The organism is Pseudomonas sp. NPDC086278, from assembly GCF_050280905.1.
In the GTDB taxonomy this organism is placed as follows: domain Bacteria; phylum Pseudomonadota; class Gammaproteobacteria; order Pseudomonadales; family Pseudomonadaceae; genus Aquipseudomonas.
This window is the reverse complement of sequence record NZ_JBNNWE010000048.1, coordinates 1-44,822: the sequence shown is the minus strand read 5'-3', so window position 1 is coordinate 44,822 and position 44,822 is coordinate 1. Positions and strand designations below refer to the sequence as shown.

Genomic DNA, 44,822 nt, shown 5'->3' with positions numbered 1-44,822 from the left:
GTCGAAGCCGGGGAAATGATCCCCAGCGACGGCGAGGTGATCGAAGGCATCGCGGCGGTCAACGAAGCGGCGATTACCGGCGAATCCGCCCCGGTGATTCGTGAATCCGGCGGCGACCGTTCGGCCGTCACCGGCAACACCCGGCTGGTCTCAGACTGGCTGCTGGTGCGCATCACCGCCAACCCCGGCGAGTCGACGCTCGATCGCATGATTGCCTTGGTCGAAGGCGCCAAACGCCAGAAAACCCCGAACGAAGTGGCGCTCGACATCCTGTTGATCGGGTTGACGCTGATCTTCCTGCTGGTGGTCGTGACCCTGCAACCGTTCGCCCACTTCGCCAACGGCAGCCTGCCGCTGGTGTTCCTGGTGGCGCTATTGGTCACATTGATTCCGACCACCATTGGCGGGTTGCTGTCCGCCATCGGGATTGCCGGGATGGACCGTCTGGTGCGCCTCAACGTGATCGCCAAGTCCGGTCGCGCCGTGGAAGCGGCGGGCGACGTGCATGTGCTGTTGCTGGACAAGACCGGCACCATCACCTTCGGTAACCGTCGTTGCACCGCCGTGTACCCGGCACCGGGCGTGACCGCGAAGGAACTGGCAGAAGGCGCGCTGTTCGCCTCGCTGGCGGATGACACCGCCGAAGGCAAATCCATCGTCGAATACCTGCGCGGCACTCAACCGCAACCCGAGCCGGCCAGCGAGTTGCTGACTGCCGTGCCGTTCAGCGCCGAAACGCGTCTGTCCGGTGTCGACTATCAGGGCCGGGTGTTTCGCAAAGGCGCGGTGGATTCGTTGCTGGCCTTTGTCGGTCTGAAACGCGCCGATCTGGCCGCGCCGCTGTCCCGTGAAATCGACAAGATCGCCCAGAGCGGCGGCACGCCGTTGCTGGTCTGTGCCGACGGCAAGTTGCTCGGTGCGATTCACCTCAAGGACGTGGTCAAGCCGGGGATTCGTGAGCGTTTTGCCGAGCTGCGCAAACTGGGGATTCGCACGGTCATGGTGACCGGCGACAACCCGCTGACGGCGGCGGCGATTGCGGCCGAGGCGGGTGTCGATGACGTGCTGGCCGAAGCCACGCCGGAGAAAAAACTGGCGCGCATTCGTCACGAGCAAAACGACGGTCGTCTGGTTGCGATGTGCGGCGACGGCGCCAACGACGCCCCGGCACTGGCTCAGGCCGACGTCGGCATGGCGATGAACGATGGCACGCAAGCCGCACGCGAAGCGGCGAACATGGTCGACCTCGACAGTGATCCGACCAAGTTGCTGGACGTGGTGCAGATCGGCAAGGAATTGCTGGTCACCCGTGGCGCGCTGACGACCTTTTCCATCGCCAACGACGTGGCCAAATACTTCGCGATTCTGCCGGCGCTGTTCGCTTCGATTTACCCGCAACTGGGCGTGCTGAACATCATGCACCTGACCAGTCCGCAGAGCGCGATCCTCTCGGCGATTGTGTTCAACGCCTTGATCATCGTGGTGCTGATTCCGCTGGCACTGCGTGGCGTGCGGGTGCAGGCCGCCAGTGCGGCGGCGTTGCTGCGCCGCAATCTGTTGATCTACGGATTGGGCGGGATCGTGGTGCCGTTTGTGGGCATCAAAGCAATCGACATGCTGTTGACGGCGTTGCATCTGGTTTGACGAGCTGTCAGGCAGCGCGAGCTTTTGTGGCGAGGGGGCTAGCCCCCGTTCGACTGCGAAGCAGTCGCCAGCCCACTGCAGGCGATAGGCCTGAAGAAATGAGATTGCAGGTTATAGGGCTGCTGCGCAGCCCAACGGGGGCAAGCCCCCTCGCCACAGCGTGGGGCTTGTGTCTGTATTCACTGAATTCGAGGATTTTGAAATGTCCACAATGATACGTCCGGCCTTGAGCCTGCTGGTGCTGATGACCCTGATCACCGGCGTCGCTTATCCCTTGGTGGTCACCGGTGTCGCGCAGGTGGCGTTCCCCGATCAAGCCAACGGCAGCCTCGTGCGTGACGCCGACGGCAAGGTGCGTGGCTCCTCGCTGATCGCCCAGGATTTCGTCGGTGACGCCTGGTTTCATCCGCGCCCATCCGCCGGTGCTTTCGCCACCGTGTCGAGCAGTGCGAGCAACCTGGCACCGAGCAACCCGGCGCTGGCCACTCGGGTGATCGACGATGCCAACAAGCTGCTGGTGCCGGGGCAGGGGCCGGTGCCATTGGCGCTGCTGACCACCTCCGGCAGCGGTCTCGATCCGCACTTGCCACCGGCCGCGATTGCCTATCAACTGGCGCGTGTTGCGGCGGCGCGGAATTTGCCGGTGTCTACGCTTGAGCAATTGCTGAACGCGCACATCGAACAGCCGCTGGTTGGGCCGCCGGTGGTGAATGTATTGGCGCTGAATATGGCGCTGGAAAACCTGTAGATCGGTGTTGCTCGCGAAGGCGGCCGCTCAATCACCACCTCAACACCTGAAAGAAGAGAACTTCAAGCATGAGTGACTCCGGCCGCGCCGACGCGCTGTTAGCAGACCTGCCCCGCGATGGCCGTGGCCGGCTCAAGGTTTTCCTCGGCGCCGCGCCCGGTGTCGGCAAGACCTACGCCATGCTGCAAGCGGCTCATACGCAACTGCGTCAAGGGGTGAAAGTCATCGCCGGCGTGGTCGAAACTCACGGCCGCGCTGAAACCGAAGCGCTGCTCGGCGGACTTCCGCAGCAGCCGTTGGTGCGCTCGGAATACCGTGGCGTGATGCTCGAAGAAATGGACCTCGACGGGCTGTTGGCGGCCAAGCCGAAACTGGTGCTGGTCGACGAACTGGCGCACAGCAACGCCCCCGGCAGCCGACACGCCAAGCGTTGGCAAGACATCCAGGAATTGCTCGCCGCCGGCATCGATGTGTTCACTACGGTCAACGTCCAGCACCTCGAAAGTTTGAACGACCAGGTGCGCGGGATCACCGGTGTGCAGGTCCGCGAAACGCTGCCGGACTGGGTCCTGCAAGAAGCCTACGAACTGCTGCTGATCGACTTGCCGCCGCGCGAGTTGCTTGAGCGCCTGCGCGACGGCAAGGTCTACGTGCCGGAGCAGGCGCGGGCGGCCATCGATGCATTTTTCACCCAGACCAACCTTACCGCCCTGCGCGAGATGGCGATGCAAACCGCCGCCGCGCAGGTCGATAACGACCTGGCGCAAGGTTATCGCCAACTCGGTCAAGCGGCCCCGGCGGTGCGCGGTCGGCTGCTGGTCGGCGTCGATGGCGATGCGCAGGCCGAGCGGCTGGTGCGGCACGCCAGCCGCGTCGCCCAGCGCCGGCATCTGCCCTGGAGCCTGGTGCATGTCGACAACGGCAGTGTGCGTGACGAGCAATCGCGTCTGCGCCTGCAAAGTGCCCAGCAATTGGCCGAGCGTCTGGGCGGCGAAGTGGTGTTGCTGCGTGCCGGTGAAGTGGCCAAGACCCTGATTCAGCACGCCGCCGAACGCCGCGCCAGTCTGGTGCTGGTCGGTCAATCGCGGCAGCGTTTGCGTCGACGGTTGTTCGGTGGCGGCCTGGCCTCACGCCTGCTGCGCGATGCGCGCGGGTTGGAAATCAACGTCCTCGACAGCGATCACCCGCAGCATCAGCCACGCCAGCGTTCGACACAGTCGCTGGTGTGGTTCGACTACGCGTTGGCGGTGGTGGCGACGGTGTTGGCCAGTGCCTTGGCCTGGGCCGTGGCGAGCGTGTTGCCGCTGCCGAATATCTCGCTGGTGTTCCTCGCCGCCGTGTTGCTGGTGGCGGTGCGCAGCAGCCTTGGCCCGGCGTTGGTCTGTGCGGGCCTGTCATTTCTGACCTACGACTTTCTGTTCATTCCACCGAATTTCTCTTTCAGCATTCAGCGCGAAGAAGACGTGCTGACGTTGCTGTTCTTCCTGTTGATGGCCGCGCTCACCGGCAACCTCGCGGCGCGCCAGCGGCGACAGTTGCAGGCGCTGCGTGACACGCAGGAAGAAACCAGCGAACTGCTCGATCTGTCGCGCAAACTCACCGCCGCCACCGATCGCCAAGCCGTGGTCAGCGCCGCCGCGCAACACCTCAACGGCTGGAGCGACCTGAAGCTGTGCCTGCTCAACCGCGACGGCCAGGGCGGCTGGAAAGTCGAAACCGGTGGTCCGCTGGAGTTCTCTGAAGCTGAACGCGCGGCTGCTGATTGGGCCTGGCAACACGATCAGCCGGCAGGCGCCGGTACCGGCACGTTGCCGCTCGGACGTTGGTGGTGGTGGCCGCTGTCGGTTGAAGACGGCCCGCTGGCGCTGCTCGGCGTGTGTGCCAAAGAAGGCCAGACGTTGAGCGGCCAGCGCCGGCGTTTGCTCACGGCACTGAGCCAGCCGCTGGCGCAGGCGCTGGCCCGCGCGCAACTGGCGGAAGACCTGGAAGCGGCGCGGTTGCACGGCGAAACCGAACAACTGCGCAGCGCCTTGCTGGCGTCGGTGTCCCACGATTTGCGCACGCCGCTGACCTCGATGCGCGGCAGCATCGACAGCCTGCTGGCGCTTGGCGAAGCCATCCCGCTGGAGGATCGTCGCGAGCTGCTCGAAGGCACTCGCGATGAAGCGGAACGCCTCGACCGCTACATTCAAAACTTGCTGGACATGACCCGCCTCGGTCACGGCGCGCTGAAGCTGGCGCGGGACTGGGTGTCGCCGGCCGACATCGTCGGCAGTTCGCTCAATCGGCTGCGTGCGGTGCTGGCGCCGTTGCAGGTCAGCACCGACGTGCCGCCGGAGTTGCCGTTGCTGTACGTGCACGCCGCGCTGATCGAACAGGCGTTGGTCAATGTCCTGGAAAACGCGGCACGCTTTTCGCCGCCTCACGGGCGTTTGCAACTGCGCGCCGGCGCCGACGACAGCGAATTGTTTTTCTCGGTCAGCGACGAAGGGCCGGGGATTCCGCAGGAGGAGCGGGCGAAGATTTTCGACATGTTCTACACCGCCGCGCGCGGTGACCGGGGCGGGCAGGGCACCGGGCTCGGCCTGGCGATTTGTCAGGGGATGGTCGGCGCGCACGGCGGGCGGATCAGCGTGGCGGAGGGCATTGAAGGACGCGGCACGTGCATCACACTTCACCTGCCGTTGCAGGCGCAGCCGGACGCAGAAATTGAAAGTTGAAAGTGAGCGCCGAAAGTGAAGCCTGATACCCTCTGGACATCTCCATGCCGCGATCAGAAACCATGAGCCAGACCGCGACCATCCTGGTCATCGACGACGAACCGCAGATCCGCAAATTCCTGCGCATCAGCCTCGTCTCACAAGGCTACAAAGTGCTGGAAGCCGGCACCGGCAACGAAGGGCTGGCGCAGGCCGCGCTGAACAAACCGGACCTGCTGGTGCTCGACCTCGGCTTGCCGGACATGGACGGCCAGCAAGTGCTGCGCGAGTTCCGCGAATGGTCGACGGTGCCGGTGCTGGTGTTGTCGGTGCGGGCCAGCGAAGGGCAGAAAGTCGAAGCCCTGGATGGCGGCGCCAACGACTACGTGACCAAGCCGTTCGGCATTCAGGAGTTTCTTGCCCGAGTGCGCGCATTGTTGCGTCAGGCCCCGGTGGGCGAGGCGCAACAAGCGGCATTGACCTTCGGCCCGTTGACCGTGGACCTGGCGTATCGGCGGGTGTTGCTCGACGGCACTGAAGTGGCGCTGACCCGCAAGGAATATGCGGTGCTGGCGCAACTGGCGCGACACCCGGGGCGGGTGATCACGCAGCAGCAATTGCTCAAGGACATCTGGGGGCCGACCCATACCGAAGACAGCCATTATTTGCGGATCGTGGTGGGGCATTTGCGGCAGAAACTGGCGGATGATCCAACCCTGCCGCGGTTTATCGTGACCGAGGCGGGGGTTGGGTATCGGTTGTTGAGCGAGGGCAGTCTTTGACGCTGTATTGCCTGAACTGGCGCCTTCGCGAGCAAGCCCGCTCCCACATTTGACGGTGTACACAGATCCACTGTGGGAGCGGGCTTGCCCGCGAAGGGGCCCTGCCATTCACTCGAGAACCTCAGGCCTCGCGCTCACTCTCATACCGATCCAGCGTATCCCGCGCAATCTCCCGTCCCAGCGCGATCAACTCCGGCGCTTTGTAGAACTCAAAAAAACGGCAAACCCGCTTCGGCACGTTGATCAGGATATCCGGCGGATACCCGGCAATCTTGTACTGCGCCAGCGACGTCTGCATCACCTCGAAACTCTGGTTGATCAAATCCAGCAAGGATGCCGGCCCGACGTTGTCGATGATGAACGATCCCGTGGCCGACTTCGGCGCCCCTTCGCGCTCGGGCGCAGCGGCCGGTTGCTGCGCTTCGGGTGCTGCCGACTCGATCCACGGATTGATCTCGGCCGCTTCGGCCATCAACGCTTCCTTCTCCAGCAACAGTAATTGTTCGGCCTGCTTGCGGCGGAACGGCAACTTCGACCCCAGCGAGTTGATCAAGCTGTCGAAACGGCTCTTGAACGCTGGCGGGCGCTGGATGACCGGCAATTGGTAATGGCGCTGGTTGGTGGAGTTGAGGTTGACCGCGATGATCAGGTCGCAATGACTCGACACCACCGGCACGATCGGCAACGGGTTGAGAATGCCGCCGTCCACCAGCATGCGATTGCCCTGCATCACCGGGGTAAACAGGCTCGGGATCGCCGCCGAGGCGCGCATTGCCTGGTGCAGGCAACCTTCCTGGAACCAGATTTCCTGCTGATTGGTCAGGTCCGTAGCGACCGCCGTGTAGGGAATGCGCAGGTCTTCGATATTGATCTCGCCGACGATCTTGCGGATCTGCCCGAAGACTTTCTCGCCGCGAATCGCACCCAGGCGAAAACTGACGTCCACCAGCCGCAAGACGTCGAGGTAATCCAGGCTTTCGATCCAGTTGCGATAGTCGTCGAGTTTACCGGCGGCGTAGATCCCGCCGACCACGGCGCCCATCGAGCAGCCGGCAATGCAGGCGATGTCGTAACCTCGCCGTTCGATCTCTTCAATGACCCCAATGTGGGCGTAGCCCCGGGCCCCACCAGATCCCAGTACCAGTGCGACGCGCTTTTTCATGAATCGCCCTCGTCTGACAAGGCTCAACAATGCACCCATCGAGGGGCGCGCTTCAATCGCTATGGTCGCGCGAGGAGCCAGGGCGTCGTTTTTTCGACACTCCGTGGCGGCAGCCGCGTATTCTTGCCGGCGCTACAGTTTTGGTGGCGCGGGCCAGGCACTTTTCCCGTGCCAGGCCGTCATACCTGCACGACTGTTTACCTATTTTGAGGTGTTATCGATGAAAGCCTGGATCTGTGTGCCTTTGATTGCCTTGGCGCTCGCCGGTTGTGCTGGCAAAACGGCTTACCGTGAAAGCTGCGGCAGCCAGATCGACGCCGCCTGGCATGAACTGGACCTGGCCAAGGCCGAAGGTTTCGCCGGGACCGTCAGCTATTCGAAGGCGCTGTCGTTGCTGACCGGTGCCAAGACCCAGCAGCAATTCGAAGCCTACGAAGGTTGCACCAGCAAGGCCGAGAAGGCTCGCTTCTACATTCGTGAGTCGCGCGCCGGCCGTTGAGGCATGATGGCGTGATTCGGGGGCAATTCGGTTCAGGGAGCAAGCGATGTCTGCGTTGGTTGATCGGTTAGTGGCTCATGTGTTGGGCCTTGAAGTCCGTTTGCTGGCCTGTCAGGCACGCTTGAGTGCCCGCACCGACCCTGAAGCGTTGCACGATCTGCGCACCACGGTTCGCCGTTTGCGCAGCCTGCTGCGACCGCTTCGCGGCTTGCCCGGCGTCGAACAGCTGGAAGCGGCGGCCTCGGCGGTGGGCCAATTGACCACGCCGTTGCGCGACCGTGAGGTGTTGGCGGCGTACTTGCTCGAACACGAGCAACCCGAGGCGGCGCAGCGGCGCATGGCGCAAATGGCCGAGGCTTATCCGGCGGTGGCGACCAGTGCCGAGGTCACACAATTGCTGATGATCCTCGACGCCTTCCCGCGTTTTCTGCGTGCCTCCCAGCGTCAGGGCTTGCTCAAAGGCCTGCGCAAACGCATCGAAAAACGCCTGGCCAAACAATGGAAAAAACTCGACCACAGCTTGCATGATCCGGCCCATGACCGTCATTTGCTGCGCCTGCTGATCAAGCGGGTGCGCTACGGCATTGAAGCCTATCCCGAACTGGACCGCCTGCCTGAAGCCGCGTTGCCACATTTGAAGGCGGCGCAAGCGGCCTTGGGCGATTGGCACGATTGCTGGCAGTGGCTGGCCCGCGCTGAAGTGGAAGCCGATTTGCGGCCTTGCGTCGCGGTCTGGAAAACCACCATGGCCAAGGCCGAACGGCGCGCAGATCGCGTACTCGACAAACTCGGTGCGGCCTGTTTCAACGCCTGAAGCCTGGCAATCCCAATGCGGGAGCAGGCTCGCTGCCACAGTGGTTCGGCGTGAATTTGCTCGAGACGCGGCTTTTCTGTCAGTCAATTTGGCCGGAATGGGCGCTGTGTCGCTTCCTTCAGGTCGATAAGATCCCTTCACCCTTTTCTGCTCATTGAGGTTTTCATGCGCTTTTCCGATCTGCTCGACGCTGTTCGCAGTCAGCCGCTGGCGCTGTCCATTCCGGCCGAATGGGGGCAGGGGCGGGCCAGTTTCGGTGGCCTGGTCGCCGCGTTGCAGTTGGAAGCCATGCGCGCAAAAGTGTCGGCGGAGCGCCCGGTGCGTTCACTGGCCATTACCTTTGTCGGCCCTGTCGAGCCCGAAGTGCCGGTGAGTTTCGAAGTCGATGTGCTGCGCGAAGGCAAGGCCGTCAGCCAGGTGCTGGGGCGGGCGATGCAGAAGGGCCAGGTGGTGACGTTGATTCAGGGCAGCTTTGGCGCCTCGCGGCCATCCGAAGTGGCGGTCGCCGCTGAGCCGGCACCTGAAATGAAGCATTGGGACGAGTGCCCGGAGCTGCCTTACATCAAAGGCGTGACCCCGGAATTCATGCGGCATCTGGCAATGCGCTGGGCGGTGGGCGGCATGCCGTTTACCGGCAACACATCCCGTACGATGGGCGGCTGGGTGCGTTTGCGCGGGGATGTGCAGGAAGAGCGCGTCAGCGAATCGCATCTCCTCGCACTCGTTGACGCGTGGCCGCCGGCGGTGTTGCCGCACCTGAAAAAACCGGCGATGGGCAGCACGCTGACCTGGACCATCGAATTCGTTCAGCCGCTGATGGAACTCAGCACGCTGGACTGGTGCAAATACCTGGTTGAAATCGAGCACGCGGCCGACGGCTATGGTCACACGGCCGCGAAGCTATGGAGCGCGCAGGGGCAATTGATCGCCATGAGCCGGCAGACCGTAACGGTCTTTGCCTGATCAGTGACGACGGTGGCGTTCACGCCAGGCGCGCCACCAGCCGCCGCTGAGCAAAAACCGGGGAAAGGTCAGGAACTGCTCGACCAGCAAGCGCGATACCGCGTCTTTGCGGTCGGTGAACGGCTCGGCGGCTTGCGCCTCCAGGCTGTGACCATGGCGCTGCAAACCCAGCGCGGCGAGCAGGCCGATCACGCCGACGGCGATGTTCAAGAAGCTCAAGCCGAAGACCCCGGACACAATCAGCAGAAACGCCACGATGAACAGCGGCACGGCAATCAGGTGCAGCACCAGATTGGTCGGGTGCTGGTGATTGTTCGGGTAGGCGCGCCATTGCCAGGCGGGAAGGTTGGGGTGACGTTTGCCCATGATGCTAATCCTCGATCCATGCTGAACACAGGCTTGAAGAATAGGCGGGGCATCGAAGCGCGGCGAATCGAGGTTGGCTATGGGATTGATAGCGGACACGTTCAAGACGAATGTCAGCCGGCCTGACGCTGTCGCCGCCCGGAGCAAGCCAGCTGCGGGCGGCGTTCCGACGATGAGCATCTCAGAATTTCAACTGCCCGATGGCCTTGCTCAATTCCCCGGCCAGCGTCGCTAATTCATTACTGGTCGTCGCCGAATCCACGGTCTGGCGCACGGTGTTCTCGGTCACATCACGAATGCTCACCACGGCCCGGTTCATCTCTTCCGCCACGTGACTCTGCTGCTCGGCCGCCACCGCAATCTGCGTGTTGCTTTCACGCATCTGCGCCACCGCACCGGTGATTTGCGCCAAGGCGACGCCGGCCTCCTGAGCCTGTTGCACGCAATCGTCAGCCTTGAACGAACTCTCTTGCATGAAGTCCACCGCGTCGCGCGTACCGGCCTGCAACGCGGTGACCATGACCGTGATTTCATCGGTCGACGCCTGCACTCGCTTGGCGAGGTTGCGCACTTCGTCGGCGACCACTGCGAAACCGCGCCCCATGTCACCGGCCCGCGCCGCTTCGATGGCCGCGTTGAGCGCCAGCAAATTGGTTTGTTCGGCAATGCTGTGAATGACACCGACGACGCCGTTGATCTTCTGACTGTCCTCGGCCAGGCGCTGGATCATCTCGGCGGTTTGCTGCACGCCGGTCGACAACCCGGCAATCGACGCTTGCACCCGACTGACCACGGCCTGACCGCTGCCCGCCAGCGCGTCGGCACTTTGCGACAGGTCGCGGGTGGCGCCGGCGTGTTGGGCAATGTGATAGACGGTGGCGGTCATTTCATTGATCGCGGTGGCGGCTTGATCGGTTTCACTTTGCTGGCCGAGCATGCCGTGGCGCACTTCGTTCATGCTCGACGCCAACCGCGCCGCGCCCTCATCCAACTGCCGGGCGGTGCTGGCGACGGTGTTGACCACTCGCTGATAACCCGCCTGCATGGCGTTGAACGCGTTGGCCATCTGCCCGACTTCGTCCGTGCAGGCGAGCGGCACGCGGGCCGACAAGTCACCGGTTTTCTCAACGTGCAGCATCACGTCTTTCAAGGTGTTGAGCTGGCTGAGCAGGAAGCGGATCAACAACTGCGATGCGCCGAGCATCGCCAGCATCAGGATGAACACCGCCACCGCGTAGTTGGCAAAACGTTCGCCGAACACTTGGCTCAGGCTGGGGCCATAGGCGACGACGGCAACGTGCTGACCGTCGGGCCGGGTGAAAACCTCGGCGCCCATCAGCGGGTTATCGCCCAACAGCGGCATCGCATTGATTTCGACCCAACCGTTACTGTCGGACACCAGCAGAATCGGCTGCCCGTTCAGGCTCGGCGACTGTCCGCGATTGAACGTCAGCAGGTTCTCGGCGCTGGGCAACGGCTGACCCGCAGGCCACGCGCCAAGTAACCGCGCCTGCGCCTGGGCGTTCGCTTGCGACGCGTGGCTGCGGGCCTGTTGTTCGAGTTGCACGGCGTACAACACCAACAGCAGGGTGGTGACAAAGGCGACCGCGTTGACCGCCCAGAACTTGTACTTCAGCGAGATGTTGCTAAGCCAGGCACCCATGGAAGGTTTTCTCTGAAAGCGGAAACAGCATTGGCAAGGTGCCAGCATTGTGCCGTTACTCAGGTGCCTGGACTTTGATGCAGGTCAATGTGGGAGCGAAGCTGTGGTGAGGGGGGCTGTGGTGAGTTGAGTTGCTGTGGTGAGGAGGGCTGCTGTGGTGAAGGGGTTTGTTGTGGTGAAGGGGTTTGTTGTGGTCAGGGGGCTTGCTGTGGCGAGGGGGCTTGCCCCCGTTGGACTGCGCAGCGGTCCTGGATCTTGATTTTTCGGGGCCGCTTCGCGACCCAACGGGGGCAAGCCCCCTCGCCACAGGCCCTCTCACCACAGCAAGCCCCCTGACCACAGCAACCCTCTGGCCAAAGGTTGCTTGCTTCGGCAGGGGGGCGCTGAGATTACTGGGCGATTGCAGGCAACCCGAAGAATGCCCGTGCACACGCAGTGGTATGCGCCGCCAGGTCTTCCTCGGTTTCCCCGCGATGCACCGCCACTTCACGCAATACTTCAGTCAAATACGCCGGCTCATTGCGACCGTTTTTCGGTTTGGGTCGCAAGCTGCGCGGCAACAGGTACGGCGCATCGCTCTCGAGCATCAAGCGTCCGCGTTTGATTTCCTTGACCAGCGGATGCAAATGAGTGCCCCGGCGCTCGTCGCAGATCCAGCCGGTAATGCCGATGTGCAAATCCAGATCGAGGTAGCTGAACAGCGCCTTTTTCTCACCGGTAAAGCAATGCACTACCGCTGCCGGCAATTGATCGCGGTAATCGCGCAGGATTTCCAGCAGTCGCTGACTGGCGTCGCGTTCGTGGAGGAACACCGGTAATTGCAGCTCCACCGCCATCGCCAAGTGCTCTTCGAGAACTTTTTCCTGCTGCGGTCGCGGCGAGAAATCACGATTGAAATCGAGCCCGCATTCACCGACGGCCACGGCGTTCGCTTCGTTGAGCACGCTGCGCAGGCGCTGGGCGCTGTCGGCGTTCCAGTCGCTGGCGGAGTGAGGATGAATACCGGCGGTGGCGAACAGCCGTTGCGCCGTTTCGTCCAGGTGCCGGCATAGCTCCAGCGCCTGTTCGCTGCCTTCGACGCTGGTGCCGGTCAGCACCAGTTGGCAGACCCCGGCGGCGTACGCGCGGTCGAGCACCGCTTGATGTTTGTCGGCGAAACTGGGGTTGGTCAGGTTGACGCCGATATCGATGAGTTGCATGGTGCTACCTCGGACCAAAGGCCGGAAAGCATATCAGAGCTGTAGATTTATAAGAAAAGCCAAGAACTACAACGAGTTAAAGCTGTCTCTTGATGCCGCGAGACAGGTCAGGGTGGTCAAGGTGCCACCACTGTGCCAGTCTTTCGCACTTTGCCAGCGCTCATGGCGCTCTGTTTCTGACGTCCGATTTCATGATTTTTTTGGAAATCGGCCCAGTAATCTTTCCGGAGAGTGGATGACACGTCCCTCGATTTTGCTACTGCTGTGTGGTTCGTTGCTGCTGCCGATGCCGGCGGTCGCACGTCTGGCCGGCCCGCTGCAAGCCGTGCCGGCGGCCAAGGTCCGTGATCTGGCAGAGATTCGCAACAGTCGCGTGCTGCGGGTGCTGGTCAACCAGAGCCGTAACAGCTCGGGCGAAGTCCAGGGCCAGGCCATCGGCATCGAATACCACCGCTTGCGTGCGTTCGAGCAATACCTCAACGGCCATGCCCGTGACGGTCAGGAAATCACCCTCAAGATCATCCCTAAATCCAAAGATCAATTGCTCGGGGCGTTGCAGCGCGGGGAGGGCGATCTGGTCGCGCCGGGGGAATTGCTCGATTTGCAGGCGGGCCACGCCGTCAGCAGCAGTGAACCGATTGCCAGCAACATCCCTCTCGTGCTGGTCGGCATCAAGGGTGAGCGGCGCTACACCAAAGTGGAGCAGCTCTCGGGTAAAACCCTGGCGTTGCCCACGGGCAGTGCGGCCGGGGAGGCGATCAGCCAGATCAATTCAAAGCTGGCCTTGCACAAACTGGCACCGGTGAAAGTCGAATGGGTCGACCCCAGCCTGGCGGTCGAGGATGTGCTGGAGATGGTTCAGGGGGGGATTTTTCACCTGACCATCGTCGAGCAACCGATTGCCGAGCGCTGGGGCAAAATCCTGCCGAAGTTGCGCTTTGATCGCCAAGTGCTGATCAGCGATCCGGGCGAGGAATACTGGTTCGTGCGCCGCGATGCCTCGATGTTGCGCGCGAGCATCGATCGCTTTCTGACGACTTACAAGAAGCCGTCGGATCAGGATGCCGCCTTCCTGCGGATCTATCGCCGCTTGTATCAAGTGCACTATCCACTGGCCAAGGCTGATCGCCAGCGCCTGGAAAAACTGCGTCCGGTACTGCAAAAACACGCCGACGCCCAAGGCATGGACTGGCTGAATCTGGCCGCGCTGGCGTTCAAGGAGTCGGCGCTGCAACCCAGTGCCCGCAGTGGCGGCGGCCCAACCGGCCTGATGCAAATTACCCCGTCCGCTGCCCAGCGGGTCGGGGTCAATAATATTCAGGAACTCGACGCCAATGTGCAGGCTGGCGCCAAGTACCTGGCAATGATTCGTCGCAAGTTCTTCGCCAGCCCCAAACTCAATGAACGCGAGCGCATGGCGTTCGTGCTGGCGGCCTACAACATCGGGCCGGAGCGGGTCCAGGGTATGCGCGCCGAGGCACGGCGGCGCGGGTTGAATCCAAATCAGTGGTTTTTCCAGGTCGAGCGGATCGCCATGGAGCAGGTGGGCATGGGGCCCGTCAGCTATGTTAATAGCGTGAACAAGTATTACTTGGCGTTCGACCGTGAGCGGGCGTCGTTGGAGCCTCAGGGACAGAAAGTTGCCTCACGGAAATGATCGGTTAAATTGATATTTATGCTGCAATAATTGCGCTTCAAACATTAAATTAACCGATTAATATAGCGACCAACCAACACACAATCACACAATGGATGACACAGCATGAGCTCACTGATCAACAAGGTACTGTTTACCCGCGCCGGTTTCGGCCTGACCGTGGTACGCATCGTTGTCGGGATCATCTTCGCGGCCCACGGCTCCCAGAAACTCTTCGGAATGTTTGGTGGTTATGGCATTGCCGGCACCGCGCAATACATGGAAAGCCTCGGTCTGGCACCGGGTCACCTGATGGCGATTCTGTCCGGTGGTACCGAGTTCTTTGGCGGCCTGGCGCTGATCATTGGCCTGCTGACACGCCCGGCGGCATTGGGGCTGACTTTCCTGTCGCTGGTGGCCATTTTCTCGGTGCACATCCATAACGGGCTGTTCATGGCCAACAACGGTTACGAGTTTGCCCTGGCGCTGCTCGGTGGCAGCATCGCAATCCTGATCGAAGGTGCCGGCAAGCTGTCGGTTGACCGCGCGATCACCGACTGACCGCTCTGGCTCAACGAAAAGGCCCGCAATCTGCGGGCCTTTTTTGTTGTGCGTCATTCTTGACACTGTCCGGTCAGCTTCTCTAGGATGTTGCCCATGCGCCGATTTAAACAGCTACTTGCGGGGCGCCAGGTGACTCATCCAGTTGCCGACAGAAGCCTGAAACAGGCTTCGAAATACCGCTAAAGCGCTGGTTCGGTGTTGCCTCTCACCTGCCATGCAGACATTTGAGGCTGAGACACGACACGATGAATGCACTAAGCCCCGTTGTACGCCCCGCGCCGATCACGGCCCACCTCACCCAGCGCAATCCAAAAATCCTGCTTGGCGGTAAACATCAGCCGACGCTGTTGCGTTATCTGGATGGCTGGCCACGTCGTACCGGCGGGCCCGCAGCCTTCCTGATCCAGTTTGTCGAAGACGGTGGATCACTGGCTCGATTCGCCAGCGACAGTTTCGATCTGGCGGTGATTCAATCGCCCAGCCTTGACGACGCGCCGCAAGTGATCAAACAACTGACTCGAGTTGCCCGACAAGGCTTGATCACCCGCCGCTGAGTGTTAGCGCTTTGCCGCTTACAGGTATTCGATTGCCACGATGTACACGCACTGCTCACCGGTCGGTGTCTGGACCCGGACTTCGGCGTCCAGCGCCTTGCCGATCAGGGCGCGGGCGAGGGGCGAGTCGATGCTGATCAGGCCCAGTTTCAGGTCCAGTTCATCAGGGCCGACGATGCGGTAGCGTGACTCTTTGCCGTCTTCATCTTCGATGGTGACCCAGGCGCCGAAGTAGACCTTGTTCGGATCGCTGGGCTTCTCGCTGACTACCTTGAGCGCTTCGAGGCGCTTGGTGAGAAACCGCACGCGACTGTCGATCTCGCGCAGCATTTTTTTGCCGTAGGTATATTCGGCGTTCTCGGAGCGATCGCCTTGCGCGGCGGCCTCGCTCACCGACTGCGTCACCTGTGGCCGACGCACATGCCAAAGTTCATGAAACTCGGCCCGCATCCGCGCTTCACCTTCGGGGGTGATCAGCGCGGTTCCGGCGGTGCGAGGAGGGCGATAGCGGCTCATGGCAACTTCTTGTGAGGGCGAAGGGCTGAGTCTATCAACCCTCGCGCAGCACTGTCAGGGGGCTGGCGTTCAGCGCGCGACGCGTACCGAAGACGCCGGCGCCACCGATCAGCACCGCGCCGATCAAAGGCAACACCAACAGCCACGGATGCGGGTGCCACGGCAGGTCGAAGGCGTAGCGGTACAACACCAGGCTCACCAGTTCCGAGCCTAGCGCCGCCAGCAATCCGCTGACCGCACCGAGCAGACCGAACTCGATCCGCCGGGCCTTCACCAACAATTGCCGCTCGGCACCCAGCGCTCGCAACAGCGCACCTTGGCGAATGCGTTCATCAAGCGTTGCCTGCAAGCCCGAGAACAGCACTGCCATGCCGGCCGCCAACACAAACAACAACACGTATTCCACCGCCAGAGTGACTTGGGCGAGGATGCTGCGCAGCTGCTCCAGCAAGGCTTCTACTTGCAGAATGGTCACCGCCGGGAAGCTGCGGGACAAGTCGACAATCTGCTGATCGTGACCCGCCGCCAGATAGAAACTGGTCAGGTACGTCGCCGGCAAATCCTTCAGGGTGCCGGGTTGGAAGATCATGAAGAAGTTCGGCTGGAAATTGTCCCAGTTGATCTCCCGCAGGCTGGTGACTTTCGCTTCGCGATTAACCCCGCCGACGGTAAACACCAGGTGATCGCCGAGCTTGAGCTTCAGACTTTCGGCAACCTTGCCTTCGACCGACACGCCCGGAACGTCGTCAGCCGGTTGATCGCTCCACCAATTGCCCGATGTGAGTTTGTTGCCTGCTGGCAGGTCCGCTGCCCAGGTCAGGCTCAGGTCGCGCTGGATCGCTCGATCACCCGCCGAATCCTTGCTGACGATGTCCTGCACCGGCTCGCCATTAATGCTGATCAGCCGCCCCGGCACCACCGGATAAAGTGGCGCTGATTGTGCCGACAGTTCGATCAGGCGATCAGTGAACGCCTGTTTGTCGGCGGGCAGGATGTTCAGCGCGAAATAGTTGGGCGCATTTTTCGGCAGCTGGTTTTGCCAGGTGTCCAGCAGCTCGCCACGTAACAATGCGATCAACGCCATCGACAGCAGGATCAAACCGAAGGCCAGCGACTGGCCCGCCGCCGCCAGTGGGTGACGAAGCAACTGGCCCAGGCCCAGACGCCACGGTAGCGAAGCGCGAGCGAGCAGCCGGCGCAGGCTGTTCAGTAGCAGCAACAGCAAACCGCCGAGCACCACCGCAGCAATGACGCCGCCACCGAGCAGGGCGAACGTCAGCACCAGATCCAGGCTCAGGCGCCACATGATCAGGCCGAGTGCGCCCAATGCGGCGCCATAGACCATCCAGGTGCTGGACGGAATCGGCAGCATGTCCCGACGCAACACCCGCAGCGGCGGCACCCGACCCAATGCGGCGAGCGGTGGCAGCGCAAAACCGGCCAGCGCCACCAGGCCGGTGCCGATCCCGGCAATGGCCGGAAACAGGCCGCCCGGTGGAACATCGGTCGGCAACAGGTCATGCAACAGCGCAAACAGCCCCAGCTGTGCGAGCCAGCCAATCAATGCGCCGCTGAGGCTGGCGAGCAAGCCGAGCACCGCCAACTGCAAACTGAACAGCACCATGGTTTCCCGACGGGACAGACCCAGGCAACGCAGCAATGCACTGGCATCAAATCGACGTGTGGCGAAGCGCGTCGCCGACAACGCCACCGCGACACCGGACAGCAGGACTGCCACCAGACTTGCCATGTTCAAATAACGTTCGGCCATGCCCAGTGCGCCACCGATTTGTCGGTTGCCGTCGCGAGCGTCTTGAATGCGCTGGTTGGCGGCGAGGCCAGGCTTGATCAATTGCCGATAGATTTCCAGCGCTTCGGGCTTGCCGCGCCAGAGTTCGCGGTAACTGACCCGGCTGCCGGGTTGCACCACGCCGGTCGCGGCGAGGTCGCTGAGGTTGATCAGCACACGCGGCGTCAGGCTGTAGAAATTGCCGGCGCGGTCCGGCTCGTAGGTCAGGACTCGCGCCAGTTTCAGGGGGCGCATGCCGACGTCGATGCTGTCGCCGATCTTCAAGTCCAGCGCGGTCAGCAGTCGGGCTTCGACCCACGCTTCACCCGGTTGCGGTCCGCCGCCGGATGTTTCCGGGGCAAAGGGCGCCGGGGCGCTTTTCAGTTCGCCGCGTAGCGGGTAGACATCGTCTGCCGCTTTGATGCTGGACAGCTGAATCCCGTTGTCAGTGGCGATGACGCTGGAAAACTCCACCACTTGCGCATGTTCGAGCCCCAGCTCAGTGCCGCTTTTGATCTGCTCGGGGCGCGCCGGCGAGCTGCCCTCCAGCAGCAGGTCGGCACCGAGAAACTCAGTGGCACGCAACATCATGGCGTCGTTCAAACGCGCGCCGAAATAGCCGATGGCGGTGCTCGCCGCGACGGCAACCACGAGGGCGAAGAACAACACGCGCAACTCACCGGCGCGGGCGTCGCGCAGCAATTGGCGGATAGCAAGACTGAACAGGCGCAACAGCGGCAGGCGTGCCATCAAGGCTCCAGAGGGGCGACCAGCAGGCCGGCTTCAAGGCGGATCAGGCGCCGGCAACGATGTGCCAGGCGTTCGTCGTGGGTCACCAGTACCAGGGTCGTACCGCGTTCCTGGTTGAGTTCAAACAGCAGATCGCTGATGCGCTCACCGGTGTGGCTGTCGAGGTTGCCGGTGGGTTCATCGGCAAACAACACGTCCGGCTCGGCAGCGAACGCACGGGCAATCGCCACGCGCTGCTGTTCACCGCCGGAGAGCTGGCGCGGCGAGTGAGTCAGGCGCTGGCCCAGGCCAACCCGTTGCAGCAATTCGGTGGCGCGCGCCCGGGCGTCTTTACGACCGTCGAGTTCCAGCGGCAGCATGACGTTTTCCAGCGCATTGAGGCTGTCGAGCAACTGGAAGGACTGGAAGACAAAACCGACGTGTTCGGCGCGGATGCGCGCGCGCTGGTCTTCGTCGAGAGTGCTCAGGCCTTGCCCGGCCAGCGTGACCTCGCCACTGCTTGGCAGGTCAAGACCGGCGAGCAAGCCGAGGAGGGTAGATTTGCCGGAACCGGACGCGCCGACGATGGCCAGGCTGTCGCCCTTGTTCAGTTCCAGGCTGAGTTCGTGCAGGATAGTCAGTTCACCTTCCGCGCTGGGAACCACTTTGCTGAGGTTCTTCGCGGTGAGAATGCTTGAGCCCATGGAGAATCCGATGCGTGTGTGGTTTTTGAGTGCTGGCCTGGCCTTGATGTGCATGGCCCAGAACGCAGCGGCGGGAACAGTCCTGATCGTTGGCGATAGTATCAGCGCCGGTTTCGGACTGGATACCCGCTTGGGGTGGGTGTCTTTGCTTGAGCAACGGCTCAAGCGCGAAGGTTTCGACGATACGGTGGTCAATGCGTCCATCAGCGGCGACACCAGCGCCGGAGGCCAGGCGCGCCTGCCCGCGCTGCTTGCAGAGCATAAACCGGACCTGGTCATCCTCGAATTGGGCGGCAATGACGGCCTGCGCGGAATGCTGCCAACGCAATTGCAACAAAACCTTGCAGCGATGATCGACAGCTCCAAAGCCAGCGGCGCCAAAGTGCTGCTGCTCGGCATGCAGCTGCCACCCAATTACGGCAAGCGCTACACCGAGGCCTTTGCCGAGGTTTTCGGCAATGTCGCCAACGAGAAAAAGATCCCGCTCGTGCCATTCTTACTCGACGGCGTGGGCGGTCATCCGGAGCTGATGCAGGCCGACGGATTGCACCCGGCCGTCGGGGCTCAGGACAAGTTGCTGGAAAATGTCTGGCCGACACTGAAACCGCTGCTTTGACGCTTTTCTAGTGGCGGTGTTTCGGCTAAGGTGGCGCCCCCGATTTGGAGGCCCCGATGCCACGTCCAGCCTGGTCCCTTTTTGCCTATCAACTGATCGAGCCTGACGAACAGCTGGACCTGTTCGCCTGCCAGGAAGTGCGGGTACATCTGGTGACCCGTCAGCTGGAACTGGGCGGTTCGGCCGATCGAACCTTGTGTGGCAGCCTGCTGCCGGCGCAACCGCGCTGGTCGAGTGTCGATCGCCGGGTGTTTCAGGATCAGCGCCTGTGCTCACTGTGCCGGGCCATCCTTGAATCGCAAAAACGTGGCACCTCGCCCATCTGGCCTGAGCTGCGTTTCGAGCTCTGAAGCCGAAAAAGATAGCGTGCTATCGGCCGACTCCCCGAATTTACGGGCGGCGGTGTACAATCCGGTTTTTTCCCCTTGTCGATCATGCGAAGGATTTTCCGGATGTTGCCGCGCTTTCCTGCCGTCACCCGCTGCCTGTCTCTTGCCGCCCTGTGTGTGGCAGGTCCCGTAGCCGCATTGGAGTTGCCCCTGCCACCGCCCGGTGAAGACATCATCGGCCAGGTTCAGGTGATCAAGGCCAAGTACGAAGACACTTTCGCCGACCTTGGCACTACCTACGATCTGGGTTATTCGGAAATGGTTGCGGCCAACCCGGGTGTCGATGCCTGGCTGCCGGGTGCCGGAACCGAAATCATCCTGCCGACGCGCTTCATCCTGCCGCCAGGCCCGCGTGAAGGTATCGTCATCAACCTGGCTGAATACCGCCTCTACTATTACCCGAAAGGCCGGAATGTGGTGTACACCTTCCCGCTGGGTATTGGTCGCGAGGGCTGGGGTTCACCGATCGCTCACACCACGATCACCGCCAAGACGCCGAACCCGACCTGGACCCCTCCAGCGTCGATCAAGGCCGAACACGCCGCAGACGGTGACCCGTTGCCGAACGTGGTGCCGGCCGGGCCGGACAACCCGCTGGGGCCATTCAAATTCAGCTTGGGCACGCCGGGCTACCTGATCCACGGTTCGAACAAGAAGTTCGGCATTGGCATGCGCACCAGTCACGGTTGCTTCCGCATGTTTAACAACAATGTGCTGGAAATGGCTGGCATGGTGCCGGTCGGGACGTCGGTGCGGATCATCAATGACCCGTACAAGTTCGGCATGAGTGGCGGCAAGGTCTATCTGGAGGCGCACACGCCGCTGGATGACAACGGCAACCCGTCGGTGGTCGACAAGCACACCGCCGTCATCAACGCGATGCTCAAGCGTGAAGACATCACCAACAACCTGCGCATGAACTGGGATGTGGTGCGCGACGTGGTCGCGGCTGAAGATGGTCTGCCAGTTGAAATCGCAGTGCCGAATACTTCGGCACCCATGGTCTCGAGCACGCCGGTCGATCTGCAGCAGTAACGCTTGAAATGAACCCGCCGACGCTCATCGCGTCGGCGGGTTTTTTATGGCCCGCAAGAAACATCAGGCAATAAAAAAGCCGACCCATAAATGGGTCGGCTTGATAACAACCCCGAAGGATTATTACTTGCGGCTAGCTTTGTCCAGCATGCGCAGAGCACGCTCGTTAGCTTCGTCAGCAGTCTGTTGTGCTTTTTGAGCAGCAGCCAGAGCTTCATCAGCTTTACGGTAAGCTTCGTCTGCACGAGCCTGGGAGCGAGCAGCTGCGTCTTCAGTAGCGGTCAGACGTGCTTCGGTTTCTTTCGATGCGCTGCTGCAACCGGTAGCCAGAACTGCGGCCAGAGCCAGAGCAGAGAATTTCAGAACGTTGTTCATCGTGTTCCCCTTCAAGGACTTTCTATTAAGTAGCTGTCTCCTCAGAGTGAGGAAATAGCCGGCGTACATACTACCCATTACTTGTAGTAAGTAAACTGACGTGTAGCAAGAAGCAAAAAAAATTGTAGGCGTTGATTCTTTTTCGAGCAACTTTTAACTGCATTGTTTAAAAAATACCCAGCCGGGAAGCCCGAGCCTGAGCGAGCCGGTGCGGAAAAGTTCCCTTCGCTCAGCGCTGTCTTTTCTGGTGTTTTGTAAAGCCTGTCTATATGGATTCGTCTGCACTTTTTACAGGTTTTGCGCAACGGCTCTCATAATCTTTATCCATCTAGAGGTGACTTTAAAAGCGCGCGCTCGTCTTAAGTCTCAACATCCGGCAATGTTCAGGCTATCGACCCGGGAAGATCTTTGGTCGAGCCGTCGCTGCGTAACCCGGAGCCGCGCCCGCTACCCCAGCATGATGACGAGCGCACCTTGAGCATTTCTGCCAATGGTGCCTACTATTTGATACGTGCTCGGTTGCGCGAGATTGGTGCAGTTCTTCTCGGTGTCCATTCAGGCACGGGGTGGCGTAGATGTTCCTTCGCCGGAAAAACATCGGTAAGGTAGGGGTCAGAATTCAAGACCCGCGAGGAGTAGTGATGAGCGAGGCGTTGTCCATCCACCATGACCAGGCTGGTCATCAGTTCGAGACCAATGTGGACGGTCATCGTGCCTACCTGACCTATATGGATCTGGGGAAACAGACCCTGGATATCTATCGCACCTTTGTGCCCAACGCATTGCGTGGGCGCGGGATTGCCGCGGCACTGACCGAGCAGGCGCTGCAATACGCCGAGGAAATGGGCTACACGGTGATTCCATCGTGCTCTTACGTTGAGCGCTACATGGAGCGTCACCAGCGGCACGCGGCCAAGCTGAGCCAGTAACCAGAAAACGCACACATAAAAAAACGCCGGGTTTAGCCCGGCGTTTTTTTGTCTGGTGAAAAGCGATCAGCCGCGATCGCGCTTCGGCAGTACGTCCTTGAGCTTGGCGTGCATGCTGCGCAAGGTATTTTCAGTGGCAGACCAATCGATGCAGGCATCGGTGATCGACACGCCGTATTGCAGGTCGGCGAGGTCTTTTGGAATGGCCTGTGCGCCCCAGTTCAAGTGGCTTTCGACCATCAGGCCGATGATCGACTGGTTGCCTTCGAGGATCTGGTTGGCGACGTTCTCCATCACCAGCGGTTGCAGGGCCGGGTCCTTGTTGGAGTTGGCGTGGCTGCAATCGACCATCACGTTCGGCTTGATCTTCGCCTTGTTCAGCGCTTGCTCGCACAGGGCGACGCTGACCGAATCGTAGTTCGGCTTGCCGTTGCCACCGCGCAACACTACGTGACCGTAGGCGTTGCCTTTGGTGGTGACAATCGACACGCCACCTTCCTGATTGATACCGAGGAAACGGTGCGGGCTGGAAACCGATTGCAGGGCGTTGATCGCCACGGTCAGGCCGCCGTCGGTGCCGTTCTTGAAGCCGACCGCCGAGGACAGGCCGGACGCCATCTCACGGTGGGTCTGGGATTCGGTGGTGCGCGCGCCGATAGCCGACCAGCTGATCAGGTCCTGCAAATATTGCGGGGAGATCGGATCGAGGGCTTCAGTGGCAGTCGGCAGACCCATCTCGGCCAGGTCCAGCAGCAATTGGCGACCGATGTGCAGACCGTCCTGAATCTTGAACGAGTCATCCAGGTACGGGTCGTTGATCAAGCCTTTCCAGCCGACGGTGGTGCGCGGCTTCTCGAAATACACGCGCATGACCAGATACAAGGTATCGGACACTTCGGCGGCGAGTACTTTCAAGCGCTCGGCGTATTCGTGGGCCGCTTTGATGTCGTGGATCGAGCAAGGCCCGATGACGACAAACAGGCGGTGATCGGTGCCATCCAGGATGTTGCGAATCACTTCGCGGCCCTTGGTGACAGTGCGCAGGGCAGCGTCACTCAGAGGGATATCACGCTTGAGCTGGTCAGGAGTGATCAGCGTCTCGTTGGAGGCGACGTTTAGGTCGTTGATCGGTAAATCAGCCATCGTTTACTCGTCAGGTCACGGGTGCCGTCCGCCAGCGAACCCGCGCGGCGGAGCACAGCAAATTAAGCGCGTCGGGGAGCCGAACCTTAGCGCGTTACGCGCCTGCTCGACAATGGGCAAACACGGGTTTAATCCAGCACTGGCTGTGCAAAAGCCTTGCGAACCGTATCGTGTGAAAACTCGTCGGCGTGCGCCTGAACCCATTCGAGGGCCAGGGCTTGGGTTTCCTGCAGGTCACTTTGCGCGTCATGCAGGCGGCAATAACGTTCGATCTGACACACCTGCTCGCCCATCCGCGCGCTGAACAGCATCTGCTCGTCGACAAAGGCAATGCCCACCAGATAACCGCGTTTGCGGCGCAGGCACCAGGCCACGTACCCCAAGTATTTCAGATCCGGGTTCAAAGTCGGCATGCGCACTTCGAGCGCCGTGCCGTGGCGCCAGGCGCGGTGGTAATTGCAAGCCATGCCGCCGAGGCTGATAGTGTGCAGCCGTTGCCGCGATATGCATTCATGCTCGAGCAACGTTAATTCGACGGGCACATCGTCAGGGTGAGGAAGAAAACGTCCCATGAACACGGACTCCATGTGTCGGCCATCTGACATTGTTTCCCCCAGTATAGTGGTGGAATCGGAACTGACCGATTTCGACGCCGACCAACGGCTACTGACAATGAGCGGTGTGTCGCTGGTGATTTTCAGCAGTGTCGGCTGCGCCAGTTGCCGGTTTGCCCGTGAGCAATTGCCCAGGCTTGATTTGACAGTCGATCGCTTGTGCTGGATCGACGCCGGGGACAATGGCGGGGTGGTCGAGCGTTATCAGGTTTTTCATTTGCCGGCGCTGTTTGTGGTGCGCGACGGTGAATTCTTCGGGGCACTAAAATCGCGTCTGACCCGCAACGAGCTCAACGAAGCCGTGGCGCAGGCACTGATGAGAACAGCAGAGGAGTTGCCATGATGGGGGCAGTGACCAAGCCGACAATCGGCATTATCGGGACCGGCGCAATCGGCGGTTTTTATGGGGTGATGCTGGCGCGTGCCGGTTTCGATGTGCACTTTCTGTTGCGCAGCGAGTTTTCGGCGGTGGCCGAGCGCGGGCTTCAAGTCGACAGCGCGCCGCATGGAATGTTGACGTTGCATCCGGTGCAAGCCTATTCATCGGCCGAAGACATGCCGCCCTGCGACTGGCTGCTGGTCAGCGCGAAAACCACCAATAACGCCAATCTGGCGCCAGCCATTCTGCACGCTGCCGCACCGAACGCCAGGGTGCTGGTGCTGCAAAACGGCCTGGACGTTGAAGACAGCCTGCGTGAGTTGCTGCCCGATTCGCTGCATGTACTCGGTGGTCTCTGCTTTATTTGCGTTCATCGCACCGGCCCCGGGCTGATTACACACCAGGCGCTTGGCGCGGTGAATGTCGGTTACCACAGTGGTCCGGCCGCTGACGAGCAGGCGCGCAAAACCCTCGTCGAGGAAGGCGTCGGGCTGTTTCGCGCAGCCGGCATCGATTCCACGGGCATGCCGAACCTGCACCAGGCGCGCTGGCAAAAACTGGTCTGGAATATCCCTTACAACGGTTTGTCGGTGCTGCTGGGCGCCGGCACCATCGCCTTGATGGCCGATGCCGACAGCCGGGAACTGATCAAGGCCTTGATGGCCGAAGTGGTGCAGGGCGCGAGGGCTTGTGGCCACGAAGTTCCGGCCGGCTATGCGGACCACTTGTTCATGATGACCGAGAAAATGCCGGACTATTGGCCGAGCATGTACCACGATTTCCTGCACAAGCGACCGCTGGAACTCGCGGCGATTTATGCCCGGCCATTGGCGGCTGCCAAAGCGGCTGGGTGTGAGCTGCCCCGAATCGAAGCCTTGTATCGCAGTTTGAGTTTTATCGATCGACGTAACACCTGAGTCGATCAACCGGAGGGGGAAGGGCATGGCAAAGACTATCGACGACAAGCTGGTACTGGCGATTTCTTCGCGCGCGCTGTTCGACTTGAGCGAAAGCCACAAGGTCTATCTGTCGAGCGGGGTCGAAGCCTATCGGCAATATCAGATCGAGCACGAAGACGAAATCCTTGCGCCCGGCGATGCATTTCCACTGGTTGAAAAACTCCTCAACCTCAACGCCAGCCTTGGCCGGGCCCGGGTCGAGGTCATCCTGGTGTCGCGCAACAGCGCCGACACCGGGTTGCGCGTGTTCAACTCGATTCATCACTACGGCCTGGCGATTTCCCGCGCCGCGTTTGTCGGCGGGCGCAGTCCTTATCCGTACCTGAAGGCGTTCGGTTGCGATCTGTTTCTGTCAACTCACGCCGAGGACGTGCGCAGTGCACTGGACGCCGGATTCGCCGCCGCGACGATTCTGTCGGGTGGCGCCAGTCGGGCGGCGAGCGATGAGTTGCGCATTGCTTTCGACGGTGACGCGGTGCTGTTTTCCGATGAGTCAGAGCGGGTCTACCAGGCTGGCGGCCTTGAGGCCTTTCAAGCGAGCGAGCGCGAATCCGCCCGCGAGCCGTTGCGTGGAGGGCCGTTCAAGGGTTTTCTCGCGGCACTCAATTTGTTGCAGCGGGAGTTTCCTGAGGATGCCTGTCCGATCCGCACTGCTCTGGTAACGGCGCGTTCGGCGCCGGCCCATGAACGGGTGATTCGCACATTGCGCGAATGGGACATTCGCCTGGATGAATCGCTGTTCCTCGGTGGCTTGACCAAGTCGGCGTTTCTTGAAGCCTTTGCCGCCGACGTGTTTTTCGACGATCAGGCTGGCCACTGCGAGCTGGCGCGCGAAGTGGTGGCTACCGGTCACGTGCCCCACGGCATAAGCAACGAGCAAAAGGTTTAAGCCCTCCGTTCAACGCGTTACGCCAGACGTCGCACTCGCCAAGGCACTGCTAAGCTGAATCAAATCTCCGCCATGTTGGCACGCGAGGAGGTCATATGATTCGGTCGATGCTGTATGCCACTGACCTCGGCTTGTACGCACCGTTAGTCATGCAGCATGCCCTGGCGCTGGCGCGGACCTTCAATGCCGACCTGTATGTGGTGCATGCGGTGGAGCCCATGGGCCTGTTTGCCGAATCGGTGTTGCAGAGCTACCTCGATGAGCGGGCGTTGAACGAGTTTCACAGTGAGGGCCTTAACACGGTGATCGCCAGCATCGAGCAGCGGGTGCTCGACAGCTTTCGTGAAGAGTTGGGGGAAGAGGGGGAGCAGGACCTGGCGCGGATTCAAGCGGTGCGGGTGCTTCAGGGCGATCCGTCGCAAGTCATTCTTGACCAGGCGCAGAAACTCTCTGTGGATTTACTGATCGTAGGTAGTCATAGCCACGGCGCAGGGGCGGAAACGCCATTGGGCAGGACCGCCGCGCGCGTGTTGCAACTGGCTCGTGTGCCGGTTTATCTGGTGCCGCTGGTTGAACGTCGTCGCCAGGATGATCGCTAGAACACGAATAGTGGCAGTTTGATAAAAAAGTTCTAGATTTATTATTCAAACCATTAATATAGTTATATACCGTCGCTGATGCCCGTGGCGTCTACCTGCTTTGAGGGATTCATATGAAGCTTCAACAATTGCGCTACATCTGGGAAGTGGCGCACCACGACCTCAACGTTTCCGCTACAGCCCAAAGCCTTTACACCTCGCAACCGGGCATCAGCAAGCAGATCCGTCTGCTGGAAGACGAATTGGGCGTCGAGGTTTTCGCCCGCAGCGGCAAGCACCTGACCCGTGTTACCCCGGCCGGCGAGCGCATCATCACGACCGCCGGCGAGATTCTGCGCAAAGTTGAAAGCATCAAACAGATCGCTCAGGAATTCTCCAACGAGAAGAAAGGCACCTTGTCGATTGCCACCACGCACACCCAGGCCCGATATGCGTTGCCGCCGGTGATCAGCAATTTCATCAAGCAATACCCCGACGTTGCGCTGCACATGCACCAGGGTTCGCCGATGCAGATCGCCGAAATGGCCGCTGACGGCACCGTCGATTTCGCCATCGCCACCGAAGCGCTTGAGCTGTTCGGTGATCTGGTGATGATGCCGTGCTACCGCTGGAACCGCTGTGTCGTCGTGCCTCAGGGCCACCCGCTGACTAAACTGTCGAAGCTGACCCTCGAAGCGCTGGCCGAGTACCCGATCGTGACCTACGTGTTCGGTTTCACCGGCCGTTCAAAACTCGACGAAGCCTTCAGCCATCGCGGCCTGACGCCGAAAGTGGTGTTCACTGCCGCCGACGCCGACGTGATAAAAACCTACGTTCGTCTGGGCCTGGGCGTGGGCATCGTGGCGAAAATGGCGGTCGATGCCAAACTCGACAGCGACCTGGTCATGCTCGATGCCAGCGACCTGTTCGAATCCAGCATTACCAAAATCGGTTTCCGTCGCGGCACTTTCCTGCGTGGCTTCATGTGCGACTTCATCGAGAAGTTTGCGCCGCACCTGACACGTGAAGTCATGGCCAAAGCCATTCAGTGTCACAACAAGCAGGAACTGGAAGAGCTGTTCGACGGCGTCGAACTGCCGGTTCATTGATCCTCTCTAGATAACCTCGGTAACAGCGAACTGTTGCCGAGCGCCCGCCACCAGAATCTCTACCTCGTCCCCTTCGAACTTGCCCAGCAGGCTTTTGCCCAGCGGTGAGCGAGGGGTGATGACGGTAATCCACTGTCCGACCAGATCGACCTTCAGACCCGCCGCATCCGGCGCCAGAAACAGCCACTGCTCACGTCCCTTTTCGTCTTCCAGACCGAGCAGGGCGCCAACTTCGATCCCGCGTTGATCGTCATAAGGCCGCAAGGCCAGGTTCTGGCACAGCGTCAGTGACTGACGAATCTCTTCCACGCGTTTAGCTTGTCCGGCCGCCAGGTATGACGCCTCGAGGCCCAAGGTGTCGTACTTGTTTTCAGCGATGTTTTCTTCGTGGGTTGCGGTTTCATACGCGGTTTGCGCGGCACGCTCGGCGATGTCGAGGTCGACCCGCAGCTTGTCGATGATCAGTTGGTGGACAACGTGCTTGTTCATGGTCAGTCGCAGTATTGCAGGACGTTGGCGCGGCTTTTTTCGCTGGGCGCGGTCTGGTCCTGTTGCAGCCAGAACTGGCATCTCGGATTGGACAGGTTGCGGCTGGAACTGCGGGCCTGATCCATTCGTTGTTGCTGTTCGTTCTTGCGCAGGTTCTCTTCGTACTGTTCGAACAATGGGCTTTGCGGTGGAATGTCCGGCACCGGCTGCGCCACCACTGGCGGCTTGGCCAGTTGTTCTACCGCTTGCGCGACCGGCGCCAGTTGCTCGCTGAACAGCAGGCGCGACGCGAGCCAGCAGGTCAGTGCGATCGCGAGAAATCCCAGCCATAAACCGAGCGCGATGCTGGCGCTCAGTTGCAGTGCATTAAGCTGGATCGGCAATGGACGGCGCGGGGTGGGACGGTGGGGCATGGCTGCCTCCTGGCGGGTGATCGCGGATGAGGGGCGATTGTCGCACGAAGATTAATCGCCGTCGGCTCTTCTGCGCGAGGTAATTTATGCGGACAATCGGCGCCTTTGCCAACGGGAGCCTGGAATGCCTGAACTGAAAACCCGCTGGGATATTTTTTGCACCGTGGTCGACAACTTTGGCGACATCGGCGTGACGTGGCGCCTGGCCCGGCAATTGGTGGCCGAACATTCGCTGTCTGTGCGTTTATGGGTCGATGATCTACGTGCCTTTGAACGTCTGTGCCCTGAGATCGATATTCATCATGCTCAGCAATGGCAGGAGGGGGTCGAAGTTTGTCAGTGGCCCACTGACTGGTTACCGACCGGCGCGGCGGACGTGGTGATCGCCGCGTTCGCGTGCCAATTGCCAAGTGCCTACATGGGCGCAATGGCCGAGCGGGAAAAACCGCCACTGTGGATCAACCTCGATTATCTGAGCGCCGAAGACTGGGTGATCGGCTGCCACGGGCTGCCGTCGGTGAAGTACAAAAACGTGCAGAAATACTTTTTCTTTCCGGGGTTTCAGCGTGGCACCGGCGGCTTGCTGCGTGAAAGCGGATTACTTGAACGGCGCAGGACATTTCAGCAAAGCCCCGAGGCTCAACGTGAATTCCTGCAAGGGCTGGGGATTGATCGCGCACCGAATGCGCAGTTGATCTCGCTGTTCGCCTATGAGAATGCCGGGCTGGCCAGTTGGCTGGACGTGATGGCCGCCGATTTGACACCCACGCATCTGTTGGTGCCTGAAGGGCGGATTCTCGGCGATGTCGCGCGCTGGCTCGGGGTCGACGGCTTGGTCGCCGGCGCCGTGCATGTGCGCGCTGGCGTGACTGTGCAAGTGCTGCCGTTCGTCCGCCAGGACCAATACGATCGTTTGCTCTGGTGTTGCGATTTCAATGCCGTGCGCGGTGAAGATTCATTTGTCCGCGCGCAATGGGCGGGGCGGCCGCTGCTCTGGCATATCTATCAGCAGGAGGACGACATCCATCTGGACAAGCTGGATGCCTTCCTCGCGTTGTACGTAAAAGGCTTGTCCGGGCCTGCCAGTGACGCAATCAGCGGTCTTTGGCGGGCATGGAATGCCGGTGAGAATATGTCCGACCACTGGTTGGCGACCCGTAAACACTCGCCAGAGCTGCAAAAACACGCCGAGGTGTGGTGTCTGGAACAGGCCTTGCAGGCGGATCTTGCCGCGGCGCTGGTACAGTTTTATGTAAATTGGATATGATACGCGGCCTAGATTTTTGTAAATCCCATCCAAATTCGGATATTCGCAATGAAAACTGGTAAAGAACTGAAACCCGGTACCGTGATCCGTCTCGAAAACGATCCTTGGCTGGTTCAGAAAGCTGAATTCACCAAGTCTGGTCGTAACAGCGCGATCATGAAGACCAAGCTGAAAAACCTGCTGACCGGTTACAAGACCGAGATCGTTTACAGCGCCGACGACAAGCTGGACGACGTAATCCTCGACCGCAAAGAAGCGACCCTGTCCTTCATCAGCGGCGACACCTACACGTTCATGGACACCACCGACTACACCATGTACGAGCTGAACGCTGAAGACATCGAAGCCGTTCTGCCTTTCGTTGAAGAAGGCATGACCGATGTTTGCGAAGCGATCTTCTTCGAAGAGCGTCTGGTTTCCGTAGAACTGCCGACCACTATCGTGCGCGTAGTCGACTACACCGAAGGTTCCGCTCGCGGTGACACTTCCGGCAAAGTCATGAAGCCTGCCAAGCTGAGCAACGGTACTGAGCTGCAAGTTGCTGACTTCATCGAAATCGGTGACAAGATCGAGATCGATACCCGCGAAGGCGGTTCCTACAAAGGCCGTGCTAAATAAGCACCGCTTGCGTAATGAAAAAGCCCGACCAGTGAGTCGGGCTTTTTTGTGCCTGATGAACGGCGGTAACAAGAGCAATACAGGTTTTGGGCGCCCGATTAGACGGTGACGTGCAGGCGCACATCGACGTTGCCACGGGTGGCGTTGGAGTACGGGCAGACCTGGTGCGCAGCGTCGACCAGGCTTTGCGCGTCGGCTTGTTCAAGACCCGGCAGGCTGATGTGAAGGTCGATGTCCAGGCCAAAACCGCTAGGGATCTGACCGATGCCGACATGGGCAGTGATCGAGGCGTCGTTCGGGATGCTGCGCTTGGTCTGGCTGGCGACGAATTTCAGTGCGCCGATGAAGCAGGCAGAGTAGCCGGCAGCGAACAGTTGCTCTGGGTTAGTCGCCGCGCCGCCCGCACCGCCGAGTTCTTTCGGGGTAGCAAGTTTGACGTCGAGGATGCCGTCGCTGGAAACCGCACGACCGTCACGGCCGCCAGTGGAGGTAGCGATTGCGGTGTAGAGAATTTGCATGATGTGAGCCTCGTTCGGATTTGGTTTGTTTGCGCTAAATGTTTGCGCGCTAAGTAAGTGCGAAGTGAATGTATCGCGCGAATATTTAGCGCGCAAGATAAATTTTTGGAAAAGTTTTGCCAAAGCGCGGCTCTCAAACTCCCGATTGGATGCAGGGGTGCGAGTTAGAGCGGTTTTATCGGGATTTTCAGAGCGGAATTTTTTTCAGGAGCCGCACAAACAAACTGTGGGAGCGGGCTTGCTCGCGAATACGGTGTGACATTCAGCATTGATGTTGACCGACACAGCGCATTCGCGAGCAAGCCCGCTCCCACGAGGATTATTGGTGATCCGCAGTCAGAGGCTGTCTTGCAGATTGCTACGCAGTGCTTGCAGTTCGGCTTGCAGTTTTTGTAGCCGCTCAAGGGTAATGCCGCTGGCTCCGAGGATGCATTTGGGAATATCCCGAGCCTGGTCCCGAAGCGCCCGGCCCTGCTCGGTCAATCCGACAATCACCACGCGCTCATCCTCTCGGCTGCGGGTGCGGCTCAGCAGGCCTTCGACTTCCAGGCGCTTGAGCAAAGGCGTCAGCGAGCCGGGATCGGTCAACAGGCGATTGCTGATTTCACCGACTGTCAAACCATCCGTTTCCCACAACACCATCATCGCCAGGTACTGCGGATACGTCAGGCCCAGCGCTTGTAGCAAAGGCTTGTAGACCTTGGTCATCAGCAGCGAGGTCGAGTGCAGCGCGAAGCAGACCTGGTTGTCCAGCAACAGGTCGTCGCAGTGATCGGGGGTGGGGCGGTCGGTGGTCATTTCAAAGCCTTGATCAGTGATCTGCATGAATTTAGCGGGCGAATCTTTGAGGCGCCAGATAATTCTCGACTAGTGGCGATCCAGATTGTTTTGCAGCGCCAGGTCCCACGGCGGCACGGGACTGAAACGCGTCTTCAGGTATTCCAGCAATAAACGGCTGCGCGAATTGGGTTGCTGCGCCAAGCGCAAGGCGTAGATGCCGGTGGTTTCAGGGGACGGCAGGCCGTTTTCACAGAACAGCGGCAGCAACTCGCCGCGCAATAGGTACTCACTGGCCAACCACGTGGGCAAGTGCGCGACACCCAATCCAGCGAGGGCGCCGCACACCAACGCTTCGGCATTGTTGGCACTGAGGCGGATTCGCGCAGGGCGGTGCAGTTGCATCTGCCCGTCCTGGGCAAAGCGCCAGGCGAAAGGCGGGGCAAGGCCGTCCCAGTCGAGGCCGTCGTGGTCGATCAACTGCGCCGGTTCGGTCGGCACGCCGCGGCGTTTCAGATAGTCAGGACTGGCGCAGGCGATGCGCACCATGCTCGCCAGCGGCGTGGCCACCAGCCGGGTGTCGGCCATTTGCCCGGCGCGCAGCACCAGATCGACCTTGCCCAGGTTCAAGCCCTGCATGTCGACAAAGCTGTCGATCAGGTGCAACTGCACGTCGAGGCCGGGGTAGAGCATCAGGAAATCGGCGATCACTGGCGCCAGATGCCGACGACCGAACGCGGCCGGCGCGTCGATTCTGATCAAGCCTTCCGGCGCGCTGCTGAGCGACACGGCTTCGGCGCGTGCCAGTCGCAGTTCCGCCACAATCCGCCGCGCCCGCTCGGCAAAGGCCAGGCCGGCCGGTGTCGCGCGCACCGCGTGAGTGCTGCGTATGAACAGTTGGCTGCCGACGGCATTTTCCAGGCTGTCGATACGCCGGGCCACCGCCGAGGGCGTCAACGGATGTCGACGCGACGCCGCAGAGAAGCTTCCGGTTTCCAGCACGTCGAGAAACAGTCCAAGCTGTCCGGTCAATTGATTGGGATTCATCTTTATTCAGCGCTTATGCGAAGTTGGCACAGCCATTGTGCGTTGCTGTGCGTTTCCCCGCCAGTGGCGACTGCGTACGATGGTCAACCTCACAAAAGGAAAATCCCGGTGATTGAGTTCGTGATGTATCTGGTGTTTGGCGCAGCCTTGGGCACCTTCGGCGGAATATTCGGCATCGGCGGCGGTTTGATCGCGATTCCGTTACTGGGCGTGTTGTTCGGTATGGATCAACAGATTGCCCAAGGTACGGCGTTGGTCATGGTGGTGCCGAACGTGATGCTGGCGCTGTGGCGCTACCACCAGCGCAATCGCATCGAACTGCGTCATGCGCTGCCGCTAGCCACGATGGGGTTTTGTTTTGCCTGGCTTGGTTCGATCTGGGCGGTGGGCATCGACGCACAAATCATGCGCGTCGGATTCGTCGCGTTCCTGATTGCGCTGTCGGTCTACAACCTGGTGCGCATGTTCACCGCCAATAGCCCGGCCTCGGCACAGATGCGCTATTCGTGGCCGTGGCTGGGCGTGCTCGGCGCGGCCTCCGGCACCATGGGCGGTTTGTTCGGCGTCGGCGGGGCGGTGGTGGCGACGCCGGTGCTGACCAGTTTGTTCGGCACCACTCAAGTGGTCGCGCAGGGGTTGTCGCTGGCGTTGGCGCTGCCCAGCACCGGCGTCACGCTGGTGACGTACGCGGTGCACCATGAAGTGGACTGGATGATCGGCCTGCCGCTGGCGGTTGGCGGATTGATGAGCATCAGTTGGGGCGTGAAGATTGCCCACGCCATGCCGGAGCGACTGCTGCGTGGGTTGTTCTGCGGTTTTCTGGTGCTGTGTGCGCTGATGCTCGCGCTTAAAGTTTGAACCCTTCGACGATGTGCTCGGCCAGGCACTCGGTGATCGGCGACGGATTGTGCAGGTTGCGCACCAGCATGATGCTGGCCTCGGGCAACAGCGGCAGGTCTTCGGCGGCGCCGAGGATGCGCATGTCCGGGGTGATCAGGCTTTCCAGTTGCGCGGTCACCGCCAGACCGGCACTGACCACGGCCATCAGCGCCGACAGGCTCGAACTGTTGTAGGCGATGCGGTAATCGCGGCCCATCGCATCCAGCGCATTGCAGGCCCACAGCCGGCAGAAACAATCACTGTTGAACATCGCCAGCGGCAACGGCGTCTGTTCGTGGGCGCTGAAGCATTGCGCTTCGGCCCAGACGAACCGTTCCTTGCGCAGCAACTGGCCAATCTCGGTGCCGGGTTCGCGGGTGACGATCGACAAGTCGAGGTCCTGGCGCTGCAACAGCTGTTTGGTGGATTCGCAGTGAACCTCGATCTGGATCAGCGGATAGAACTGGGCGAAGCGCGACAGGATCCCCGGCAGAAAACGCATCACGTAATCGTCAGGCGTCCCGATGCGCACGGTGCCGACCATATGCGGCTCGCGCAGGGTGTTGAACACTTCGCTGTGAAGTTTGAGGATTCGCCGCGCATAACCCAGCAACACCTGACCTTCGGCGGTCAGCTTGACCTGCCGTCCGTCACGCTCGAACAACTGGCGTTGCAGCACGTCCTCTTCCAGGCGCTTCATCTGCATGCTCACCGCCGACTGCGTGCGGTTGACCATTTCCCCGGCACGGGTGAAACCGCCCTGGTCGGCGATGGCGACAAAGGTGCGCAGCACATCGGTATCGATACTTGGGTAGGCCGACATCCATCAATCTCCGAGATGGGTACCATCAGAAACATTCGTTGGATTGATCTTAGCGCCGGGGCGAGACTTGAGCCATCCCCAACGGAGGACGACAAGATGAAAGGTCATAACGAGCATGTAACCGAAGAAAAATTCTCAATCCACGCGGTTTCGGATCTGCTGCACAAGTTTAGTCGCTGGTACGAGCTGCATCGCGAGCGTGAGTTGCTCGCCAGTTTGAGCGACGAAGCGCTGAAGGACATTGGCGTGAGTCGTGCGGACGTCGAGCATGAGTCCATCCGGCCGTTCTGGGATGACCCAATGCACAAATGATGAGGCCATTACTACACAAACCACTTCTCGGTGAGGTAGGTTGCGAGCAGACAAGGAGATGCTCATGCCCGCAACGTTGTCCTTTACCCTCAAACAGGCTCGCCGTCTGGCGCTGGCCGCCCAAGGGTTCAACGGGCGCCAGCCGCCGGCCGCGATCAACGCGGGCCATGTCAACCGGCTGATCGAACGGCTGGGCATTCTGCAGATCGATTCGGTCAATGCATTGGTGCGTTCGCACTACCTTCCTTTGTTTTCCCGTCTTGGTCATTACTCATCGGACTTGCTCGAGCAGGCTGCCTGGAGTCAGGGCAGGCGTCGCACGTTGTTCGAATATTGGGGCCATGAAGCCTCGCTGTTGCCGTTGTCGATGTATCCCTTGATGCGCTGGCGCATGCAGCGTGCGGCCCGAGGCGAGGACATCTATCAGCAACTGGCGCGTTTCGGGCGTGAGCAACAGGACACGATTCGTCGGGTGTTGGCGTCGGTCGAAGAGCTCGGTGCGCTGGGTGCCGGGAGCTTGTCGACCCGCCAGGAACGCGCCGGCCCCTGGTGGGACTGGAGCGCAGAAAAGCACGCGCTGGAATGGTTGTTTGCCGCCGGCGAAGTCACTGTGGCCGGTCGGCGGGGCTTCGAGCGACTGTATGACCTGCCGGAGCGGGTGCTTCCTTCGGTGATTCTGCAGCAGCCATTGCTCACTGAAGCCGAGGCTCAGCGCGGGCTGCTGCTGCATGCCGCGACGGCGCTGGGTGTCGGTACGGAAAAGGACTTGCGAGACTATTTTCGTCTGAACCCTGGCGACAGCCGATTGCGTTTGGCGGAACTGGTCGAGGAGGGCGATCTGCTCACTTGCGCGGTTCAAGGCTGGCGGCAGCCGGCGTACTGCTTGCCCGCGCCGAAGGTGCCGCGCAAGGTCGAGGCCAGTGCGCTGCTGTCACCGTTTGATTCGTTGATCTGGGAACGCAGCCGCACTGAGCGCCTGTTCGATTTCCGCTATCGGCTGGAGATTTACACGCCGCAGGACAAACGGGTCTACGGCTATTACGTGCTGCCGTTCCTGCACAACGAACGGATTGCCGCGCGGGTCGATTTACGCGCCGAGCGCGCGTCGGGACGGCTGGCGGTGCATGCCGTGCATGAAGAGGAGCCGGGGCTGGATGACGGAGGAATGCTGGCGTTGGCGGTCAATCTGCGGCGGATGGCGGACTGGTTGGGACTGGCGCAGGTGCAGTTGAATTGTCAGCGGGTGAGTGCGGGGCGATTGCGGGTGGCATTGGCTCAAATGGGCGGTGCTTGAGCTGACGCCTTCGCGAGCAAGCCCGCTCCCACAGGTGCAACGCATTCCAAATGTGGGAGCGGGCTTGCTCGCGAAGACGATTTATCCAACAACGCAGACCTGCCAGCCTCACCACCGAACCTGCCACAGGTGCAGCGCATTCCAAATGTGGGAGCGGGCTTGCTCGCGAAGACGGTGTATCCAACAACGCAGACCTGCCAGCCTCACCACCGAACCTGCCACAGGTGCAACGCATTCCAAATGTGGGAGCGGGCTTGCTCGCGAAGACGGTGTATCCAACAACGCAAATCCGACAGCCTCAGCGCCGAACCTGCTTCAAGGTCTCGGCAATCAAAAATGCCAACTCCAGTGACTGGTCCGCATTCATCCGCGGATCGCAGTGGGTGTGATACCGATCCGACAACCCATCCTCGGTAATCGGCCGCGCCCCGCCAATACATTCAGTGACGTTCTGCCCGGTCATCTCGATGTGAATACCGCCGGCATAACTGCCTTCCGCCTCGTGCACCTGGAAGAACTGCTTCACCTCGCCGAGAATCTGCGCAAAGTCGCGGGTCTTGTAGCCGCTGCTGGCCTTGATGGTGTTGCCGTGCATCGGATCGGAACTCCACAGCACGTGTTTGCCTTCCCGCTGCACGGCGCGGATCAATGCCGGCAAGTGATCGCCGACCTTGTTGGCGCCCATGCGGGCGATGAGGTTCAGGCGACCCGGATCGTTGTCCGGGTTGAGCACGTCGATCAGACGAATCAGGTCGTCAGGGTTCATGCTCGGGCCGACTTTGACCCCGATCGGATTGTTCACGCCGCGCAGGAATTCGACATGCGCGCCATCGAGCTGACGGGTGCGGTCGCCGATCCACAGCATGTGCGCCGAGCAATCGTAGTAATCGTTGGTCAGGCTGTCGCGTCGTACGAACGCCTGTTCGTAGTTCAACAGCAGCGCCTCGTGGGCGGTGAAGAAACTGGTTTCGCGCAGTTGCGGCGAGCTGTCCATGCCGCAGGCGCGCATGAAAGCCAGGGTTTCATCGATGCGGTCGGCCAGGTGACTGTATTTTTCCGCCAGCGCCGAGCTGGCGATGAAATCCAGGTTCCACTTGTGTACCTGATGCAGGTCGGCAAAACCGCCTTGGGCAAAGGCGCGCAGCAGGTTCAGGGTTGCAGTGGATTGGTGGTATGACTGGATCAGCCGTTCCGGGTCCGGTACGCGGCTTTTCTCGTCGAAACCGATGCCATTGACGATGTCGCCACGGTAGGCGGGCAGGGTGACGCCGTCGATGGTTTCGTCATTGGCCGAGCGCGGCTTGGCGAATTGACCGGCCATGCGCCCGACTTTGACCACCGGGCAGCCCGCGGCGAAGGTCATGACGATTGCCATTTGCAGCAGCACTTTGAACGTGTCGCGGATTTTCGCGGCGGAAAACTCGGCGAAGCTCTCGGCGCAGTCGCCACCCTGCAACAGAAACGCGCGGCCCTGAGTCACTTCGGCAAATTGACGGCGCAACTCCCGGGCCTCACCGGCAAACACCAGCGGCGGATAGCTGGCCAGGGTTTGCTCGACGTGCTGCAAATGCGCGGCGTCGGGGTATTGAGGTTGTTGCTGGATCGGCAGGGCGCGCCAGCTGTCAGGGCTCCAGGGTTGGCTCATTGCGGTCTCGGTTGTTTTTCGCTTGGGCGGCCATGTTATCAGCAATTAGTGCGTGACCTGCTCCCGTCGCTTCGCGGACAATCGCGCCTTTGCAGCTGCCTACCCGCGGGTTAATTGCGTTGCCGGTGCCGGCAGCGATCAGGAGACGAAATGACTGAGGAGCGCGTCGAGCATCTGCTCGCCGAGGTACAGGACGAGTTCGGCGTGATACGCGTTCTGGAAGTGGCCGATTACCGTTTTCTGGAGTTCGGCGATGCCATCGAGCAAAGCTGCGTCTTCACCGCTGATCCGAGCTGGCTCGAATACGATTACACCCGCGCGATGCTGATTGGCGCGCTCTGCCATGAACAGCCTGAAAGTGCGCTGTTCCTGGGCCTGGGCGCGGGCACGCTGACCCAGGCGTGCTTGAAGTTTTTGCCGCTGGACGATGTTGAAGCCATCGAGTTGCGCCCGGATGTGCCGCGCCTGGCCATTGAGTTCCTCGGTCTGGATGACGACCCACGGTTGTATATCCGCGTGGGCGATGCGCTGGAGTTGCTCGATACCGCCGAGCCGGCAGACCTGATTTTCGTCGATCTTTATACCGATGTCGGTCCCGGTGTCGGGCACCTGGCCTGGAGTTTCCTGGAAAACTGTCAGAAACGCCTGAATCCGGGCGGCTGGCTGGTGATCAACCAGTGGGCTACCGATGATGGCAAACCGCTGGGCGCGGCGTTGCTGCGTGGGCTCTACCATCGGCATTACTGGGAGCTGCCGGTGAAGGAGGGCAACGTTATTTTGATCGTGCCGTCGGAGCTTGATCAGCAGCTGGACATGGACGGCTTGATCGCTCGCGCCGAAGGGTTGGCGCCGCGCCTCGGGTATTCGTTGGCTTCGTTGATCAAGGCGATTCGGCCGGCCACTTAGGTCGTTGTCCGTGCGGGCCCTTTCGCGAGCAAGCCCGCTCCCACATTTTGAAATGCATTCCAATGTGGGAGCGTGCTTGCTCGCGAATAGGCCCCTAATGCCTACACATTCCTCAAAGCCCTTTGAAAATGCCAGGGCGCTTTTCAACCATCGATCGCACGCCTTCCTGGGCATCCTCACTCGCCAGCAACTTCTTCACCAACGGTGACAAGCCCTGCGCGGCCGCTGTTTCTCCTTCGTATCGCGCCTGTCGCGCCGACATCAACGTGGCCTGAACGCCGAGCGGTGCCTGTCGGGCAATCCGTTCCGCCAGTTCAATCGCCCTCGGCAGCAAATCCTCGCTGGCCATGACTTCCTGCACCAGGCCCAAACGCAAGGCGTCATGGGCGTCGAATTCATCGCCGGTCAGCAACCAGCGCATCGCGTTGCCCCAGCCTGCAACTTGGTGCAGGCGTAACGTTGCGCCGCCGAACGGGAAGATCCCGCGCTGCACTTCCATTTGCGCGAAGCGGGTGTTGCTGGCGCACAGGTTGATATCAGCGGCGAGCATCAACTCGATGCCAATGGTCAGGCAATAACCTTGCGCCGCGACAATCACCGGTTTGCTGACCCTCGGTCCGGCAAAGACACCCCACGGATCGCACCCGCCAGGCGGCGCCTGCCATCCCTCGGCGAGCGCCGCACTGGCGCTGACCAGATCGAGCCCGGCGGTGAAATGCTCGCCATGCCCGAACACCACCGCCACCCGCGCCTCGCTGTCGGCCTCGAACTCGCCATACGCCAGGCTGAGCTCGTTGAGCAGGGCGAGGTCAAAAGCGTTGCGTTTGGCCACCCGATCAAGGCCGATCAGCAGAACATGTCCATGTCGCTCACGGGATACACGACTGGGGCCGGGCTGATTCATGGGGCAACTCCTCGGGCGGGAAGGGATGGGACGGGATAAGTGAGACCGAAGGTCTGCACCGCAAGGGTGAACCGTTTTAGCGCCATCGCCAGCAGGGCCGGGCCTTTGAAAAATAGACCGTTGCGCGATTATTCGCAAAGCCTGTGACATAACGGTATATCCGTCAGTTTTCCGACAAATAATGCTCCCTTTTTGGGCGAATTCCGGTATAGTGCGCGCCGGCCTTTAACCGGGCCGCGTTTAGGTAGCGCAATTCCCCGAAGTCAGCTTCGGCTGCACGTCCGCACAGCGGACTCTCCCTTAACGAATCTTTTTCATTCATTCGTTTTCGCAAATCCCCGCCGACAAAGCAGCCAGGGCGACTCTTGAGTCTTACACGGCATGCGCAGCTTTGGAGCATGGGTCTTTGCGGATGCACTTAGAGGCAGACCCATGACCCAGGAAACCGGCGGCTTCGCCGCTTTTAATCTCAATCCGAACATTCTTGCAGCCGTCATTGCGACCGGCTACGAAGAACCTTCGGCTATTCAGCAGCAATCGATCCCGATCATCATGGCCGGCCACGACATGATTGGCCAAGCGCAAACCGGTACCGGTAAAACCGCCGCGTTCGCCCTGCCTATCCTGCATCGCATCGATCCTGCCAAGCGCGAGCCGCAAGCCCTGATCCTGGCGCCAACCCGTGAGTTGGCGCTGCAAGTAGCAACCGCTTTCGAAACCTACGCCAAGCAAATGCCGGGCGTTACCGTTGTGGCCGTTTACGGCGGCGCCCCTATGGGTCCACAACTGAAAGCAATCCGTAATGGCGCACAGATCGTTGTCGCTACTCCGGGTCGTCTGTGCGACCACCTGCGTCGTGACGAAAAAGTACTGGCCACCGTGAACCACCTGGTTCTCGACGAAGCCGACGAAATGCTCAAACTGGGTTTCATGGACGACCTCGAAGTCATCTTCAAGGCGCTGCCTGCAACCCGCCAGACTGTATTGTTCTCGGCCACCTTGCCGCAGTCGATCCGTGCCATTGCCGAACGCCATCTGCGCGATCCGCAACACGTGAAGATCCAGACCAAGACTCAGACCGTTACCGCGATCGAACAGGCTCACCTGTTGGTTCACGCTGACCAGAAGACCTCGGCTGTATTGAGCCTGCTGGAAGTTGAAGATTTCGATGCCCTGATCATGTTCGTGCGCACCAAGCAAGCGACCCTGGACCTGGCCAGTGCCCTGGAAGCCAAAGGCTACAAAGCCGCTGCGCTGAACGGTGACATTGCTCAGAACCAGCGTGAGCGCGTGATCGAATCCCTCAAGGATGGCCGTCTGGACATCGTTGTGGCGACCGACGTTGCTGCTCGTGGCCTGGACGTTCCGCGCATCACTCACGTGTTCAACGTTGACATGCCTTACGACCCGGAATCCTACGTTCACCGTATCGGCCGTACTGGCCGTGCCGGTCGCGAAGGTCGTGCACTGCTGCTGGTGACGCCGCGTGAGCGCCGCATGCTGCAAGTGATCGAGCGTGTAACCGGTCAGAAGGTTGCCGAAGTTCGCCTGCCGGATGCACAAGCCGTTCTCGATGCGCGCATCAAGAAATTGACCAACAGCCTGTCGCCGCTGGTTGCCGATGCCGAGTCGACTCACGGTGATCTGCTGGATCGCCTGACTGCTGACATCGGTTGCACTCCGCGTGCACTGGCCGCTGCTCTGCTGCGCAAGGCAACCAACGCTCAGGCGTTGACCCTGGCCGCGATCGAGAAAGAACGTCCACTGGTGCCGAACAACGCACCGCGTGGCGATCGTCCAGAGCGTACCGGTGATCGTCCGGACCGTGGTGATCGTGAGCGTCGTGCTCCGGTTGCGCTGGCTGAAGGCCGTGCTCGCTGCCGTACCGCGCTGGGTGCGCGTGATGGTATCGCTGCCAAAAACCTGCTGGGCGCCATCCTCAACGAAGGTGGTCTGGCGCGTGAAGCGATCGGTCGCATCCAGGTGCGTGACAGCTTCAGCCTCGTCGAGCTGCCGGAAGATGGTCTGGAAAAACTCCTGACCAAGCTGAAGGACACTCGCGTTGCTGGCAAGCAGTTGAAGCTGCGTCGCTACCGCGAAGATTGATCGGCTTTCGGGCTGATTGATCGAACATAAAAAATCCCCGACTGGTTCGGGGATTTTTTTGCCTGCGATTTGGGTCTGGCTGGAGACCGAGTTGCCTCATTCGCGAGCAAGCCCGTTCCCACAAGGAATGCGTTCCCGTGTGAGAGCGGGCTTGCTCGCGAAAAGAGCGACTCGGCCTATCTGTCAGCCAAAGCGGTAAATATCCATACCCAGCGCACCCAGGGTGAAACCCTGATGGACAATCCCGAATGCACCGCCGGCACCACGGGCGAAATACAACGGCAGCAGATGTTCGTCACTTGGATGATTGCGCACGGCGTTTGGCGCCTGCTGGCGATAGTCGTGCAGCGCGGCTTCGTCGTTCGCCGCGAGTTTTTCAATCATCCAGTCGCGAAAGGCCTTGGCCCATGGTTCAACGCTTTCTGGGCCGGCATGCCAGTCCAGTTCACGCAGGTTGTGGGTGATGCTGCCGGAGCCGATCAACAGGACGCCGTGTTCGCGCAGACTGGCCAAGGCATGGCCAACGTGACTTTGCAGGGCAGGGCCACCGCGAGTGGGCAGTGAAACTTGCACCACCGGAATGTCGGCCTGCGGGTACATCAATGACAGCGGCACCCAGACCCCGTGATCGAACGGTCGCTCGGCGTCGATGCGCGCCGGCAAGCCGTCGGCTTTCAGCAACTGGACAACCTCTGCCGCCAGTTGTGGGTGGCCAGGCGCGGGGTATTGCACGTCGAACAATGCCTTTGGGAAGCCGCCGAAATCATGCCAGGTTTCAGGTTGGGGATTGCCGTTGACTAGCAGTTCATCGCTTTCCCAATGCGCGGACACAATCACGATAGCTTTGGGTTTCGGCAACTCTGCCGCGAGGCCAGCCAGGGCAGGCCCGCTGGCACCAGGTTCCAGTGCCAGCATCGGGGAGCCATGGGATATATACAGGCTAGGGAACATGAATGAGCTCCTGAGAGTAAGATGGCCCATCTTCAGTCAGATCATTGATCTAAATCTAATATAAGTTTTTGGGTCTTTTGATCGAATTTTTGGGATTAATTATGCAGCCGGAGTTTTGGCACAAGCGGTGGACGTCGAATCAGATCGGCTTTCACCTGCCGCAAGTGAATCCATATCTGCAGCGCTACTGGCCTCAGCTTGGCCTGGAGGACGGCTCGCGTGTGCTGGTGCCGTTATGTGGGAAAAGCCTGGACTTGCTGTGGCTGGCGAAATGCGGTCACGAGGTCTTGGGTGTCGAGTTGTCGGAGAAGGCGGTAGAAGACTTTTTTCACGAGCACCAGTTTGACCCCGATGTCAGCGACCAAGGTCCGTTCACGGTTTATCGGGCGGGTTCGATCGAGGTCTGGTGTGGTGATTTCTTCGCATTGACGGCCGGGGATGTCGCCGATTGCAGCGGGTTGTACGACCGCGCAGCGCTGATCGCTTTGCCACCGGCCATGCGCAAGCAATACGCCGAGCACCTGACGCGGATTGTGCCGAAGGCGTCTTCGGGGTTGCTGATTACTCTGGATTACGACCAGGCGCAAAAGGACGGCCCACCGTTTGCCGTGCTGGATGACGAAGTGCAGCGTTTGTTCGCAGCGTCGTGGGAACTGAAGATTCTGGAAGACCAGGACGTGTTGAGCGAAAGCTGGAAGTTTGTCGAGAGCGGAGTTACGCGGCTTGAAGAGCGGGTTTATCGGATTTCTACTCGGTAAATGATGGTGCAGGTGCGGGCCTCTTCGTTGGCTCGCCGCCCGGAGCATTCAAACAGACAAAAAAAGGCCCGCATCGCTGCGGGCCTTTTTTATTACGCGGAGCTATCAGCCCCGACGATGCAGTGCATCGATACGCTCTTCCAGCGGCGGGTGGCTCATGAACATGCGAGCGAACCCTTGCTTGATGCCGCCGTTGATGCCGAACGCGGTCAGCGAGTCCGGCATGTGCACCGGCAAGCCCTGTTCTGCACGCAAGCGTTGCAGAGCACTGATCATCGCGGCGGTACCGGCCAGACGAGCACCGGCTTCGTCAGCGCGGAATTCGCGTTTGCGCGAGAACCACATGACGATGGCGCTGGCCAGAATGCCCAGGACCAGTTCGGCGACGATGGTTGCCACATAGTAGGCAATGCCCTGGCCCTCTTCATTCTTGAAGATCACCTTGTCGACAAAATTACCGATGATCCGTGCGAAGAACATCACGAACGTGTTCACCACGCCCTGAACCAGCGCCAGGGTGACCATGTCGCCATTGGCTACGTGGCCGATTTCGTGGGCCAGGACGGCCTTCACTTCGTCCGGCGAGAAGCGCTCGAGCAGACCTTGGCTGACCGCGACCAACGCGTCGTTCTTGTTCCAGCCGGTGGCGAATGCATTGGCCTCGTAGGCCGGGAAAATCCCGACTTCGGGCATCTTGATGCCGGCTTCGCGGGACAGCTGCTCAACGGTTTGCAGCAGCCATTGCTCGTGACGAGTCCGTGGCTGGGTGATGATCTGGGTGCTGGTGCTCATCTTCGCCATCCACTTGGAGATGAACAGCGAGAACAGCGAACCGGCAAAACCAAAGACCGCACAGAAAATCAGCAGCTGATTGAGGTTGAGATCAACCCCGTTGGCCGCCATGAACCCGTTGAAGCCGAACAGGCTCAGGGTGATGCTGGCAATCAGCACGACCGCCAGGTTAGTGGCCAAAAACAGCAGGATGCGCATCATGGTTGTAGAAGTCTCCTCATGCTAAAGATGTAGCGTACTGCGGGGTATATAAGGTGCTGCACCGGGCTATTCAACC

The 44,822-nt window shown here is 60.6% G+C and carries 47 protein-coding genes; 27 read left to right on the top strand and 20 right to left on the bottom strand.

The window, feature by feature from the left end:
• The 4 genes from kdpB to ACQKP4_RS16455 form a co-directional block, all read left to right on the top strand.
• On the top strand, nucleotides 1-1,644 hold a 1,644-nt coding region (gene kdpB / locus ACQKP4_RS16470; RefSeq protein WP_427634722.1), incomplete at its 5' end, for a potassium-transporting ATPase subunit KdpB.
• Nucleotides 1,645-1,846: 202 nt separating this feature from the next.
• Nucleotides 1,847-2,392: a potassium-transporting ATPase subunit KdpC gene (gene kdpC / locus ACQKP4_RS16465; protein WP_427634721.1), complete on the top strand. Its 546-nt coding sequence runs from the start codon at nucleotides 1,847-1,849 to the stop codon at nucleotides 2,390-2,392.
• Between the two features lie 68 nt (nucleotides 2,393-2,460).
• Nucleotides 2,461-5,112, top strand: a complete 2,652-nt coding sequence (locus tag ACQKP4_RS16460; protein WP_427634720.1) for a DUF4118 domain-containing protein — start codon at nucleotides 2,461-2,463, stop codon at nucleotides 5,110-5,112.
• Nucleotides 5,113-5,174: 62 nt separating this feature from the next.
• Nucleotides 5,175-5,873: a response regulator gene (locus ACQKP4_RS16455; protein WP_427634724.1), complete on the top strand. Its 699-nt coding sequence runs from the start codon at nucleotides 5,175-5,177 to the stop codon at nucleotides 5,871-5,873.
• Between the two features lie 121 nt (nucleotides 5,874-5,994).
• Here the strand turns inward: ACQKP4_RS16455 and ACQKP4_RS16450 are convergent, their stop codons facing one another.
• Entirely contained in the window at nucleotides 5,995-7,035 is a 1,041-nt protein-coding gene (locus tag ACQKP4_RS16450) for a patatin-like phospholipase family protein (protein WP_427634719.1), read from the bottom strand.
• A 220-nt stretch (nucleotides 7,036-7,255) separates the two neighbouring features.
• Here ACQKP4_RS16450 and ACQKP4_RS16445 point away from each other — a divergent pair, with 220 nt between their 5' ends.
• From ACQKP4_RS16445 to ACQKP4_RS16435, 3 genes are all read left to right on the top strand, one after another.
• Nucleotides 7,256-7,534 carry a hypothetical protein gene (locus ACQKP4_RS16445; protein ID WP_027925691.1) on the top strand — a complete coding sequence of 93 codons (279 nt, stop codon included), beginning with the start codon at nucleotides 7,256-7,258 and terminating at the stop codon, nucleotides 7,532-7,534.
• A 46-nt stretch (nucleotides 7,535-7,580) separates the two neighbouring features.
• Nucleotides 7,581-8,348, top strand: coding sequence for a CHAD domain-containing protein (locus ACQKP4_RS16440; RefSeq protein ID WP_427634718.1), 768 nt, complete (start codon nucleotides 7,581-7,583; stop codon nucleotides 8,346-8,348).
• A 165-nt stretch (nucleotides 8,349-8,513) separates the two neighbouring features.
• Nucleotides 8,514-9,311 (top strand): acyl-CoA thioesterase, encoded by a 798-nt coding sequence (locus ACQKP4_RS16435; protein WP_427634717.1) that lies wholly within the window; start codon nucleotides 8,514-8,516, stop codon nucleotides 9,309-9,311.
• Here ACQKP4_RS16435 and ACQKP4_RS16430 read toward each other — a convergent pair whose 3' ends face one another.
• From ACQKP4_RS16430 to ACQKP4_RS16420, 3 genes are all read right to left on the bottom strand, one after another.
• On the bottom strand, nucleotides 9,312-9,677 hold the full coding sequence (locus ACQKP4_RS16430) for a terminase (RefSeq protein WP_427634716.1): 366 nt from the start codon (nucleotides 9,675-9,677) through the stop codon (nucleotides 9,312-9,314).
• A gap of 181 nt (nucleotides 9,678-9,858) precedes the next feature.
• On the bottom strand, nucleotides 9,859-11,340 hold the full coding sequence (locus ACQKP4_RS16425; RefSeq protein WP_427634715.1) for a methyl-accepting chemotaxis protein: 1,482 nt from the start codon (nucleotides 11,338-11,340) through the stop codon (nucleotides 9,859-9,861).
• 389 nt (nucleotides 11,341-11,729) lie between these two features.
• Entirely contained in the window at nucleotides 11,730-12,539 is an 810-nt protein-coding gene (locus ACQKP4_RS16420) for a TatD family hydrolase (protein ID WP_427634714.1), read from the bottom strand.
• Nucleotides 12,540-12,774: 235 nt separating this feature from the next.
• On the opposite strand from ACQKP4_RS16420, the gene ACQKP4_RS16415 reads away from it, so the two are divergent.
• The 3 genes from ACQKP4_RS16415 to ACQKP4_RS16405 all read left to right on the top strand — a co-directional run bounded on the left by ACQKP4_RS16415 (nucleotide 12,775) and on the right by ACQKP4_RS16405 (nucleotide 15,293).
• Nucleotides 12,775-14,196, top strand: a complete 1,422-nt coding sequence (locus ACQKP4_RS16415; protein ID WP_427634713.1) for a transglycosylase SLT domain-containing protein — start codon at nucleotides 12,775-12,777, stop codon at nucleotides 14,194-14,196.
• A gap of 105 nt (nucleotides 14,197-14,301) precedes the next feature.
• Entirely contained in the window at nucleotides 14,302-14,736 is a 435-nt protein-coding gene (locus ACQKP4_RS16410) for a DoxX family protein (RefSeq protein WP_427634712.1), read from the top strand.
• A 248-nt stretch (nucleotides 14,737-14,984) separates the two neighbouring features.
• A complete protein-coding gene (locus tag ACQKP4_RS16405) occupies nucleotides 14,985-15,293 on the top strand; it encodes a class I SAM-dependent methyltransferase (protein ID WP_427634711.1) in 309 nt (102 codons plus the stop codon).
• Nucleotides 15,294-15,311: 18 nt separating this feature from the next.
• On the opposite strand, the gene greB is transcribed toward ACQKP4_RS16405, so the two are convergent.
• The 3 genes from greB to ACQKP4_RS16390 are packed head-to-tail and all read right to left on the bottom strand — an operon-like array spanning nucleotide 15,312 to nucleotide 19,031.
• Nucleotides 15,312-15,809 (bottom strand): transcription elongation factor GreB, encoded by a 498-nt coding sequence (gene greB, locus ACQKP4_RS16400; RefSeq protein WP_033057207.1) that lies wholly within the window; start codon nucleotides 15,807-15,809, stop codon nucleotides 15,312-15,314.
• A gap of 34 nt (nucleotides 15,810-15,843) precedes the next feature.
• Nucleotides 15,844-18,348, bottom strand: coding sequence for an ABC transporter permease (locus ACQKP4_RS16395; protein WP_427634710.1), 2,505 nt, complete (start codon nucleotides 18,346-18,348; stop codon nucleotides 15,844-15,846).
• A complete protein-coding gene (locus ACQKP4_RS16390; RefSeq protein ID WP_427634709.1) occupies nucleotides 18,348-19,031 on the bottom strand; it encodes an ABC transporter ATP-binding protein in 684 nt (227 codons plus the stop codon). Before ACQKP4_RS16390 ends, ACQKP4_RS16395 begins: the two co-directional genes overlap by 1 nt.
• Before the next feature lie 10 nt (nucleotides 19,032-19,041).
• On the opposite strand from ACQKP4_RS16390, the gene ACQKP4_RS16385 reads away from it, so the two are divergent.
• From ACQKP4_RS16385 to ACQKP4_RS16375, 3 genes are all read left to right on the top strand, one after another.
• Complete coding sequence (locus tag ACQKP4_RS16385; RefSeq protein WP_427634708.1) at nucleotides 19,042-19,647, top strand: arylesterase; 606 nt, start codon at nucleotides 19,042-19,044, stop codon at nucleotides 19,645-19,647.
• Nucleotides 19,648-19,703: 56 nt separating this feature from the next.
• Nucleotides 19,704-19,997 (top strand): hypothetical protein, encoded by a 294-nt coding sequence (locus ACQKP4_RS16380; RefSeq protein WP_003226812.1) that lies wholly within the window; start codon nucleotides 19,704-19,706, stop codon nucleotides 19,995-19,997.
• A gap of 102 nt (nucleotides 19,998-20,099) precedes the next feature.
• Complete coding sequence (locus ACQKP4_RS16375) at nucleotides 20,100-21,071, top strand: L,D-transpeptidase family protein (RefSeq protein ID WP_427634707.1); 972 nt, start codon at nucleotides 20,100-20,102, stop codon at nucleotides 21,069-21,071.
• 123 nt (nucleotides 21,072-21,194) lie between these two features.
• Here the strand turns inward: ACQKP4_RS16375 and oprI are convergent, their stop codons facing one another.
• Complete coding sequence (gene oprI / locus ACQKP4_RS16370; RefSeq protein WP_003199355.1) at nucleotides 21,195-21,446, bottom strand: outer membrane lipoprotei OprI; 252 nt, start codon at nucleotides 21,444-21,446, stop codon at nucleotides 21,195-21,197.
• Between the two features lie 641 nt (nucleotides 21,447-22,087).
• Here oprI and ACQKP4_RS16365 point away from each other — a divergent pair.
• Nucleotides 22,088-22,375 (top strand): GNAT family N-acetyltransferase, encoded by a 288-nt coding sequence (locus ACQKP4_RS16365; RefSeq protein WP_020800382.1) that lies wholly within the window; start codon nucleotides 22,088-22,090, stop codon nucleotides 22,373-22,375.
• A gap of 66 nt (nucleotides 22,376-22,441) precedes the next feature.
• Here the strand turns inward: ACQKP4_RS16365 and ACQKP4_RS16360 are convergent, their stop codons facing one another.
• Both ACQKP4_RS16360 and ACQKP4_RS16355 read right to left on the bottom strand, forming a co-directional pair.
• Nucleotides 22,442-23,518 (bottom strand): 3-deoxy-7-phosphoheptulonate synthase, encoded by a 1,077-nt coding sequence (locus ACQKP4_RS16360; protein WP_427634706.1) that lies wholly within the window; start codon nucleotides 23,516-23,518, stop codon nucleotides 22,442-22,444.
• 128 nt (nucleotides 23,519-23,646) lie between these two features.
• Nucleotides 23,647-24,090: a PilZ domain-containing protein gene (locus tag ACQKP4_RS16355; RefSeq protein ID WP_427634705.1), complete on the bottom strand. Its 444-nt coding sequence runs from the start codon at nucleotides 24,088-24,090 to the stop codon at nucleotides 23,647-23,649.
• Here ACQKP4_RS16355 and ACQKP4_RS16350 point away from each other — a divergent pair.
• The 5 genes from ACQKP4_RS16350 (at nucleotide 24,089) to cysB (ending at nucleotide 28,046) form a co-directional block, all read left to right on the top strand.
• The gene (locus tag ACQKP4_RS16350) at nucleotides 24,089-24,475 is read left to right on the top strand and encodes a thioredoxin family protein (RefSeq protein WP_427634704.1); all 387 of its coding nucleotides are present in this window, start codon (nucleotides 24,089-24,091) and stop codon (nucleotides 24,473-24,475) included. The genes ACQKP4_RS16355 and ACQKP4_RS16350 overlap by 2 nt on opposite strands.
• Entirely contained in the window at nucleotides 24,472-25,428 is a 957-nt protein-coding gene (locus tag ACQKP4_RS16345) for a putative 2-dehydropantoate 2-reductase (RefSeq protein WP_427634703.1), read from the top strand. Before ACQKP4_RS16350 ends, ACQKP4_RS16345 begins: the two co-directional genes overlap by 4 nt.
• 25 nt (nucleotides 25,429-25,453) lie before the next feature.
• A complete protein-coding gene (locus ACQKP4_RS16340) occupies nucleotides 25,454-26,359 on the top strand; it encodes a 5'-nucleotidase (RefSeq protein WP_427634702.1) in 906 nt (301 codons plus the stop codon).
• A gap of 95 nt (nucleotides 26,360-26,454) precedes the next feature.
• Nucleotides 26,455-26,958 (top strand): universal stress protein, encoded by a 504-nt coding sequence (locus ACQKP4_RS16335; protein ID WP_427634701.1) that lies wholly within the window; start codon nucleotides 26,455-26,457, stop codon nucleotides 26,956-26,958.
• A gap of 113 nt (nucleotides 26,959-27,071) precedes the next feature.
• Nucleotides 27,072-28,046, top strand: a complete 975-nt coding sequence (cysB, locus tag ACQKP4_RS16330; protein ID WP_008148549.1) for an HTH-type transcriptional regulator CysB — start codon at nucleotides 27,072-27,074, stop codon at nucleotides 28,044-28,046.
• Nucleotides 28,047-28,052: 6 nt separating this feature from the next.
• Here the strand turns inward: cysB and ACQKP4_RS16325 are convergent, their stop codons facing one another.
• Together ACQKP4_RS16325 and ACQKP4_RS16320 are read right to left on the bottom strand one after the other, a co-directional pair.
• On the bottom strand, nucleotides 28,053-28,535 hold the full coding sequence (locus ACQKP4_RS16325; RefSeq protein WP_427634700.1) for a GreA/GreB family elongation factor: 483 nt from the start codon (nucleotides 28,533-28,535) through the stop codon (nucleotides 28,053-28,055).
• Nucleotides 28,536-28,537: 2 nt separating this feature from the next.
• Entirely contained in the window at nucleotides 28,538-28,948 is a 411-nt protein-coding gene (locus tag ACQKP4_RS16320) for a hypothetical protein (RefSeq protein WP_427634699.1), read from the bottom strand.
• A 124-nt stretch (nucleotides 28,949-29,072) separates the two neighbouring features.
• Here ACQKP4_RS16320 and earP point away from each other — a divergent pair, with 124 nt between their 5' ends.
• Nucleotides 29,073-30,215, top strand: coding sequence for an elongation factor P maturation arginine rhamnosyltransferase EarP (gene earP, locus ACQKP4_RS16315; RefSeq protein WP_427634698.1), 1,143 nt, complete (start codon nucleotides 29,073-29,075; stop codon nucleotides 30,213-30,215).
• 48 nt (nucleotides 30,216-30,263) lie between these two features.
• Nucleotides 30,264-30,833 (top strand): elongation factor P, encoded by a 570-nt coding sequence (locus tag ACQKP4_RS16310; protein WP_028619992.1) that lies wholly within the window; start codon nucleotides 30,264-30,266, stop codon nucleotides 30,831-30,833.
• A gap of 98 nt (nucleotides 30,834-30,931) precedes the next feature.
• On the opposite strand, the gene ACQKP4_RS16305 is transcribed toward ACQKP4_RS16310, so the two are convergent.
• The 3 genes from ACQKP4_RS16305 to ACQKP4_RS16295 all read right to left on the bottom strand — a co-directional run bounded on the left by ACQKP4_RS16305 (nucleotide 30,932) and on the right by ACQKP4_RS16295 (nucleotide 33,175).
• Nucleotides 30,932-31,351 carry an organic hydroperoxide resistance protein gene (locus ACQKP4_RS16305; protein ID WP_427634697.1) on the bottom strand — a complete coding sequence of 140 codons (420 nt, stop codon included), beginning with the start codon at nucleotides 31,349-31,351 and terminating at the stop codon, nucleotides 30,932-30,934.
• Nucleotides 31,352-31,687: 336 nt separating this feature from the next.
• The gene (locus tag ACQKP4_RS16300) at nucleotides 31,688-32,149 is read right to left on the bottom strand and encodes a MarR family winged helix-turn-helix transcriptional regulator (protein WP_427634723.1); all 462 of its coding nucleotides are present in this window, start codon (nucleotides 32,147-32,149) and stop codon (nucleotides 31,688-31,690) included.
• 69 nt (nucleotides 32,150-32,218) lie between these two features.
• A complete protein-coding gene (locus tag ACQKP4_RS16295) occupies nucleotides 32,219-33,175 on the bottom strand; it encodes a LysR family transcriptional regulator (RefSeq protein WP_427634696.1) in 957 nt (318 codons plus the stop codon).
• Nucleotides 33,176-33,283: 108 nt separating this feature from the next.
• Between ACQKP4_RS16295 and ACQKP4_RS16290 the strand changes: the two genes are divergently transcribed.
• Entirely contained in the window at nucleotides 33,284-34,033 is a 750-nt protein-coding gene (locus ACQKP4_RS16290) for a sulfite exporter TauE/SafE family protein (protein WP_427634695.1), read from the top strand.
• On the opposite strand, the gene ACQKP4_RS16285 is transcribed toward ACQKP4_RS16290, so the two are convergent.
• Nucleotides 34,023-34,877 (bottom strand): LysR substrate-binding domain-containing protein, encoded by an 855-nt coding sequence (locus ACQKP4_RS16285; protein WP_427634694.1) that lies wholly within the window; start codon nucleotides 34,875-34,877, stop codon nucleotides 34,023-34,025. The two genes, ACQKP4_RS16290 and ACQKP4_RS16285, sit on opposite strands and share 11 nt — an antisense overlap.
• Nucleotides 34,878-34,973: 96 nt before the next feature.
• Here ACQKP4_RS16285 and ACQKP4_RS16280 point away from each other — a divergent pair, with 96 nt between their 5' ends.
• Nucleotides 34,974-35,189 (top strand): DUF1127 domain-containing protein, encoded by a 216-nt coding sequence (locus ACQKP4_RS16280; protein WP_094468364.1) that lies wholly within the window; start codon nucleotides 34,974-34,976, stop codon nucleotides 35,187-35,189.
• Nucleotides 35,190-35,253: 64 nt separating this feature from the next.
• Nucleotides 35,254-36,483: a winged helix-turn-helix domain-containing protein gene (locus ACQKP4_RS16275; protein ID WP_427634693.1), complete on the top strand. Its 1,230-nt coding sequence runs from the start codon at nucleotides 35,254-35,256 to the stop codon at nucleotides 36,481-36,483.
• A gap of 298 nt (nucleotides 36,484-36,781) precedes the next feature.
• Here the strand turns inward: ACQKP4_RS16275 and ACQKP4_RS16270 are convergent, their stop codons facing one another.
• Nucleotides 36,782-38,128, bottom strand: coding sequence for a class II 3-deoxy-7-phosphoheptulonate synthase (locus tag ACQKP4_RS16270; RefSeq protein WP_427634692.1), 1,347 nt, complete (start codon nucleotides 38,126-38,128; stop codon nucleotides 36,782-36,784).
• 150 nt (nucleotides 38,129-38,278) lie between these two features.
• Here ACQKP4_RS16270 and ACQKP4_RS16265 point away from each other — a divergent pair, with 150 nt between their 5' ends.
• Nucleotides 38,279-39,034, top strand: coding sequence for a spermidine synthase (locus ACQKP4_RS16265; RefSeq protein WP_427634691.1), 756 nt, complete (start codon nucleotides 38,279-38,281; stop codon nucleotides 39,032-39,034).
• 112 nt (nucleotides 39,035-39,146) lie between these two features.
• Here ACQKP4_RS16265 and ACQKP4_RS16260 read toward each other — a convergent pair whose 3' ends face one another.
• Nucleotides 39,147-39,938, bottom strand: coding sequence for a crotonase/enoyl-CoA hydratase family protein (locus tag ACQKP4_RS16260; RefSeq protein WP_427634690.1), 792 nt, complete (start codon nucleotides 39,936-39,938; stop codon nucleotides 39,147-39,149).
• Nucleotides 39,939-40,370: 432 nt separating this feature from the next.
• Here ACQKP4_RS16260 and ACQKP4_RS16255 point away from each other — a divergent pair, with 432 nt between their 5' ends.
• Entirely contained in the window at nucleotides 40,371-42,044 is a 1,674-nt protein-coding gene (locus tag ACQKP4_RS16255; protein WP_427634689.1) for a DEAD/DEAH box helicase, read from the top strand.
• 183 nt (nucleotides 42,045-42,227) lie between these two features.
• Here ACQKP4_RS16255 and ACQKP4_RS16250 read toward each other — a convergent pair whose 3' ends face one another.
• Nucleotides 42,228-42,995: a DODA-type extradiol aromatic ring-opening family dioxygenase gene (locus ACQKP4_RS16250; RefSeq protein ID WP_427634688.1), complete on the bottom strand. Its 768-nt coding sequence runs from the start codon at nucleotides 42,993-42,995 to the stop codon at nucleotides 42,228-42,230.
• A 101-nt stretch (nucleotides 42,996-43,096) separates the two neighbouring features.
• On the opposite strand from ACQKP4_RS16250, the gene ACQKP4_RS16245 reads away from it, so the two are divergent.
• Nucleotides 43,097-43,753 (top strand): thiopurine S-methyltransferase, encoded by a 657-nt coding sequence (locus tag ACQKP4_RS16245; RefSeq protein WP_427634687.1) that lies wholly within the window; start codon nucleotides 43,097-43,099, stop codon nucleotides 43,751-43,753.
• A 105-nt stretch (nucleotides 43,754-43,858) separates the two neighbouring features.
• Here ACQKP4_RS16245 and htpX read toward each other — a convergent pair whose 3' ends face one another.
• Nucleotides 43,859-44,746 (bottom strand): protease HtpX, encoded by an 888-nt coding sequence (gene htpX, locus ACQKP4_RS16240; protein ID WP_427634686.1) that lies wholly within the window; start codon nucleotides 44,744-44,746, stop codon nucleotides 43,859-43,861.
• Nucleotides 44,747-44,822: the final 76 nt, after the last annotated feature.

Bases quoted from the DNA above. Each gene is read 5' to 3' on its own strand.
- kdpC (WP_427634721.1), top strand. From the start codon at position 1,847: ATGTCCACAATGATACGTCCGGCCTTGAGCCTGCTGGTGCTGATGACC.
- ACQKP4_RS16460 (WP_427634720.1), top strand. From the start codon at position 2,461: ATGAGTGACTCCGGCCGCGCCGACGCGCTGTTAGCAGACCTGCCCCGC.
- ACQKP4_RS16455 (WP_427634724.1), top strand. From the start codon at position 5,175: ATGAGCCAGACCGCGACCATCCTGGTCATCGACGACGAACCGCAGATC.
- ACQKP4_RS16450 (WP_427634719.1), bottom strand. From the start codon at position 7,035: ATGAAAAAGCGCGTCGCACTGGTACTGGGATCTGGTGGGGCCCGGGGC.
- ACQKP4_RS16445 (WP_027925691.1), top strand. From the start codon at position 7,256: ATGAAAGCCTGGATCTGTGTGCCTTTGATTGCCTTGGCGCTCGCCGGT.
- ACQKP4_RS16440 (WP_427634718.1), top strand. From the start codon at position 7,581: ATGTCTGCGTTGGTTGATCGGTTAGTGGCTCATGTGTTGGGCCTTGAA.
- ACQKP4_RS16435 (WP_427634717.1), top strand. From the start codon at position 8,514: ATGCGCTTTTCCGATCTGCTCGACGCTGTTCGCAGTCAGCCGCTGGCG.
- ACQKP4_RS16430 (WP_427634716.1), bottom strand. From the start codon at position 9,677: ATGGGCAAACGTCACCCCAACCTTCCCGCCTGGCAATGGCGCGCCTAC.
- ACQKP4_RS16425 (WP_427634715.1), bottom strand. From the start codon at position 11,340: ATGGGTGCCTGGCTTAGCAACATCTCGCTGAAGTACAAGTTCTGGGCG.
- ACQKP4_RS16420 (WP_427634714.1), bottom strand. From the start codon at position 12,539: ATGCAACTCATCGATATCGGCGTCAACCTGACCAACCCCAGTTTCGCC.
- ACQKP4_RS16415 (WP_427634713.1), top strand. From the start codon at position 12,775: ATGACACGTCCCTCGATTTTGCTACTGCTGTGTGGTTCGTTGCTGCTG.
- ACQKP4_RS16410 (WP_427634712.1), top strand. From the start codon at position 14,302: ATGAGCTCACTGATCAACAAGGTACTGTTTACCCGCGCCGGTTTCGGC.
- ACQKP4_RS16405 (WP_427634711.1), top strand. From the start codon at position 14,985: ATGAATGCACTAAGCCCCGTTGTACGCCCCGCGCCGATCACGGCCCAC.
- greB (WP_033057207.1), bottom strand. From the start codon at position 15,809: ATGAGCCGCTATCGCCCTCCTCGCACCGCCGGAACCGCGCTGATCACC.
- ACQKP4_RS16395 (WP_427634710.1), bottom strand. From the start codon at position 18,348: ATGGCACGCCTGCCGCTGTTGCGCCTGTTCAGTCTTGCTATCCGCCAA.
- ACQKP4_RS16390 (WP_427634709.1), bottom strand. From the start codon at position 19,031: ATGGGCTCAAGCATTCTCACCGCGAAGAACCTCAGCAAAGTGGTTCCC.
- ACQKP4_RS16385 (WP_427634708.1), top strand. From the start codon at position 19,042: ATGCGTGTGTGGTTTTTGAGTGCTGGCCTGGCCTTGATGTGCATGGCC.
- ACQKP4_RS16380 (WP_003226812.1), top strand. From the start codon at position 19,704: ATGCCACGTCCAGCCTGGTCCCTTTTTGCCTATCAACTGATCGAGCCT.
- ACQKP4_RS16375 (WP_427634707.1), top strand. From the start codon at position 20,100: ATGTTGCCGCGCTTTCCTGCCGTCACCCGCTGCCTGTCTCTTGCCGCC.
- oprI (WP_003199355.1), bottom strand. From the start codon at position 21,446: ATGAACAACGTTCTGAAATTCTCTGCTCTGGCTCTGGCCGCAGTTCTG.
- ACQKP4_RS16365 (WP_020800382.1), top strand. From the start codon at position 22,088: ATGAGCGAGGCGTTGTCCATCCACCATGACCAGGCTGGTCATCAGTTC.
- ACQKP4_RS16360 (WP_427634706.1), bottom strand. From the start codon at position 23,518: ATGGCTGATTTACCGATCAACGACCTAAACGTCGCCTCCAACGAGACG.
- ACQKP4_RS16350 (WP_427634704.1), top strand. From the start codon at position 24,089: ATGAACACGGACTCCATGTGTCGGCCATCTGACATTGTTTCCCCCAGT.
- ACQKP4_RS16355 (WP_427634705.1), bottom strand. From the start codon at position 24,090: ATGGGACGTTTTCTTCCTCACCCTGACGATGTGCCCGTCGAATTAACG.
- ACQKP4_RS16345 (WP_427634703.1), top strand. From the start codon at position 24,472: ATGATGGGGGCAGTGACCAAGCCGACAATCGGCATTATCGGGACCGGC.
- ACQKP4_RS16340 (WP_427634702.1), top strand. From the start codon at position 25,454: ATGGCAAAGACTATCGACGACAAGCTGGTACTGGCGATTTCTTCGCGC.
- ACQKP4_RS16335 (WP_427634701.1), top strand. From the start codon at position 26,455: ATGATTCGGTCGATGCTGTATGCCACTGACCTCGGCTTGTACGCACCG.
- cysB (WP_008148549.1), top strand. From the start codon at position 27,072: ATGAAGCTTCAACAATTGCGCTACATCTGGGAAGTGGCGCACCACGAC.
- ACQKP4_RS16325 (WP_427634700.1), bottom strand. From the start codon at position 28,535: ATGAACAAGCACGTTGTCCACCAACTGATCATCGACAAGCTGCGGGTC.
- ACQKP4_RS16320 (WP_427634699.1), bottom strand. From the start codon at position 28,948: ATGCCCCACCGTCCCACCCCGCGCCGTCCATTGCCGATCCAGCTTAAT.
- earP (WP_427634698.1), top strand. From the start codon at position 29,073: ATGCCTGAACTGAAAACCCGCTGGGATATTTTTTGCACCGTGGTCGAC.
- ACQKP4_RS16310 (WP_028619992.1), top strand. From the start codon at position 30,264: ATGAAAACTGGTAAAGAACTGAAACCCGGTACCGTGATCCGTCTCGAA.
- ACQKP4_RS16305 (WP_427634697.1), bottom strand. From the start codon at position 31,351: ATGCAAATTCTCTACACCGCAATCGCTACCTCCACTGGCGGCCGTGAC.
- ACQKP4_RS16300 (WP_427634723.1), bottom strand. From the start codon at position 32,149: ATGACCACCGACCGCCCCACCCCCGATCACTGCGACGACCTGTTGCTG.
- ACQKP4_RS16295 (WP_427634696.1), bottom strand. From the start codon at position 33,175: ATGAATCCCAATCAATTGACCGGACAGCTTGGACTGTTTCTCGACGTG.
- ACQKP4_RS16285 (WP_427634694.1), bottom strand. From the start codon at position 34,877: ATGTCGGCCTACCCAAGTATCGATACCGATGTGCTGCGCACCTTTGTC.
- ACQKP4_RS16280 (WP_094468364.1), top strand. From the start codon at position 34,974: ATGAAAGGTCATAACGAGCATGTAACCGAAGAAAAATTCTCAATCCAC.
- ACQKP4_RS16275 (WP_427634693.1), top strand. From the start codon at position 35,254: ATGCCCGCAACGTTGTCCTTTACCCTCAAACAGGCTCGCCGTCTGGCG.
- ACQKP4_RS16270 (WP_427634692.1), bottom strand. From the start codon at position 38,128: ATGAGCCAACCCTGGAGCCCTGACAGCTGGCGCGCCCTGCCGATCCAG.
- ACQKP4_RS16265 (WP_427634691.1), top strand. From the start codon at position 38,279: ATGACTGAGGAGCGCGTCGAGCATCTGCTCGCCGAGGTACAGGACGAG.
- ACQKP4_RS16260 (WP_427634690.1), bottom strand. From the start codon at position 39,938: ATGAATCAGCCCGGCCCCAGTCGTGTATCCCGTGAGCGACATGGACAT.
- ACQKP4_RS16255 (WP_427634689.1), top strand. From the start codon at position 40,371: ATGACCCAGGAAACCGGCGGCTTCGCCGCTTTTAATCTCAATCCGAAC.
- ACQKP4_RS16250 (WP_427634688.1), bottom strand. From the start codon at position 42,995: ATGTTCCCTAGCCTGTATATATCCCATGGCTCCCCGATGCTGGCACTG.
- ACQKP4_RS16245 (WP_427634687.1), top strand. From the start codon at position 43,097: ATGCAGCCGGAGTTTTGGCACAAGCGGTGGACGTCGAATCAGATCGGC.
- htpX (WP_427634686.1), bottom strand. From the start codon at position 44,746: ATGATGCGCATCCTGCTGTTTTTGGCCACTAACCTGGCGGTCGTGCTG.